This window comes from Ramlibacter sp. WS9, assembly GCF_003797765.1.
GTDB lineage: Bacteria > Pseudomonadota > Gammaproteobacteria > Burkholderiales > Burkholderiaceae_C > Ramlibacter.
In genome coordinates, this window is record NZ_RKMB01000031.1 from 1 (window position 1) to 55,462 (window position 55,462).

Sequence of the window (55,462 nt, forward strand, 5' to 3'; positions counted from 1 at the left end):
TGCAACGCCGTGCATGGCCGGGCCGCGGCGCGAATAAAGCCCAGGCGCCCGCGGTGGACGGTCTTGCGGCCCAGCGTCGCTTGCGACGCGACCGTCTCATGCTCGCGGCACCTGTTTGAGTCGCAGCGAAGCGGCGGCGAGTTGTGCCGCGCGGGCCGCAAGACCGTCCAGCGCGGGGACTCCGGCAGGAGCTTGCGACAGCAAGCGATGCCGGACGCCGTAGCCATCGCGCCGCGGCCCGGCCATGCACGGCGTTGCCGCGAGGTCTCAGAGCGCATATCTGCCTTTCGGAATTCAGCGAAGAACCTCCTCTTTTCCTCCTCAATCACCAGCCACAGTGACCCCCATCCCAACGCAAACGGAGAATTCGGATGAACGAGCTTTCACTTCGCCGCGCCAGCGCGGCCGCGTCGCGCCGCCGCGCGCTGAGCGCCATCGCCGGCGCAGGCGCGCTCGGTGCGCTTGGCGCTACCGGCCTGCTGGGCCTGTCAGGCTGCGGCGGTGGCGGCGACGAGGCGGAAACGTCGTCGACCACGACCACCAGCACGGGCAGTACCGGCACGACAACCGCCAACACCGGCACCGTCAGCACCAATCCCGCCAGTTGCAGCGTGGTGCCCGAAGAGACCGCGGGCCCGTACCCGGCCGACGGCTCGATGGCCAGCAACACCACCTACAACGTGCTGGCCCTGGCCGGCATCGTGCGATCCGACATCCGCAGCAACATCGGCAGCAGCACCCAGGTCGGCGGCGTGCCGCTGACCCTCACGCTGACCCTGACCAACGCCTCGGCCAGCTGCGCTTCGCTGGCCGGCTACGCCATCTACCTGTGGCACTGCTCGCGCGAGGGCAACTACTCCGTCTACACCACGTCCAACGTCAGCGACAACGCGTTGCGCGGCGTGCAGGAGACCAATGCCAGCGGGCAGGTGACCTTCACCACGATCGTGCCGGGCTGCTACGCCGGCCGCATGCCGCACATGCACCTGGAGGTCTACCCCAGCCTGGCCAAGGCCACGACCGCGTCCAACAAGGTCAAGACCACGCAGCTGGCGTTCCCGACCGAGACGCTGCGCACCGTCTACAGCACGGCCAGCGGCTACACGGCCAGCCTCAACAACCTGGGCAACATCAGCTTCGCGTCCGACAACGTGTTCAGCGACGGCACCAGCCTGGAAATGGTGACGATGGCCGGCAGCGTGAGCGCGGGCTACACGGCGAACATCTCGATCGCGATCGCAGCTTGACCGGCGGCTGGCCGACAATCCGGCTATGCCCCTGCTGACGCTGCAGCGCAAGTTCTTCCTGGCCCTGGCCGCGCTGCTGGCGGCACTGCTGCTGATCTTCACCGGCTCGTCCTGGCTCGGGCTGCAGCGCGGCATCGGCCAGTACGTGGCTGAAATCGAGCTCTCGCGCCTCGACTGGCTGGGCCGCGGCCTGCTGGAGCGCTATGCCAAGCAAGGCAGCTGGCAATTTCTCAAGGACGATCCCGATGCCTGGCATGCGGTGCAAATGTCGGCATTGGGCGATCGAGGGCCACGTGGTGCGCGGGCCTCGCTGCACGATGACCGGCCTGGCGGTCCACCGCCACCGCCGCAGGGCGCCGGAGCGCGCGGGCCGGACACGCGCGGCCCGGAACCCGGGCCCATGATGCGACCGCAGCTCGACGTGCTGCCGGGCCGTTTCGCACCGCCGCCGCCGCCCGACATGCCCGGCGATCCACGTGCTCGGGCAGACAACATCTACAACCGTTTGGCGGTGTTCGACGCCCACGAGACGCGCCTGGCCGGCAACGCGATCGGCTGGCCGGGCGCCGTGAAGATGCCGCTGCAGCACGACGGCCGCACCGTCGGCTACCTGGCGTTGGCGCCGCTGGCCGGGGTGCAGACCGACGCCGACCGGGCCTTCGTCGCGCAGCAGTCGGGCTTCGTGATGATGGCCGGCGCCGCCGGGCTCGTGCTCGCGCTGCTGCTCTCCTGGCTGCTCGCGCGGCGCTGGTTGCGCCCGCTGGCACGTCTCACCGATGGCGCGCAAGCCGTTGCGCAAGGCCGATTCGAAACGCGCCTGCCGGTGCAGGGGAACGATGAACTGGCGAGCCTCACGCAGTCGTTCAATCTCATGGCCGAGCAACTTGCCGCGGTGGAAAATTCGCGCCAACGCTGGCTGTCAGACGTGGCGCATGAATTGCGCACGCCCATCACGGCGCTGCGCGCCGAGATCGAGGCGCTTCAGGACGGCGTGCGCCGCTTCGACGACGGCACGGCGCAGCGGCTGCACCGGCAGGTGATGCGGCTGGGCACGCTGGTGAACGACCTGCGGTTGACGCTGGACGACGGCTATTCGGTTTCGGCGCAGGCCCGCACGCCCGTCCGGCCGGTCGCGCTGCTGGCGGAGGCGGCCGACGACATGCGGGAGCGCTTCACGCAGGCCGGGCTCGCACTCGACATGGAATCTGTTTTGGCGCTCGTGGCCGGCGAGAACCCCACGATGCCGGGTGATGCGGTGCGGCTGCACCAGGTGTTCGTCAACCTCCTGGAAAACTCGCTGCGCTACACGCTTGCCGGCGGCACGCTGCGGTTGCGGGCGGACGTCGAAGTCACGGGGAATTCGCGCTTGCTGCTGATCTGCTTCGACGACAGCGCGCCCTGCCCGGCGCCGCAGGATATCCCTCGCCTGTTCGAGCGCTTCTTCCGCGCCGAGGCGTCGCGCAGCCGCGAATCGGGTGGTTCGGGCCTGGGCCTCGCGATCTGCAAGTCCATCGTCGAGGCGCACGGCGGGCAGATCGCTGCCGCGGGTTCCGCGCTGGGCGGATTGCAGGTGTGCCTGCGCTTTCCCCTGGGGGACACGAAGTGAGCAAAGGCTGCGTGCTGGTGGTGGAAGACGACGCCGACATCGCATCGGTGTTGGTCGACTATCTGCAGCGGGACGGTTTCCGCACGCAACAGACTGGCGATGGCGCACAGGCGCTGGCGATGATCCAACGGTCACCGCCACAGCTGGTGCTGCTGGACGTGATGCTGCCGGGCCTGGACGGCATGGAGGTGCTCAAGGCGCTGCGTCGCGACAGCAGCGTGCCTGTGATCATGATCACCGCGCGGGTGGAAGAGGTGGACCGGCTGCTGGGCCTGGAGCTGGGCGCGGACGACTACGTTTGCAAGCCGTTCTCGCCGCGCGAAGTCCTGGCGCGAGTCAAGACCGTGCTGCGCCGCGTGCTGCCGGCAAGTGAGCGAGCCGAGCCGCCGCTGGTGCTGGATGCGCAGCGCTGGCAGGCGTCACTGCGCGGCCGGGCGCTGGAGCTGACGCGAACGGAATTCCAGTTGCTGCAGGTGCTGGCACGCCAGCCGGGCAGGATCTACTCGCGCGCGCAGCTTCTGGCGCTGGCGTATCCGGATGCACTGGACACCAGCGAGCGCGCCATCGACAGCCACGTCAAGAACCTGCGGCGCAAGTTCGCGGCGCTCGATCCGGGACACGAGTGGCTGCGGGCGGTCTACGGCGTCGGCTTCGCGCTGGAGCCGCCGGCGGATTCAGCGTGACTTCAACGCGGCCTTGACAACCTTGAGGTCCATGCCGTACATGTCGGCGAATTCCTCGGGCGTCTTGCCGCTCGCTTCGTATGCGCGGCGCACGGCTTCACGCTTGGCCGTCTGTTCGGCCAGCTCGGCGAAGGCCTCATCGAGCACGGCAATCGACAACTCGTCCTTGGCGTTGACGCGCTCGGTGAACTCGTCGCGCGAAAGGCCGGAGGCTTCGATCGCCACGACCAGGCGGGAACGCACCCACGGCCGCAGATCTTCCTTGGAGCGGGCCTGGCGGCGGCGGAACACTTCCATGATGGCGTGGTGCACGTGCTCGGGCGCGACATCCTCGACCGGCTCGCCGCTCAGGTCATGCCGCTTGTGGCCGGCGGCCACGGCCTCCAGGTAACGCGTCGATCGGGCGTGCAGGCCCAGCGCGACCTTGAGGTCTTCCTTCTTGAAGTCCTCCGGGTGCGCCGCCAACAGTTCCTGGTACACGCCCAGCTTGAGCGGCAGGAAACGCGCGCCGAACATCTTGGGGTAGAGCTGGAACAGGCGCTCCAGCACGGCGAAAGCAGCGTCGCGCGGGGGCCGGGCTGCCTTGGCCTTGCCGGCCTTGGCGCCCTTGGTCTCGGCCGTTTGCGGCTGATCCGCCTCTGGCTGGGCCGTTTCGAGCGGGGCGTCGGGGGCCGGCGCGTCCTGCGGCGGGCTGTCGGAAATCGGGGAATCGGTCATCGGGGAATCGTGGTCGAAGAATCGGGTCGGACAGGGGCAATCACTGGAGCCCAGACTGTACGCACTTTCGGGGGCAGAATCCCAAGCCATGAAAATCGAAAAAGACACCGTCGTCACCCTCCACTTCAAGGTGGCCGAACCCAATGGCAAGCTCATCGAGCAGAGCAAGGACCCGATGGTCTACCTGCACGGGGGCTACGAGAACACCCTGCCCAAGATCGAGGAGGCGCTGGACGGCCAGGAAGCGGGCTTCCAGGTCACACTGCAGCTGAAGCCCGAAGACGCCTTCGGCGAGCGCGACGAAGCCTTGGTACGCACCATCCCCAAGAGCGAATTCCCGCCCGGCGTGAAGGTGGGCGGCCAGCTGGAAGGGCGCACCGACGACGGCACACCGCATGTTTTCCACGTGATGAAGATCAAGGGCGACACGGTTCACCTGGACGGCAACCACCCGCTGGCGGGCAAGGAGCTGAAGTTCCAGCTCAAGGTGACGGGCGTGCGCGCCGCCACGGCCGAAGAGATCGAGCACAAGCACGTCCACGGCGAGCACGGACATCACCACTGAGGCCGATGGGAGTACGTTGCGCTTCCGAGCGCAGAACCCAAGTCTGTGTTCGGCACACGCCAAGGCGACGCATCCAGTTGTGTCGAGGCTTTTAGTGTGTTGCAATCAAAAAGTGCACTGGCGGACTCTTTAGCTGACGCAGCTCGGCATGTTCAGCTCGAAAGACAAGAATGAGAATTCACTCGATCAAGATCAGAAACTGGAAGAATTTCACCGACGCTGATGTTTCCTTGAGCAGCCGCACTTTTATTGTTGGCGCTAACGCATCGGGAAAGTCGAACTTTCTGGACATCTTTAGGTTCTTGCGCGATGTTGCGAACAGCAGTGGTGGCGGGCTCCAAAAGGCACTAAAGGATCGTGGAGGCATGAGTAAGGTCCGATCTCTAGCGGCTCGCAGAGATCCAAACATCTTGCTCGATTTGAAGTTCACGGAGGACGGTGATTCAATTTGCTGGCGATATGTTCTTGAAATTAGCCAGGAGACGGCCGGCAAACGTCGGCCGGTTGTCAAGAGAGAAGTCGTTTACGGCGACAACCCGGATACTCCGCTACTGGATCGGCCAACACCCGAGGATCGGCAAGATCCGGAACGACTGACTCAAACAAATCTGGAGCAGGTGAACAGCAATCACGAGTTTCGACCCATTGCTGATTTTTTTGGCAAGACCGTCTACTTGCACCTGGTTCCCCAGTTGCTCAAGTATGCGGAAGGCCTAAGCGGTCACTACCTGGAGAATGACCCGTTTGGACAAGGCTTCTTAGATCGCATTGCGTCGGCCACTGAGCGCAGAAGAAAAAAGCGGTTAACCAAGATTCAGGAGGTTCTAAAAAAGGCCGTGCCTCAGCTTGAGGAGCTTCAATTTGAGCGAGATCCTTCAAACGGGAAGCCACACCTAAAGGCCAAATACGCCCACTGGCGAGTTAACGGAGCGTGGCAGCGTGAAGAGCAATTCTCCGATGGAACGCTTCGATTGATCGGCCTCTTTTGGGTACTTCAAGAAGATCCTGGGTTGCTACTCCTGGAAGAGCCTGAGCTCTCGCTTAACGCCAAGATTGTTAGTTTTCTTGCACCGTTCATCTACAAACTACAAGGCAAGGGACAAGTTCTCGTAACTACGCATAGTCATGACTTGCTGGCCGACGAAGGCATTTCGCTTGACGAAGTTGTCTTGCTAGAGCCTTCAACGGATGCGACCAAGATCCGGCCCGCGAAAGACTTGACCGATGTGGTTGCGCTTGTCGAGGGGGGGTTGAGTTTGGGACCGGCGATCTTGCCTCACGCCGCGCCCCCTGAGATCGATTCCCTCGCCAGTGTTTAAGCAATGAGTCCCATCGCTCTTGTCGCCGAAGACAAGCTTACTCAGGCCGTTCTACAAAAATGTATCCGTGAAATTCTCCCGAATCACTGGATTGTTCGTAGTGAAGTGAAGGGCGGAAGGGGGAATGTGCAGCGCGAGTTGGCGGCATATGCCAATCTTTCGAAAAAAATGCCCGTCTTGGTGGGGGTGGACCTAGATGGGGACGAATGCGCACCCGGCCTTCTCGCCAAATGGGATCAAGCTGAAAACTTGCTGGTGCGAGTCGCCGTCAAGGAGATCGAGTCGTGGGTTCTTGCCGACCGTAGACGCTTGGCAACCTTCCTCGATGCCCCACCAAATAGCCTACCCACAAATCCAGAGCAACTGCAGGATCCAAAATTGGAGTTATTGAAACTGGCAAGGGCGCACGCCGGGACCGAATTGAGAGGAGACTTGGTACCCAGAAATTTCGGGCAATACCCCCGTATCGGTCCAGCCTATAACCTGCGGATGTGTAGTTTTGTGGAGGCGAGGTGGCGCCCCCGCGTGGCCATGGGACACTCGAACAGCCTCTCTCGCGCCATTGCCGCGATGGAAAGAATTGGCGCTGCGTAGCTCATAGCGATTCGAGCTGCGGGCCTTTACCGCAGGGTGATTGTCCTGCCCATAGGCCGCAGCGTCCCAGGGCCCCGGCCTTTTGGCTCGGGCGCCCGCCCTCATCTGCAGCGGATGCCTTTTCCTCAATCCACCGGAGTGCCGCCCATGACCAGCCCCATCCTCAGCATCAAGCCGCTCGGTTTCCCGTGGGAAACCGTGGACCCGTTCCTGTTCTGCGCCTATCACGACGACGCGTACCCGGCGGGCGACGAGGCGTTGGCGCCTGCGGTGTCGCTGGACGGCCGCGACATCGGGCAGGACTTCAGCCGCAAGGACGGCTGGAGCATGTACCACGGCGACACCGTGCCCGGCTTTCCGGGCCACCCGCACCGCGGCTTCGAGACCGTGACGGTCGTGCGCAAGGGCCTCATCGACCACTCCGATTCGCTGGGCGCCACCGCGCGCTTCGGCCAGGGCGATGCGCAATGGCTCACCGCCGGCGGCGGCGTTGTTCATTCGGAAATGTTCCCGTTGCTCAATCGCGAGGAGCCCAATCCGCTGGAGCTGTTCCAGATCTGGCTGAACCTGCCGGCGAAAAACAAGATGGTGCCGGCGCATTTCACGATGTTCTGGTCGGGCGACATCCCGCAACTGACGGCGAAGGACGAGGCCGGGCGCACGACCGTCGTGTCCACTGTCGCAGGTGAGCTCGAAGGCGCGGGCAAGCCGCTGGCGCCGCCACCCGACTCCTGGGCGGCGCAGCCCGGCGCCGACGTCGCGATCTGGACCCTGCGCATGGAGCCCGGTGCCCAATGGACGCTGCCGGCCGCCAAGGGCCAAGGCACACGCCGCACGCTGTATTTCTTCAAGGGCGCCACCGCCACCGTGGGTGGGCAGGCGGTGCACGGCCCGGTGGCCATCGAAGTGCGCGGCGACGTGCCGGTCGAACTGGTCAACGGCGAAGTGCAAGGCGAGTTCCTGCTGCTGCAGGGCAAGCCGATCAGCGAGCCTGTCGTGCAGTACGGCCCGTTCGTGATGAACACGCAGGCCGAGATCATGCAGGCGATGCAGGACTACCGCCGCACGCAGTTCGGCGGCTGGCCCTGGCCCGACCAGGCGCCGGTGCACGGGCGCGAGGCGAAGCGGTTTGCCCGGCACCCGGGCGGGCGTGAGGAAGCGCCGCGCAGTTAGGGTGCGGTCGGCGGGGCGAGCTGGTCCCGCCGCGCCAACGTCGGAAAGAAGTGCCTCCAGCACAGCGCTACCAGCACGGTGCCGATGCCGCCCGCCACCACCGAGCCCACCGGCCCCAGCAGCGCCGCCGTTGCGCCCGATTCGAATTCGCCCAGCTGGTTGCTGGCGCCGATGAACACGCTGTTGACGGCGGAGACCCGCCCGCGCATTGCATCCGGCGTCTCCAGCTGCACCAGCGTCTGGCGAATGACGATGCTCACCATGTCGGCACTGCCGGAGACGGCCAGCGCAACCATCGACAGCACGAAACTGGTCGACAGGCCGAACACCACCATGCACACGCCGAACACCGCCACCGAGATCAGCAGGGTGCGCCCGATGCGGCGGCGCAGTGGCCAGCGGCTGAGCACAACGGAAATGATGACCGCGCCCAGCGCCGGCGCGCTGCGCAGCAGCCCGAGGCCCTGCGGCCCCACGTGCAGGATGTCCTTGGCGAACATCGGCAGCAGCGCCACGGCGCCGCCCAACAACACCGCGAACAGGTCCAGCGAGACGGCGCCCAGCATCACCTTGTGGCGCCAGATGAATCCGACGCCGGCCAGCAAGGTGGCCAGGCTGACGGGCTCGCGCGGCTGCACGACGTGGATGTAGCGCAGCCGCACGATCATCAGACTGCTGGTGGCCAATAGCAGGGAGCCCAATGCGTAGACCTTGTCGACACCGGCCAGGAAGACGAGCCCGCCCAGTGCGGGACCGCCGATGATCGCGACCTGGATGCCCGCGGAACTGAATGCCGTCGCGCGCTGCAACAGCGCCAGTGGCACGACCTGCGGCGTCAACGCGAGCTGCGCCGACATCTGGAATGCTCGCACCGAGCCGAAGACCAGCGACACGCCGAGCAGCAGTTCGCGCGACGCCCATTGGCCGCGGCTCGCCGCGGTGAGCACCAGTGACGCGATGCAGGACACGGCGAGGCAACACGCGACGATGCGGCCCCGATGGTGACGATCGACCACATGACCGGCCCACAGCGTGAGCGCCAGCGCGGGCACGAACTGGTACAGGCCGATCAACCCCAGGTCCCACGCGCTGCCGGTCAGGTCGTACATCTGCCAACCCAACGCCACCATGATCATCTGGTTGGCGGTGGTGCCCGCCAGCCGCGCCGTCCACAGCCGCATGAAGGCGCGCTGCGCCATCAGGTCGCGGAAGGTGGGGTCGGAGAAAGTGCCCATGAGATTGGTGTTCGGCCGTCAAAGAAAAAACGCGCCGCAAGGCGCGTTTTTTCGCTGGGTTCCGGTGAGGTCTTTACTTTGCGACGACGCGCACCATCTCCAGGCACTTGTTGGAGTAGCCCCATTCGTTGTCATACCAGGACACGAGTTTCACGAACGTGCCGTCCAGCGCGATGCCGGCGTCGGCGTCGAAGATGGAGGTGCGCGCATCGCCACGGAAATCGGTGGCGACCACCTTGTCCTCGGTGTAGCCCAGCACGCCCTTGAGCGCACCTTCGGATTGCGCCTTGAATTCGGCGCAGATTTCCTTGTAGCTGGCTTCCTTCACCAGTTCCACCGTCAGGTCGACCACCGACACGTCGGAGGTCGGCACGCGGAAGCTCATGCCCGTGAGCTTCTTGTTCAGCTCGGGGATCACGACGCCGACGGCCTTGGCCGCACCGGTCGACGAGGGGATGATGTTTTCCAGAATGCCGCGGCCGCCGCGCCAGTCCTTGTTGCTCGGGCCATCCACGGTCTTCTGCGTTGCGGTGGCGGCGTGCACGGTGGTCATCAGGCCGCGCTTGATGCCCCATTTGTCGTTCAGCACCTTGGCCAGCGGCGCCAGGCAGTTGGTCGTGCACGAGGCGTTGGAGATGATGGCCTCGCCCTTGTACGTCTTGTCGTTCACGCCGAACACGAACATCGGCGTGTCGTCTTTCGACGGGGCCGAGATGATGACCTTCTTGGCGCCGGCGGCCAGGTGCTTGCCCGCGCCTTCCTTGTCGAGGAACAGGCCGGTCGATTCGATCACGATGTCGGCGCCGACTTCGTTCCACTTGAGGGCCGCAGGGTCGCGCTCCTGCGTCAGGCGGATCTTCTTGCCGTTGACGATCAGCGTGTTGCCTTCGACCGAGACCTCACCCTTGAAGCGGCCGTGCACGCTGTCGTACTGCAGCATGTAGGCGAGGTAGTCGGGCTCGAGCAGGTCGTTGATGCCGACGATCTCGATGTCACTGAAATTCTGCACTGCCGAACGCAGGACGTTGCGGCCGATGCGCCCGAAACCGTTGATGCCGATCTTGATGGTCATGATGAATTGCTCCAGGAAAAAATCTACAGGTCAATCTTGCCGCATGGCACAGAGACGGTCATGGTGTCACCCAGAATGGCGTTCTGGCTTTTGGCCGGCAAGTCTAAAACTAGCGTCGACAACCAATCGAGGAATGCACGGCGGGCTGGCACTTCAGAGCCAACCTCGCCAACTTCATTGCGGTAGATGGGCTGCCAATAGCGCAATCGCACATCGAACGGACAACCCATTCCATCCAAACTGAAAAAAACCGGCATCGCCGTCGCATTTCTCGCGGCGCGAACAAAGGTCAGCAGCGAGATGTCTTTCAGCAGCTTTTTCTCACCGTCATCCATTCGAAAATTGAACTGCTGGAAAGCGAGCAGGGGCTTGCCGTCCCAGCACGTTAGTCGGTAATCTTCTGCAAAGCGCCTTACGGCTTCCGCCAACTCGGGATACGGGCTCGGATCCGGAAATGTCACTTGGGGCTTTTCGTTCACCGCCGTGAACAAGACATTCGCCAATACACTTCCCTGCCGACCTTCTCGGCCTGCTTTGCTCGGGTAGATGGGCTTGCTCCCCGGTTCCAAATGCTGCACGCAGTGCGCAATTTTCGGGGTTCCCGACGGTGATCGGGCGATAGTCCAAGCGACCTTTCGACCATCGTTGGGCACAAACACAAACTCTTGCTCAAGACGAACCGCCGGTTCGTGGGACTTTGCGCACGGAAGTCGGAGACGTAGTGCATATTCGTGAACGGCACTCACCAATTCAACCGAAGCTTCGCCGGAATGCACTTTGATCTTCGGTGCCAAATCTTGCGTCGCGAACTCCATCTCGATATTGACTGTCCCGCCTTCTTTGCGCTTGTATGCCTCTTCGGGATACATTGGCTTCGCCTGGGGTCCGTCAAGCGATCGGAGGCAATCACCGGCGAAAGACGGCACTGCTGTGAGCTCGCTTGCGGCACAAACAACTGAGGCGAGCGCCCACCAGAGCGTGACAACCGTGGACGCGCCCCGCAAGTTCATTTGGCCAAAACCGCCCGCACCGTGTCGGCGACATTCTCCGGCGTGAAGCCGAAATGCTTGAACAGCACGCTCGCCGGGGCCGACTCGCCATAGGTGTCGATGCCGACGACGGCGGCGCAGCCGTACTTCCACCAGTAGTCGGTCACGCCCATCTCGACGGCGATGCGCGGCACACCGGCCGGCAACACGCTGGTCTTGTACGCAACGCTCTGGCGGTCGAAGGCACTGGTGCTGGGCATGGACACCACGCGCACCGCGATCTGCTGCGCGGCGAGCAGCTCTTGCGCCTTCAGCGCGAGCTGCACTTCGGAACCGGTCGCGATGATCACGGCTTGCGGCTTCTTATTGCCCAGGCCCACTTCGCTCGGCTCGGCCAGCACATAGGCGCCCTTGCTGATGTCGTCGAGGGCCGCTTTCGGCGCGTAAGGCAGGTTCTGGCGCGACAGCAGCAACGCCGTCGGGCGGTTCACGTTTTGCAGCGCGACGGCCCAGGCCACCACTGTTTCGGCGGTGTCGCCCGGACGCCAGACGTCCAGGTTGGGGATGAGGCGCAGGCTGGCGGCGTGCTCAATCGACTGGTGGGTCGGGCCGTCTTCGCCGAGGCCGATGGAGTCGTGCGTGAAGACATGGATCACGCGCTTCCTCATCAGCGCGGCCATGCGGATCGCGTTGCGGCTGTAGTCGCTGAAGGTGAGGAAGGTGCCGCCGTAAGGGATGTAGCCGCCGTGCAGCGCAACGCCGTTCATCACCGCGGCCATGCCGAATTCGCGCACGCCGTAGTTGATGTGGCGGCCGATCTTGCCGTCTTCGCCGCGCTTGACATCGCCGGCCAGGTCGAAGCGCAGCGGCGCCGTGCTCTTCGTGTTGGTGAGGTTGGAGCCAGTCAAGTCGGCCGAGCCGCCCAGCATTTCCGGCAGGGCGGCGGTGTAGGCTTCCAGCGCGATCTGCGAGGCCTTGCGCGAGGCGACAGTCTCGGCCTTGGAGTGCGCGGCGATGGCGGCGTCGACGGCGACTTGCGCGAAGTTCTTGGGCAGCTCGCCCTTCATGCGGCGCGTGAATTCGGCGGCGAGTTCCGGGTGAGCGCCGGCGTAGGCGGTGAAACGCTTGTCCCATTCGGCTTGTGCGGCCACGCCGCGCGCCTTGGCGTCCCACTCGCGGTACACCTCTTGCGGCACGACGAAGGGCTCGTGCGGCCAGCCCATGGCTTCGCGCGTGAGCTTGACTTCTTCCGGGCCCAGCGCTTCGCCGTGCGCCTTGGCGGTGTTGGCGCGGTTCGGGCTGCCCTTGCCGATATGGGTCTTGGCGTCGATCAGCGTGGGCTTGTCGGCGCTGCGGCGGGCCTCGGCGATGGCGCGGTCCACTGCGGCGACGTCATGGCCGTCGATCGGGCCGATCACATTCCAGCCGTACGCCTTGAAGCGGGCGGGCACATCGTCGATGAACCAGGGTGCGACCTGGCCGTCGATGGAGATGCCGTTGTCGTCATACACGGCGATCAGCTTGTTCAGCTTCCAGGCGCCGGCCAGCGCGCAGGCTTCGTGGCTGATGCCTTCCATCAGGCAGCCGTCGCCCAGGAAAACGTAGGTGTTGTGGTCGACGACAGTGTGGCCGTCGCGGTTGAATTCCGCGGCCAGCAGCTTTTCAGCGAGCGCCATGCCCACGGCATTGGTGATGCCCTGGCCCAGCGGGCCGGTGGTGGTTTCGACGCCGGGGGTGATGCCCACCTCGGGGTGGCCCGCCGTCTTGCTGTGCAGCTGCCTGAAGTTCTTCAGCTCGTCGATGGGCAGGTCGTAGCCCGTGAGGTGCAACAGCGCGTAAATCAGCATCGAGCCGTGGCCGTTCGACAGCACGAAACGGTCGCGGTCGAACCAACTCGGGTCCGTCGGGTTGTGCTTGAGGTGATTGCCCCACAGCGCCACAGCGATGTCGGCCATGCCCATGGGGGCGCCTGGGTGACCCGAATTGGCCGCCTGGACCGCGTCCATGGCCAGGGCCCGAATGGCATTCGCCATGTTGCTGCGAATGGCTTCTGCCACGGGGAAATCGTTGACCATGGGGACGGCTCCGGGGGGTGTATCAGGGGAAACCCGAGATTTTACTTGCTGGCCGGAGCCCCGTCGGTTTGTACCGGATCCGTGCCCGCTCTTCGTCTACAGTGATGCCAATGCAAGGTCTCCACCTCACCGCCGATCTCTACCAGTGCCGCTGCGACGCCGCCTGGCTGACGGACGCGTCCAAGCTGGGCGAGTGGTGCTTGCAGGCGGTGCAGACGTCCGGCCTGCAGGCGGTGAATCAGTTGTTCCACACCTTTCCCGGCACAGACCGCGGCCCCGGAGGGGTCACGGCCACGGTTCTGCTGGCCGAATCGCACCTGTGCCTGCACACGTGGCCCGAGCAGAAATCCGTGACGGTCGACGTCTATGTCTGCAATTTCGGCGGCGACCATTCGGCGAAGGCGCGCGGCCTGATGTCGGCGCTGGTGGACCGGTTCCTGCCCGAGTGGACGGAGCAGCGGTCGCTGGATCGGGGTAGCGACGACGCATGATGGGAGCGATGCAATGACCGGCGCGAGAGCCATGATCATGGCCGCCGGCCGCGGGGAGCGCATGCGCCCCCTCACGGACGACTGCCCCAAGCCGCTGCTGAAGGTGCGCGGCAAGCCGCTGATCCAGTACCACATGGAGGCGCTCAAGACTGGCGACGTGGGCCGCGTGGTCATCAACACCGCGTGGCTGGGCGAACAGATCGAGCACTTCGCGACGACCACCGAGGGCTTGCCCGAGGTCGCGTGGTCACGCGAGGGCCAGGATTTTGGCGGCGCGCTCGAAACCGCGGGGGGAATTGCCCGGGCCTTGCCGTTGCTGGACGACGTGTTCTGGGTCACCGCCAGCGACAACTTCGTGCCCGGCTTTCGTTTCGACCCTTCGGCCTTCCAGGCGTTTGCCGACAGCGACAAGCTGGCTCACCTCTGGCTCGTGCCCAACCCCCCGCACCACCCGCGCGGCGATTTCGGGCTGGCGAATGGCCTGGCCATCAACGACGCCCCGACGCGCTACACCTACAGCAGCATCGCGCTGTACCGGCGGGCGTTCTTCGCCTCTCTGCCGTTCGGCAACCCGGAGGGGCTGAAAGTCCAGCTCGTCACGCTCCTTCGCGAAGCGATGGACAATGGACGGGTCAGCGCCGAAATCCACTCCGGCCCTTGGACCGACGTCGGTACCCCCGAAAGACTTGCCCAACTGAACGCACCATGACCAACGCCACACCTGTTTCCCTGTACGCCCAGCGCCGCGCGCGCGTCGCCGCCCAACTCGGCAAGGACGGCCTCGCCGTCATCCCCACCGCGCCCGAACGCCAACGCAACCGCGACAGCGATTTCATCTATCGCCACGACAGCTACTTCTACTACCTCACCGGCTTCACCGAGCCCAATGCGACGCTGGTGATCACCGGCGACGGCAAGAGCACGCTGTTCTGCGCGTCCAAGGATTTGGAACGCGAGATCTGGGACGGCTTCCGGCTTGGCCCCGAAGCCGCACCGGCGGGCTTGGGTGTCGACACCGCGCATTCCATCGACGAGCTAGATGCGCAGATGCCCAAGCTGCTGGAAAACCGCGACGCGGTCTGGTACCCGTTCGCCATTCACGAAGGCCTGGAGTCGCGCGTCGGCGACTGGCTGAACAAGGTTCGCGCGCGCGTTCGCTATGGCGCGCTGTGCCCTGAGCAGCAGCGCGACCTGTGCGCCGTGCTGGACGAGATGCGCCTGGTGAAAGACGCGCAAGAGCAGGACACCATGCGCCGCGCCGCGCAGATCAGCGCCCGTGGCCACGTCCGAGCGATGAAGTTGGCGGCCCGGATGCTGCGCGAAGGCAAGGATGTGCGCGAATACCACCTGGACGCGGAGCTGCTGCACGAATTCCGCATGGGCGGCTCGCAGTACTCGGCCTATGGCGCCATCGTCGCCGCCGGTGCCAACGCCTGCGTTTTGCACTATCGCGCCGATGCGGCGCCGATTCGCGATGGCGAGCTGGTGCTGATCGACGCGGGCTGCGAGCTCGACGGCTACGCGAGCGACATCACCCGCACCTTCCCTGCCAACGGCAAGTTCACCGGGCCGCAGCGCGCGCTGTACGACCTCGTGCTCGCCTCGCAGGAAGCCGCGATCGCCGCGACCAAGGCTGGTGCCCGCTTCATCGATCCGCACGAGGCGACGGTGAAGGTGCTGGCGCAAGGCATGCTGGACGTCGGCCTGCTGGACAAGAACAAGGTCGGCACCGTGGACGACGTGATCGAGAAGCGCGCCTACTTCCAGTTCTACATGCACCGCACCGGCCATTGGATCGGCATGGACGTGCACGACTGCGGCAGCTACGTCGAACCCTCGCAAGTGGGCGAGGTGAGCGAGCGCAAGGACCCGTTGTCGGGCGAGTTGATCAAGAACCGGCCCAGCCGCGTGCTCAAGCCGGGCATGGTGCTCACCATCGAACCGGGCATCTACGTTCGCCCCGCCGAAGACGTGCCCGAGCAGTTCCACAACATCGGCATCCGCATCGAAGACGACGCCATCGTGACCGAGACGGGCTGCGAGCTGATTTCGCGCGGCGTGCCGGTGAAGGCGGACGAGATCGAAGCGTTGATGCGTGCCTGACGCGGGGCGCCGCCGCTAACGCAAGCCCGCCCTGTACTTGTCCAGCATCTTGGCGCGCAACTCTTCGTCGGTCGGCGAGGGTGCCGGAGCCGGTTCGGCCGTGCGCGCCGCCGCGGGGGCGCCTGCCTTGGCACCCGCTGCCGGCGCCTGAACGTCGGTGTGGCTGCTGGCACGTGGCCCGAAGAGCTTGCTTTGCACGTAGACGGCGTACTCGCGCAGCCGCTCGTCCTTGCTCAGCAAGGCCTGCTGAATGACTTCGATCGCGTAAGGCCGGCTCGTCAGGAACTCGTTCACGTCGAGAACCCGGCCGAACTCCCGCTTCAGCGGAATGACCATCCGCACGAGGTAGTTCATGATGTCGGAGTCGGGCTCGGCCATGCTCATGGTCATTGTGCGTTTAGCTCCGCCTTCAAGCGCCTGAAATCATCTCGCCGTGCTGGGCGATGTCCAGGCCGAGCCGCTCTTCTTCCTCGGTGACGCGCAGACCGGCCAAGGGCTTGACGAGGAGCAGGATCAACCAAGTCGCGACACCGGCATAGGCCATCACCGAAAGGGCGCCAAGGAGGTTGGTGGCCACCGACGCCGTCACCGGCGCAATTTCCTTCAGCGCGAAAACCGGCGTCAGCACCGTGCCGACCAGGCCGCCCACGCCGTGCAGGGCGAATACGTCGAGCGTGTCGTCGATGCCGGTAACCTTCTTGAAGCGGGTGACGGCAAAGTAGCAGGCGACGCTCCCGGCGACACCGATCAAGCCGGCGCCCAGTGGGCCCACATAGCCTGACGCGGGCGTGACCGCCACCAGGCCGGCAATGGCGCCGGTCGCCATGCCCAACACGCTGAACTGCCCACGCTGGACGAATTCGCACAGGCCCCACACGAAGGCCGCCACGCAGGCCGCCACCTGCGTGGCGAGCAGCGCGCCGGCTGCCCGGGAACCGGCCTCGAAAGCGGACCCGGCGTTGAATCCGAACCATCCGGCCCACAACAGCCCGGCGCCGATGACGGTCACCAGCACGTTGTGCGGCACCATGGGCTCCCTCCCGAAGCCGCGTCGCGGGCCGACGAATTTGGCCGCCACCAGACCGCTGGCGCCCGCGGCGATGTGCACCACTGTGCCGCCCGCAAAATCCATGTGCCCCATTGCGGCCAGCCAGCCGGTGGGTTGCCATATCCAGTGGGCGACGGGCGCATAGACCAGGATGGTCCAGAACGCCGCGAAGAAAATGGTGGCACTCATGCGCAGCCGCTCCACGGTCGCGCCAATGATGAGGGCGAAGGTAATGATGGCGAAGGCCAACTGGAAGAGGAAGAACACCGATTCGGGCACGGTGGGCGCCGAGGGATGCGCGCCGACATGCGGGCCGATCAAGCCTTCGGCCAGGACCCGGTTGATGCCGCCAACCCACCCGTTGCCATTGGTGAATGCCAGCGAATAGCCAATGATGGTCCAGGCGAGCGTGACCACGGTGGTCGCGCAGAAGGTGTGCGCCACCACGGACAACGCATTCTTCGTGCGGAGCATGCCGCTGTAGAAGAGCATGATGCCCGGGATGGTCATCAACAAGACCAGGACGGTGGATATGAGCATCCAGGCCGTGTCGCCCCCGTTGAACTTGGTTGCCGCAGGGACTTGGGTAGCGGCGGTTTGCGCCGTTGCCAGATCCGTGGAAAGGCAAGCTAGCAAAGCCGCCGTGGCGCCGATGCATCGGAAGGTCGTGCGAACCATTGAAATGTCTCCTCCGGGACAGCCTTTTCGCCATCGCCATTGATCTGCCCTCTGAACGGCGAGTATACGTTCGGCTACACGTGCAAACCAAACTACTGCGACCAGCCGACCGGTCGGTAGCGCCGGTTCCCGCCGGCGTTACGCCTCCGCGAACCCGAGCACTCGTTCCACCCACCGCGGCCGCAGCACCGTGTGCAGCTGCATCTGCCGCGCCATGACCGAAGCCACCAGGCGCGGGCCGCCCTCTTGCGCATCGGCGGCGTCGATCAGGAGCGCGAGGTCGGCCATGAACACGGCCTGGCGGAAGTTGTCCAGGCAGCGCGTGTAGCGCTCCAGCACCTTGTGGGACGGCACGGCGTGGCCGCCTTCACGCACGCGCTGGTTCACGCGCTGCAGCAGCCGGCGGGGCTCGTCGAGCGCGAGTGCGTACAACACGACCTCGAAGCCAAGCGTGCGCGCTTGCGCGATCAAAGCCACGCGCGACGGATGCGAAAACGCAGTTTCCGTTGCGAAGGACCGGCCTTCTTGCAGCAGCTCTTGCCGTTGGGCGTCGGCCCAGGCGCGCGCCGCGCGCATGCGGGTGCCTGGGTCCAGGATGTGCTGCATCTGCCCTGCCTCGTGCGCCTGCGCGTCGACGAACGGAAGCGCCGGGTAGCGCGGGGCGACCAGGTATTGATACAGCATCGACTTGCCCGCGCCGTGGGGGCCGGCGATCAGGTGCAGGACCGGCATCGAATGGCGACGCGCGGATCAGGCGGCTTTGCGCGGCTTGCGCTGGGCGGCCTTGCCCTTGTTGGTGGCTGCGGCCTTCTCCGCGCGCGCCGACAGCGCGCCCGATTTGGCCAGCGCCATCACGTGGCCGTGCAATTCGTCCAGTTCCAGCGACAGCGGCTGCGCGGCCGGCGGGTTGACCTGGTAGACGGCCCGCTCCTGCCGCGCGATCAGCGCATGGCTGTCGCTGGTGGTGAGCCCCGCGTGCTCCAGCGCCTTGCCGAGCGTCGCCCAGTATTCGATCTGGCTGGCGACGGACCGGCGCATGGTTTGCGCGGCTTCGCGCGCCTGGTTCACCAGGCCGGCGGGCAATTTGACGGAAACGAAGGGCGGTGCGTCGGGCATAGGAAGCTCCTGGATGGCGCATTTTGCGCCATAACGCCTCCTTTTGGCAATCGACTTTCTAGCTGGCCCGCTTTCCCGCGACGCGGAGCGCGCCGAGCACCGCGTGCCCGGCGCGATAGCCGTGGGTAAATGCTTCCTCGAAAACCGAATAGCCCGAGAGGTCGCTGTGGGCGAAGTGCGTGCTGCGCCACAGGCCCGTTTGTGGGCGCCGCAAGGCGGCCAGGGCCTCGTTGGCGCGCGTGCCTGGTGTGGGCGTGGCCATCGCATGCCCGTAGCGGGCGACGTCCACGCGCAAAGTCCGGGCGCGCAAGTCGGGGTGCGGCACCGACAAAGCGTCCAGCACTTCGTCTCGCCAACTCTCCCACGGCCGTGCGAGCAGCCGCGCGCGGCCGCCGGGCTCGTCACCGAGGGCGCAGTACCAGGTGAGGACGGTGGCCTCGGGCAGCGGGTTGAGGTTCTGGTGGCCGGCGTTGACGTAGCCCAGGCCGCGGCCGCCGTACACCACGTTGTCCCAGGCCGGCGGCGCGCCGTCGCGATCTTGCAGCGGGCTCTCGATGTGCACGTTGGCCACGGCCCACGGCGAGTAGCGCAGTTGCGGCACCGCTTCCGACAAGGCGCGCGGTGGCGTGGACATGACCCGCTCGGCCACGAAAAGTGGCAGGGCCACGATGCATTGCGCGGCCTGCCAGCGCTCCATTCGGTTGCCCGCGACGTCCCAGGCGTCCACTTCGACACCCTGCCGCAGGGGCGTGATGCGTAGCACCACCCGGCCGGTGTGCAGGCGCTCGCCGAGTGGCTGCAGCAGCCGATTGGCGAGCCAGCCATTGCCTTCCGGCCAGGTCAGCACGGCGTCGCGTTCGCCCTCTTCGCCGGGCGCCTGGAAGCCATGCCGGCTCGCAAAGTAGTGAACGCCCGCCCAAGCCGACACCACGGCGATTCCGGCGCCGTAGTCGTCGCGGCAGCAGTAGTCCAGGTACCAGCGCAGGTGCGGGTCGGTGAGGCCTTCGCGGTCCAGCCAGGCGGCAAACGTGACAGCGTCCAACGCGCGGTGGCTCGGTGCAAAGCCCCCGCGCAGCGGCAACGGGAAGCGCGCGCTTTTCGTCTCCTGCGCCACGCGCCGCGAAAACAAGGTGTACTGCGCCAGCGTCGACGCGCCGACCTGCATGGGCAGCAGGCCCTCCTGCCACTGGCCATTGATGAACAAGCGGTCTTGCGGGCTGTGGCACAGGTGGCGCTCGTCGTACGTCCAGCGTCCGGCGGCCCGCCTGGCGATGCCGAGCTCTTCGAGAAGGTCCCGGACTTCTTCCGCGCCCTCGCCGGGCACCGGCAGGTAGTGCGCGCCCAGCGGGCAGGGCAGGCCGCCGGTGCGGCCGGCGCGGCTGTTGCCGCCGGCCGCATCTTCGAGCTCGAGCAATGCGAAATCCTCGACCCCGGCGCGGCGCAGCACGCGCGCGGCCGAGAGGCCCGCGATACCGCCTCCGGCGATCAGTACGTCACACCGGCGCACCTCGGGGTCTTGGGTGGCGGCCGGCTTCTGGCGCAGCAGGTGGCCGCGATCGGGCGAGGCACCATTGAAGCCGCCGGTGATCTTTCGCTCCGGCGCGCAGCCCAGCAAGGGCAGCGCCGATGTGCCCAGCAACGCGCGCCGCGTGATCATTGGTGCACTTTGCCCCACTCGCGCTCGTAGGTCGTCACCAATAGTTGGTTCGAGAGGCGATTGACTTCGGCAGGGACCCGCGCCATGTCGCGCGGAAAGTCGAACAGCGGCGGCAGGCTTTCCAACGTCAGGAATTTCAATCCTGGCGGCAACTCGGCCGGCTGGCGCCACGGCCGGCGCCCGGCCACGACGAAACCCCATTCGCCGAAGCTGGGCACATGTGCGTGATACGGCGCGGCCCTCAGGCCGACCGATTCGATCGTCGCAACCACCGTCCAGAAACTCTGGCGCGCGACCAGCGGCGACGTGGTCTGCACCACGGCGTAGCCGCTCGCTGAGAGCCGCTGTTCCAGCAGTGCGTAGAAGGACTGGGTGTAGAGCTTGCCGATGGAGAAGTTGGTGGGATCGGGGAAGTCCACCACGATCACGTCGAACACGTCATCCGTCTGCTGCAGCCATTGGAAGGCGTCCGTGTTGACGATCTTGACCTTGGGCGAGGCCAGCGCGCCGCCGTTCAGGCGCGCGAGCGTCTCGTGCGTCCCGAACAGGCGCGTCATGTTCGGGTCCAGCTCCACCAGCGTCACGCTTTCGACACCCGGATAGCGGAGCACTTCGCGCACCGCCATGCCGTCGCCGCCGCCCAGCACCGCCACCTTGCGCGCCGCGCCGTGAGCCGCCATCGCGGGATGCACCAGCGCCTCGTGATACCGGTATTCGTCGCGCTCGGCAAACTGCAGGTTGCCATTGAGGAAGAGCCGATGACCGGCGCGCCCCTTGGTGACCACGATGCGCTGGTACGGCGACGACTCGGTGAAAACGATCGGGTCCTGGTACAGCTTTTCCTCGGCCAGCGTGGTGATCTGCTGGGCGCCGACGAATGCTGCCATGAGCAGCGCCAGCGTCGCAGCGCACGCCAACACGTGTGCCTTCAAGAGGCGCAGCTCATGGCGGAACAGCCACAACGCCCAGACCGCCACTGCGGCGTTCAGAAGCCCGAACAAGAGCCCGGTGCGAATCAGCCCGAGCTGCGGCACCAGCAGCAGCGGAAAGGCAACCGACACCGCGAGCGCGCCGAGGTAGTCGAACGTGAGGACTTGTGACACCAGATCCTTCAGCGCCACGTTGCGCTTGAGGATCCGCATCACCAGCGGAATCTCCAGCCCGACCAGGATGCCCACCGCCAGCACCATGCCGTACAACAGGCCGCGGAACGCGGCGGGCGCGTAGCCGTTGGCCAGGAACAGCAGGGCCGGCATGCAGCCGCCCACCAGGGCCACCAGCAGTTCGATGCGCAGGAAGTGCGCGGGCAGCTGCCGGTCGAAGAATCGCGAGAGCCAGGAGCCCACCCCCATCGCGAAAAGGTAGGTGCCGATGATGGTGGAGAACTGAAGCACCGAGTCGCCGAGCACGTACGACGCCAGCGCGCCCGCTGCCAGCTCGTAGACCAGCCCACAGGCCGCGACCACGAACACCGAAGCGAGCAGCGCCACCTCGACCGGCCGCGGTGAGCGCGCAGCCAGAGGCTGCGCCTCATCCAGCACGGTCACTGCGCTACCCGTGGACGGCGGCGGCGACGATGATCGAAATCCCGAGCGACATGGCGCCAACGACGATGCCCAGCGCGATGTTGTGCTTCTCGACGATCTCCTGCCACAGGTCGTACGGTGTGAGCTTGTCGATGATGACGAAGCACAGCCAGAAGATGATGACGCCGATCATCGCGTAGAGGATGGAGCCGAAGAAGGCCCCTGCTTTCAGCCATTCAATGCTCATGCCGCTCTCCTGAAATGGGTTGGTTGACTGTCATGTTGCTACTTGTGCCCGCCGCCGCTGGAATAGCCGCCGAAGGAGCCGCCGCTGCTGCGGCCCGACGACCCGCTGCGTCCATCATCCATGCAGGACTTGAGCAGGCCCAGCAGCAACAGGATCACGATGAAGATGATGATGATCGTCGCGCAGCCGATGCCGGTCTTGCTCGTCGGCCCGGCGTCGCTGCGCTTGAGCAGGTCTTTCTTGCCTTCGAGCTTGAACGCCTTGGCGACCGCGTCGCTCGTGATCTTGCTGCCGGAAGACCAGGTCACTTCCTTCGGGCCACGCTCCATCGACAGCAGGCTGTCGCCCTTCGCGAAATCGCTGTTGGTCGTCTTCTGGCCGCGCACGACAGGCCAGTAGAACTCTCCGGCAACGTAGTCCGTCTCGGCTTCGTAGCTGTACTGCTGCTTGTAGCTGGTATTCAGGTAGACGGCGGTCTGGCCGTCCGGCGACAGCGAAGGCGCGCCCGTGGTGGGCTTGACGATGCTCCAGCCTTCCGTCGAGTCGACCAGGAAAGTGAAGCCGCGCTTGCGGTTGTACAGCAGGTATTCGCTCCAGCCGAAACGCTCGTCCGGGTCGTCGGGCTCCTGCCCCATCCGGTGCTGGAAACCCACCACCTGCCAATGCACGCCCTGCAGTTGGCCGACCGAGCCCAGAGGGATCAGGGGCTGCACCGGTTCGTCCTGCATGGCGTGGGCCATTTGGCCGCCGGTGCCGGAAGTCAGGTCGATCAGGCTGTTGCAGGCGCGGCAGGTGATGCTCTTGCTCATCGCCAGCGTCACTTCGACCGGCGCGCCGCAATTGGGGCAGGAGAACTGGCGTCCCGCTTCCTCTTTCGCGCTCTCTTCGCGCAGGCCCGACATCTGCAGGTCTTCGAGCTGCACGGCGTTGCCGCGGGTGAGCGCCGGCGGTTGGATGCCGTAGTCGATCGACAGCACCTCGCCGTCGGCGCTGCGCAACTCCACCATGGCGAACTTCTGGCCGAGCGGCGGGAGCTTGGGCAGTTCGCCCTGCGCGGATATCAGCGCCACCTCTTCGTTGGATGTGACGTTGAAGGACTTGCCGGCAATGGCGGTGGTGGCGCCCAGGCGGAACTGCGAGGCCTGCGGCGGGTCCCGCTGCATCGAGGCGGGCACCGAGAACACGTAGGTGCCGTTGTCTTCGCCTAGCACTGCGGTCGTGCCGTCGTCGAAGAGGGCGCTCCACTCAGTCCACGCACCCGCGCTGCCACGGTATTGCAGGCGGCCGATCAGCGTGAAGGCGCGGTCTTTGAAGCGGCCGCCGGCCATCAGCTGCAGCGGGCTGTGGTCCTCGAACAGCTCGGCCACCTTGCCGACCCGCTCGAGCTTGTCGCCGTCGCGCACCACGGTGCTGCTGCAATAGCTGCACACCACAAACGCGGATTGCGCACTGCGGAATTCAACCGGCGCGCCGCAGCCCGGGCACGGGGCCCGGTAGGCGCGTTGGGAAGCTGGCTCAGCCATTCGGGTCAAGGGTTGTCATTTCCACGTTGGCGCGCCAACGCGGAACCCGGACCGAGTCCGGGACGACAACCTGCCTCTCAGACGAGCTTCTTCAGCAATTCGACCTTTTTGGCGTCGAATTCTTCCTGGGTGAGGATGCCCTTGGCCTTGAGCTCACCCAGCTTTTCCAGCGTCGCCATCACGTCGTCCGGCTTGATCGTGGCCGCTGCGGCCGCCGCCGCCTGGGCCGCGCCGCTGTTGGCCGCGCCACCCTGCAGGCCCTGCTGCAGGTTCTGCGCGAGCACCTGGCCCATCGCGATGCCGGCGCCCAGACCCATCGCATCGCCGGCCACACTGCCGCCGCCGGACGCCGCGCCCTTGGCCATCTCGGGGATGGCCTGAGCCGTCTGGTACTGCATGAACTTGCCCATGTCGTTGCCGACCATGCCCATGCCGATGCGCTGATCGAGCAGCTTCTGCAGTTCCTCGGGCAAGGACACGCTTTGCACCGTGACCATGTCCAGGCGCAGGCCCAGCCCCTCGAAGGCAGGTGCGAGTTCGGTCGACAGTGCCTTGGCGAATTCGATCTGGTTGGCCGCCAGGTCCAGGAAGGGGATGCCGCTCTGCGCGATCGCATCCGAGATGTGCTGCATGAAGATGCCGCGCAGCTGGCCGTCGAGCTCACTGACCGTGTAGCGCTCGCGCGTGCCGGATATCTTGGTGTGGAACACCTTCGGGTCGACCACGCTGTAGGCGTAGTTGCCGAAAGCGCGCAGCCGCACCGCGCCGAAGTCCTTGTCGCGGATGGTGATGGGCTGCGGCGTGCCCCAGCGCTGGTCGGTCTGCTGGCGGGTGCTGAAGAAGTAGACATCGCTCTTAAAGGGCGACTCGAACAGCTTGTCCCAGTTCTTGAGGTACGTGAGGACGGGAATCGTCTGCGTCGTCAGCTTGTACATGCCGGGGCCGAACACGTCGGCCACCTTGCCTTCGTTCACGAAGACAGCCATCTGCGATTCGCGCACGGTGAGCGAGCCCCCGTACTGGATTTCCATGTCCCGCATCGGGAAACGCCAGGCAAGCGTGCCCTGGTCGTCCTCCGTCCACTGGATGATGTCTATGAACTGTTTCTTGATGAAGTCCATCAGCGCCATGGTCCGCTCCTCGGGTAGGTGTGTCGGCGGATGATACTGCCGCGCGCGGCGGCTAGGGAACCCTGGCCTGCGCCAGTTTCATCTGCCGTGCCAAATTTCGCTTTCCGGCGGCGTCCTGGGCGCGCCAGGCCGCCCGAGCCAGCAGGGCGAACCGCTCCTCCGCAGGGTCGGGCCCGGCGGCCGGTTCATGCGGCTGGTCGAGCCAGCCGGCCGGCTTGCCGCCCCGATGCTCCAGCTGGCGCGCGAGCTTGTCGCCGATGGGGCGAGCCGACTTGATCTGGCTCCACATGCTGGGCGAAATCTGCATGGCGGCGGCGAAGTTCTGCTCCAGGCCCTTGGGCGGCGCCCCTTCGGTGACTGCGGCGGACAAGAATTCCTGGAACAGGGCGAGCGCGTTGCGCCGGCGGGTGACGGTGTGATCTGGCAAGGTGTGGAAGCGAAGCAACAGGTGGGCACCCGCATTGTCGCGGGCGTTGACACCCCAGTAAAGACTCTTTACAGTCCGCTCCTCGCCATCGGAAAAGCCGGTGGCAGGCGTTTCAACATTCAATCAACTTTCGAAAGTGCAAGGACCCAACGTGAAAACCCGCATCGCAACCCCGAACCACCGCCCCGTCACGGGCCGGTATGCGTTCGTGTGCGCCATGCAGGCAGGTCTTGCAGGGCTGGAGAGCGATGGCAAGTTGCAACCGGGCGGAGGAAGCGCGTAGACGCGTTCTTCCCACTCTTTTCCCAAAGAGGCCCGGATTCCGAAAGGATCCGGGCCTTTTTGTTTTTTGGTTTCAGTTTTCTCATGTGGCCATCGCGCCGCAACGCCGTGACGAACGGCGGATCGATCTTTAACAATTTGCCGCGGGGCGGCGCCGGTTCTGGCCGGCCGCAAGCCCCGCAAAAAAATGAAGCGGCGGAAGTTGCGCAGCGATGCGCGCGTCCGCCCCACTTCGGGTGTGCCCAACCAGTACCGCCGGCACCGGCCCGGTCACGGCCCGGCGGAAATGTGCACGGGTTCGCGCCCCCTTGTGCAGCGAGCAGACCCGGCAGGCCCAGCCTGCCGCTCGCGGATGGACACAGCCGAAGTGGATTTTTTGCCCCGTTAGCTCAGTGGATGCAGAGCACCGGCCTACGAAACCGGGGGTCGGAGGTTCGAATCCTTCACGAGGCGCCAATTTTTCAGCGGTTCAAACAAACATAGAAAGGAACCACCATGCGCCAACACTTCATGCGCTCCATGCCAGCCCGTCCGCGGCGCGCGGTGGTTCAAGCCATCGCGCGCCGTCTCGCCCGCGCGGCGCAAACGCTGCGCCGCCATCCCGCGCCCGACATGCGCGACCTCGACCAACGCGTGCGCGAGTCGGGGGAGTGGTAGGGCCCGGGAACGAAAAGTCCATCAAACAGGAGAACCCAAATGACAACCGAACGCGAAATCGAACACTGGTTTCAGGCCGATGAGCAAGAGGCGCCGCGGCTACCCGTCTGAAGCGCAAGTCAAGCGCGGCACGCGCATCGTCCATGGAGACAAGGAACTGCTCGAGAAACTCGGGCGCAACGATCCCTGCCCGTGCCACTCCGGCCGCAGGTTTCAAGGCGTGCTGCATGCAGACCGGCAACTTCGACGGCTCTGACCGCGCCGACTACTTCCGCGACTAGCGTCCATTTCATGTTGCCCGCAGCGCAGCGGTCAGCGCATCGGGCTGACCCCGAGGGTCGCCGGTTCAAACCCGGCCGGACAACCCATTCACTCACTGAAGACCAACCCACTCTGCCCGCGAAAGGAGGGCGCCATGAACCATCAACACCACAGCCACGTGCTGCAACTCGACATCCAGGGCACGCCGCAGGCGTGGATCACGCTCGAGCAAGCCGCGTTGCATGTGGCGACCGGTTCGGTGGCGTGGGTCCAGGGCGACGGGCCGCTGCGCACCCTGCGCGGCGGCTGGAACCGCGCATCGGCGCGGCAGTCACGCATTGACGTCTACCCGATCGTCGCGCTCGGCGGCACCGCACGGATCAACCTGTTCGAAGTCGTGCCCGCGCCCGCGAAGCACAAGCTGTTTCGCCGTGACCGGCATACCTGCGCCTACTGCGGGCAGCGCTTTGCCGAGCGCGAACTGCAGTGCGAGCACATCGTGCCCGCGTCGCGCGGCGGCGGCTGGACCTGGATGAACCTGGTCTCGGCCTGCGCCGGCTGCAACGGCCGCAAGGCCGACCGCACGCCGGAGGAAGCGGGCATGCCGCTGGTGTACCTGCCGTACGTGCCGAGCCGCTTCGAGAGCTTCCTGCTCGAAGGCCGGCACATCCGCGCGGACGTGCACGACTGGCTGGCTTCGCGCCTGCCCAAGCAATCGCGGCTGAACTGATCGGCGATCGGTACAGCCCCAGAGTCTTCCGTTTGAAGGCGAACGCTCACAGGCCGTGGTTCGGGCTTCCCGCCCGCCACGCCGGTGCGGCTGCCCGGGCCCGTGTCCGTTGGCGTGCCGCATGCCGCGCCGCCGGATGCCGGTCGATAGGAACGATGTGGGGATACCTCCTCGATGAGCCGGGTTCGACTCCCGGATCGTTCACCACGTTGGATAGCTCAGCGGGTAGAGCAACGCTTTAACAAGGCGTCTGTCGCGGGTTCGAATCCCGCACCAACACCAGACTGTGAATCTGGTTGCCAACGAAACGGTCGAAAGACCAGCGCCACGCAGGCACTGGGCAACCCCTGACGGAAAGCGCCGCTCGCGGCGCCGAAGAAAGGGCGAACCCGGCGGCCTGCCGGCGGCGGCAGCTTGCGCATGAGACATGCGGAGCTCGCGCCCGCGGCCAGCCGAAGCGAACCCTCCGGGTTAGCCGACGCGCACTGCGGCGCCCGATCCCAGGCACTTCATGCCCGCTGCCGTCGCTGCCCGGCGCCCTATTCCCCAACACGCAACAAGAACCGACAAGGAGAACATCATGGAATTCAAGCGTGTGATTGTCAAAAAGAACGAGCGCGGCATCCTGCTGCGCAATGGCGACTTCGAGCGCGTGCTGCGCCCCGGCCGCTACCGCCTGTTCGCGCTCACCGACAGGCTGCGCGTGGAAACGTTCGCGCTGGAGCAGCCCGCCTTCGTGCACGGCCTGGCCGACTACCTGATGGCGATGGAGCCCGAGGTCGTCGCGACGGAATTCGTGCGGGTCGAACTCGGTGAGACCGAGGCCGGCCTGCGCAGCGAGAACGGCGTGCTGGTCGAGGTGATGGCGCCCGGAACGCGGCGCCTGTACTGGAAGGGCCTGGTCGACGTACAAGTCGAGGTGATCGACCTCGCGCTGTCGGCCGAAGTCCCCGCGGCGGTGGCAGCGCGACTGACGCAGACCCAACTGCGCCAGCGCGCGGTCGCGGGCCTGGCGGGCGTGCTGCAAGTGCAGGTGCCCGAGCACTCGGCCGGCATGCTGTCGGTCGACGGCAAGGTCGAACGCATGCTGGGCCCCGGTTCCTACGCGTTCTGGAAGTTCAACCGCAACGTGGCGGTCGAGCTGGTGGACTTGCGCCTGCAGGCGCTCGAAGTCTCGGGCCAGGACATCCTGACCCGCGACAAGGTGGGCCTGCGCGTGAACCTGGCCGCGACCTGGCGCTACACCGACGCGCTGAAGGCGTACACCCTGCTGCAAAAGCCCGCGGAACACCTGTACCGCGAGCTGCAGCTGGGGCTGCGCGCCGCGGTGGGCACTCGCTCGCTGGACGAGCTGCTGGAGAACAAGACCGTGATCGATGAAGTCGTGACGGCCCATGTTCGCGGCAAGCTCGAGGGTTACGGCCTTGCGCTCGACGGTGTCGGTGTGAAGGACATCGTGCTGCCCGGCGAGATGAAGGCCATCCTGGCGCAAGTAGTGGAAGCCGGCAAGGCGGCGGAGGCCAACGTGATCCGCCGCCGCGAAGAAACCGCTGCAACGCGTTCGCTACTCAACACGGCCAAGGTGATGGAGGACAACCCCGTCGCCCTGCGCCTGAAGGAGCTGGAGACGCTGGAGCGCGTGGCTGAGCGCATCGACAAGATCTCCGTGTTCGGAGGTCTGGACCAGGTGCTGAATGGCCTCGTGAAGCTTCGCTGAAGGTGAAGCTCAACGGGACCGCTTGGCACACAATGAAAGCACCGTGTGGTGCGAGTCGAGGAGGGGCGCATCGGCGCCCCTCCTTGCGAAAGGAATCAACATGGAAACCAATTACATCGAGGAAGAAGTCCCCGGCGGCGTGCCCATCAAGATGTGGACGCGCGGCGTGCCGGTGGAAGACGAGGCGAAGCGCCAGCTGACGAACGCGGCGCGGCTGCCCATCGTGTTCAAGCACGTGGCGGCGATGCCGGACGTGCACTTCGGCATCGGCGCGACCGTGGGTTCGGTGATCCCCACCTTCAAGGCCATCATCCCGGCCGCGGTGGGCGTGGACATTGGCTGCGGCATGATCGCCTGCAAGACCACGCTCACGGCCGAAGACCTGCCGGACAACCTGGGCCCGCTGCGCTCGGCGATCGAGCGTGCCGTGCCGCACGGCCGCTCGCCGGGCGCGCGCGATCCGGGCGCATGGAGCAAGGTGCCGGGCTCGGTCGACACCGCGTGGGCGCAACTGGAGCCCGAGTTCACCGAGCTGACGCGCGACTACCCGAAGCTGGCCAAGACGAACAACCGTGTCCACCTGGGCACGCTGGGCACCGGCAACCACTTCATCGAAGTCTGCCTGGATGAAGAGGGCTTCGTGTGGTTCATGCTGCACTCCGGCTCGCGCGGCGTGGGCAACGCGATCGGCACGATGTTCATCGAGCTCGCCAAGCAGGACGCGATGCGCAACAACGTCAACCTGCCCGATCGCGACCTGGCCTACTTCGAGGAAGGCTCGCGCTACTTCGGCGACTACGTGCGTGCCGTCGGCTGGGCCCAGAAGTTCGCGCGCCTGAACCGCGAGGTGATGATGCGCCGCGTGATCGAAGCCGCGAAGACGGTGCTGCACAAGAACTTCCAGGCGCACATCGAGGCGGTGAATTGCCACCACAACTACGTGAGCCGCGAGACGCACTTCGGGCAAGAGGTGTACGTCACCCGCAAGGGCGCGGTGAGCGCGAAGGCCGGCGAGCTGGGCATCATCCCCGGCAGCATGGGCGCGCGCAGCTACATCGTGCGCGGCAAGGGAAACGTCGACAGCTTTTCGTCGTGCTCGCACGGCGCCGGCCGCACGATGAGCCGCGGCGAGGCGAAGCGCCGCTTCACCCTGGCCGACCATCGCGCCGCGACCGAAGGCGTCGAGTGCCGCAAGGACAAGGAGGTGATCGATGAAACGCCCGCGGCGTACAAGGACATCGATGCCGTGATGGCGGCGCAGACCGACCTGGTGGATGTGGTGCACACGCTTAAACAGGTGGTGTGCGTCAAAGGCTGAAGGAACTGCCGCTTGGAGAGCCGGCCCGAAAGGGCCGGCTTTTTTTTGGCCTGGCTGGGCGGCCAGCCCGCATGAGCTTGACGGCGGTCAAGATCCCCTCATACGCACAATCACGCACTAGGGTTTTCCCGCGCCGGGGCCTACAATCGCAGGCCCCAAGAACCGACGCGGCCTTGCCAAGGCTTAAGCTGCGCTCCAGGAGACCTCAACAACATGCCCCCCATCAACTCGGCCAACGCCGACGAAAAGCGCACAGAACTTCGCCAGGCTGCCCTCGAATACCACGAGTTCCCCACGCCCGGCAAGGTCGCGATCCACGCCACCAAGCAGCTGATCAACCAGCACGACCTGGCTTTGGCCTATTCGCCCGGCGTTGCGGCGCCTTGCGAAGAGATCGTCAAGGACCCGAACAACGCCTTCAAATACACGAGCCGTGGCAACCTGGTGGCGGTGATCACCAACGGCACCGCCGTGCTGGGCCTGGGCGACATCGGCCCGCTGGCGGCCAAGCCGGTGATGGAAGGCAAGGGCGTCCTGTTCAAGAAGTTCGCCGGCATCGACGTCTTCGACATCGAGATCAACGAGAAGCACGATCTCGACAAGCTGGTCGACATCATTGCCGCGCTGGAGCCGACGTTTGGCGGCATCAATCTCGAAGACATCAAGGCGCCGGACTGTTTCTATGTGGAGCGCAAGCTGCGCGACCGCATGAAGATCCCGGTTTTCCATGACGACCAGCACGGCACGGCCATCTGCGTCGGCGCGGCCATCATCAACGGGCTGAAAGTCACCGGCAAGGACATCAAGAACGTCAAGCTCGTGACCTCGGGCGCCGGCGCGGCGGCGCTGGCCTGCCTGAATCTGCTGGTCAAGTTGGGCATGCCGCGCGAAAACATCTTCGCCACCGACCTGGCTGGCGTGGTCTACGAAGGCCGCAAGGAACTGATGGACGAGGACAAGATCCCGTTCGCGCAAAAGACGTCGGCTCGCACGCTGACCGAGATCATCGAAGGCGCCGACATCTTCCTGGGCCTGTCGGCCGCCGGCGTCCTGAAGCAGGACATGGTCAAGAAGATGGCGGCCAAGCCGCTGATCCTGGCACTGGCCAACCCGAATCCCGAGATCAGCCCCGAGGACGTCAAAGCCGTCCGCGACGACGCCATCATGGCCACCGGCCGCACCGACTACCCGAACCAGGTCAACAACGTCCTGTGCTTCCCGTACATCTTCCGCGGCGCGCTGGATTCTGGCGCGACGACGATCACGGTGGAGATGGAAATCGCGGCGGTGTATGCCATTGCCGAACTGGCGCAGGCCGAGCAGAGCGAAGTGGTCGCCGCGGCCTATGCCGGCCAGCAACTGGCCTTCGGCCCCGAGTACCTCATCCCCAAGCCGTTCGACCCGCGCCTGATGATGAAGATCGCGCCGGCCGTAGCCAAGGCCGCTGCCGACAGCGGTGTGGCGCTGCGCCCGATCCAGGACATGGACGCTTACCGCGAGAAGCTGCAAAGCTTCGTCTACGCTTCGGGCACGACGATGAAGCCGATCTTCACCGCTGCCAAGGCGGCGCTGAAGAAACGCGTGGTGTTCTGCGAAGGCGAAGAAGAGCGCGTGCTGCGCGCCTGCCAGATCGTGGTGGACGAAGGCATCTGCCGTCCCACGTTGATCGGCCGGCCGGCCATCATCGCGCAGCGCGTCGAGAAATTCGGCTTGCGCCTGCGCGAAGAGCTCGACTACGACATCGTCAACGTCGAACAAGACCACCGTTACCGCGACTTCTGGCAGACCTACCACCAGATGACCGAGCGCAAGGGCACCACGGCGCAGACGGCCAAGATCGAGATGCGCCGGCGCCTGACGCTGATCGGCTCGATGCTCCTGCAAAAGGACCAGGTCGACGGCATGATCTGCGGCACCTGGGGCACCACGGCGATCCACCTGAACTACATCGACCAGGTGATCGGCAAGCGCGCCGGCGTCTGCACCTATGCCTGCATGAACGGCCTGATGCTGCCCGGGCGCCAGCTGTTCCTGGTCGACACCCATGTGAACTACGACCCGACAGCGCTCCAGCTGGCCGAGATCACGGTGATGGCGGCCGAGGAGATGATGCGCTTCGGCTTGAAGCCCAAGGCGGCGCTGCTGTCGCACTCCAACTTCGGTTCGAGCAACCAGCCGAGCGCGGTGAAGATGCGCGAGACGCTCGAGCTGCTGCGCGAGCGCGCGCCCTGGCTGGAAGTGGACGGCGAAATGCACGGCGACGTCGCGCTGGACGGCCACGCCCGCGAGCTGATCATGCCGCACAGCACCCTCGTCGGCGACGCCAATCTGCTGGTGCTGCCAAACATCGATGCAGCCAATATTTCTTACAACCTGCTCAAAACCGCGGCCGGCGGCAACATCGCCATCGGCCCGGTGCTGTTGGGCGCGGCCAAACCGGTGCACATCCTCACCGCCAGCACGACGGTGAGGCGGATTGTCAATATGGCAGCGCTCACGGTGGCGGATGCAAACGCGGCGAGATAAGCCCGTTTTAGAGAGCCAGCACTAACTTGCCTGTCAAGCTTTAAGCTTGCAATGGCCCTGGCGGCTGCTCAAAAATTGGGCAGCCGCTTGCGTTTTGGGGCGTGATCGGTCACACTACCGCCTGGAATTTTTCCGGGTTTACCCGGAGAAAAATGACGCTCCGGGTGACCGGAGTCGAAGCAAGGTCACCCCGTAGAAGGTCTGTTCATGGCGCGCATTGCCGCGGTCAAGTTTGCGCTAACTAGCTTTTTGTTGGCGGCAACGATCGTCGGCTCCCTGGCACAAGCCAGGCTGCGGACGGAGCGCCCCGCCGAAAGCACGCCAGCCGTCATTCATGTCGCTGAGCTGCCGCGGCAGGGCCGGGAGACTTATGAACTGATCCGCCGGGGCGGACCGTTCCCGTATGACAAGGATGGTGGGGTGTTCGGTAATCGCGAAAGGCTGCTGCCGGCGCAAAAGCGCGGCTACTGGCGCGAATATACCGTCACCACACCTGGGTCTCGCGACCGGGGTGGCCGGCGCATCGTGTGCGGTGGCCCCACGAGGGTGCCACATGCCTGTTATTACACCGCTGACCATTACGCCAGTTTTCGAATGATCGTGGAGTGAACCCCAAATGAAGCGGGATGAGTTTTTGACTATTGAAAGAGACGCGGAGATGGATACGCCACTTCGTAAAGAAACCACCGAGAACGCCCTGAAGGGCGTGCGGACCAACATCGTGCAGTCGATCCGCGCCTTCCGCGTGTCCGACCTGCAGGATGCCGCGCGCTCCCTGGGCCAGCATTTTCTGTATGCCAACCTGGCGAATGCCCAGAGCAAGCAGGACGTCCTCGACCTCATCGCGGGCCAGTTCATCCTGCCCGCGCACTTCGGCAAGAATTTCGACGCGCTGTACGACTGCATGACGGACCCGGTGCATAAATCGGGCCCGCAGCCCGGTTTCATCGTGGTGCTCGAGCAGATCCCGGCGAACGCGAAGTTCGACAAGGAAGCACGCGAGCAGCTGCTGGACATCTTCCGCGACACCGCGGACTACTGGGCGGATCGAAAAATACCGTTCCGGTGCTTCTATTCTTTTCTGTAGCCCGTTCTGCACACACCAGCCAAGCAGAACGGGCGAACGAGGCTCAAGGCACCGAAACCGCGGCACCCGCCGCGCCGGTCGCCACCGACAACGGCGAGAAGATGCCCACCGACAAGTTGGTGGATGTCTCTCCCCTGGCGCTGCGAATGAGCAGCCCATTCAACGCAGGTTACTGGCTCGCGGCTGCATAACTCAAAAAACACTGCGTGTTTTGTTGAGTTGCTAGCTACGTAAAAAGGCCGGGAAACCCGGCCTTTTTGTTTGGGCCCACTGCGCGTTGCTCCGTGGGTCCGGGGTCAGGAAAGGGAACGGGCAACCGCCAGGTACTCTGCCACCGGCACTTCTTCGGCACGCCGCTGCGTGTCGAAGGTGCCGGTGAATTTTTTTTCGGCCAGCCATTTGCCCAGCGTGTGCCGCAGGATCTTGCGGCGCTGGCTGAAGGCCACCTGCACCATCTCGCTCAGCAGCTTCTCGTCCACCGGTGCGGGGTGCGCGCGCGGCACCATGCGGACCACGGCGCTGTCCACGCGCGGTGGCGGGTCGAACGACTCGGGCGGCACGAACAGGACGTTCTCCATCTCGTAGCGCCATTGCAGCATCACCGACAGGCGGCCGTAGTCGCTCGTGGCCGGCTGCGCCACCATGCGGTCGATCACTTCCTTTTGCAGCATGAAGTGCTGGTCTTCGACTTCGCCGACAAAGCCCAGAAGGTGAAACAGGATCGGGGTCGAGATGTTGTAGGGCAGGTTGCCGACCACACGAAGCTTCGACGCGCCCATGGCCCGCGCAAGCTGCGCGAAATCGACTTTGAGCACATCGCTTTCGACGACTTCCAGCTGCCCATGCTGGCGCAGGCGCGCCGCCAGGTCGCGGTCCAGCTCGATCACGGTGAGCTTGCCCAGCCGCTCGACCAACGGCTGCGTGAGCGCGGCGAGGCCGGGGCCGATTTCCACCATGGCCTGACCAGCACGCGGGTCGATGGCACGCACGATGCCATCGATGATGGCCTGGTCGGACAGGAAATGCTGTCCGAAGCGCTTGCGGGGGATGTGCTTCAAGGCGGCGACATCATGAGCGCCGACGGGCCGCCCCTAGGCGCGAAGGCCCCCTTGGGGGGCAGCGCAGTACACGGAGTGACAAGCGTGGGGGCCACATTCACTGCGGCGGCTCGCGGAACTCCACGTACGCCCGGCCGCGTACTTCCTGCGCCCAGGCTGCATACGCATCGTCCAGCTTCTTCTCGCGCACCATGTTGCGGGCCAGTTCGCGCTGTTCGCGCGGCGAAAGCGCGGCACGGCGGCGCTCCAGCAGCTGGATCAGGTGCACGCCGAAGCGCGACACCAGCGGCTCCGCGATCTTGCCGGGGGCCAGGCTGTTCATCGCTTCTTCGAATTCCGGAACGTACAGCCCGGGCCCGGCCCAACCCAGATCGCCGCCGTTGGGCGCGCTCGCGTCCTGCGAATGCTCGCGCGCGAGCTGGGCGAAGTCGGCCTGGCCGGCCTCGACGCGCTTCTTGAAATCGGCCAGCCGCGCGACCGCGGCAGCCTGAGTCAGCTGCGGCGTGGTGCGCAGCAGGATGTGGCGCGCATGGCTTTGCACCACCGTGCCGCCCGGCCCACCTTTTTGCTTTTCGACGACCTTGATGACGTGGAAGCCCGCGCCGGACCGCACGATGTCGCTCACCCCGCCCACCGGCAGCGCCTCCACGGCCTGGTAGAACAGCGGCGGATACCGGTCGGCCGTGCGCAGGCCGACCACCCCGCCGTTCGTCGCGGCGCCGGGTGCGTCGGACGCTTCGCGCGCGAGCTTGGCGAACTCCTCGCCGGCGCGGGCGCGTTCCATCACCCGCTGGGCCTTCGCCCGCAGCGTTGCAGCCTGGGCGTCGGTCGCGTTCTCGGGCACGGCCACAAGGATGTGCGCCAGGTTGATTTCCACCGTGGACGGGTCGTTGCTGTTTTTCTGCTCGCGCAGGAACTGGTCGACTTCAAGGTCGCTCACCCGCACGCGCGAGTCGAGTTCGCGCTCGCGCAGCCGCGTGAGGAAGATCTGGTCGCGCAGCTCCTGGCGGAATTGCGCCAGCGGGATCCCATCCGCCGTCAAACGACGGCGCAGCTCGGCCACCTCGATCTGGTTTTGCCGCGCCACGTTTTGCTCGGCCAGGTCGACCGAGCCTTCTTCGATCTTGATGCCGCTTTCGCGCGCCAGCTGCAGCTGCGCCTTTTCGCTGATCACCCGCTCCAGTACCTGCCGCGCGAACTCGGCGCGTGGCGGAACACGCTGGCCCTGCTGGGCCAGCTGCTGCTCGAAGCGGGCCATGCGGCTGCGCACTTCATTGTTGGTGATGGGTTCGGAATTGACGACCGCGACGATGTAGTCGGCCGGGCGCGGGCCGCTCTCGGCGACACGGGCCGGCGGCCGCGCGGTGGCGCCCGGCTGGCTCGGCCGCAGGCCCTGGGCGGCGGCGGGAGCGGCCAAGGCCAGGGCTTGCGCCGCAAAGGCCAGCCACAAGGCAAAAGGGCGGTGGTTCATGGTGCTTGACTACTCGTAGTTGCTGAAGCGGCTGGGCGTGCTGGTCTGCTCGCGCAGGAACTGGTAACGGGGGATATTCTGCTTGAGCGTCTGCAAGGCATTGGACCCGAGCCGGGTGAAGCCGACGAATTCGAGTTGGAACAGCACCCTCTTGTTCGCGGAGCTGGTGCCCGCCTGGAGACGCTCGAACACGATACGGCCGAGCCAGCAGCCCGCGTCGTATTCCAGGCCGACGACCGCGTCGACCAGCTTGCGGTCCTGCAGGCTGAAGTTCAAGCGGCCGACGCTGTACCAGCGCCCTTCGCCTTCGCCCTGGCCCGGCGCCATGACCCGGCCTGTGTCGCCCCACAGGTCGTTGAGCGGCCACTGCCAGCCCACGTCGATCTGCTCGCTGGAGCCGCGCTGCAGGCGGTAGGCGGCGCTCACCACCCGGTAATTGCCGGGGTTGTAGCGCCCGCCGATGGTTTCGCGAATGGAGCGGCCGGTCTTGGGGTTGTACTGGACCGTCGCGTCCAGGCTCCATTGCGCCGTCCAGTTGATGGTGGCGCCAAACAACAGATCGGACAGGCGCTCGCTCACCGGCGCTTCGCCCGGCAGCGTGACCAGTTGGTCCTTGAAGCGCAACCGCTGGGCGATGCCGAAGCGCGCGGCCTCGGCGCCGGTGTCCGGGTCAAGCAGGCGCGTGGTCGCACCCAGCGTGAGCAGGTTGTTGTCGGAGATGCGGTCGTTGCCGCCGAACGCGTTCTCCGTATAGATGGTCGCGAAGTTGAAGTCGTTGGCGGCGGAGTCGTAGTTGGGCAGCAGGCTCTGGTTGCGGAACGGCGTGTAGACATAGAACGCGCGGGGCTCCAGCGTCTGGCGGAAATTGCGGCCGAAATAGTTGGCGTCGCGCTCGAACACCAGCCCGCTGTCCAGGCTGAACGTGGGCACGGTACGGGTCGCCGAAGTGGCGCCGTTGGCCAATGGGGCGTCGAACTGGTACTGCGTGGTGTGCAGCTGCATCTTGGGGACGACGAACCAGCCCGGCGCCTGCCAGGGCCGGCTGATGCGCGCCACGCTGAAGGTGCGCTGGGCGTTCGGCTGGCCGGTGAGCGTGCGGTCTGCCTCGAAGCGCGTGTAGTCGGCTTCGGCATAGGCTTCCAGGCCGCCAGGCAGGTTGGGGCGCGAGTAGCGCCCGACGATCTGCGGCATGCGGTCGTAGGGCGGAATGATGGGCGCACTCACGTCCTGCAGCGTTTGCCACTTGAGGGCCCTGGCCGTCACCGAAAAGTCGCCCTGCCCCCACGACAGCACACCGTCGTTGGCCAGCAGCCGCTGGGTGAGCGACGAGGTGGTCCGCGAGAAATCGCGCCAGTAATTGTCGTCGCTGACGCGGTTGAGGTTGAGGGACAGGCCCATGGCGCCGAACGGCAGGCCCGCGCCGACGACCCCGGAATGCTTGATCGCGTAGCCCCAGCGGTCGCGCTCGCGCAGCCGGTCGTTGGGCATGAAATTGGCGCGCACCTCGCCCGCATAGTCGCGTTCAAGGTAGCGGAACTCCCCGCCCAGGTCGACGCCGCGCTTGGTCATCAAGGCCGGGTACAGCGTGGCATCGCGGTTGGGCGCGATGTTCCAGTAATAGGGAATGGACAGCTCGAGGCCGTTCAAGCTGTCCAGCCCGATGGTAGGCGGCAATAGGCCCGACTTGCGCTTCTCGGTCAACGGAAAGCTCAGCTCGGGCACCGGCAGGATGGGCACGCCCATGAAACTCAGCACCGCGCCGCTGGCCTGGCCGGTCTCTTCCTCGTTGTCGATGCGGATACTGGCCGCGCGGATGATCCAGTCGGGCATCCAGCTCGGGCCGGGCCGGCGCTGGCAGGTGGTGTAGGTTGCGTTGCGGATGATCGCGCGCTTGTCGTCGATGAAGTCGACGCGCTCGGCCTCGCCGTACGCATCGTTCTTCAGGAACCGGTAGCGCGGCTCGTTGAAGAAACCCTCGAAGGCGTCGACCTTCAGCTCGAGCAGCGGGCCCTCGAAGGTGTTGCCGGCGCGGTTGATGCGCACGTTGCCGCGCGCCTTGGCCAGGTCGTCGGGCTGGTAGTACTCGAGCCGGTCCGCACGGATCACCGTGTCGCCGCGGCGCAGCTGCGCGTCGCCTTCGATCACCGTCTCCACGTCGGTTCGGCCCGACGCACGGTCGCCCGACAGGTACGTGGGCAGCTGGTCGCGCGTTGTGGACGGCACGGTCTCGCGCAGGGCGGGCGTGGGCTGAAGCGGCAGCGGTGCCGCGGGCTGCTGGGCACGCACGGCGCCGCCATGCAGCAGGGCGCAGGCGACCAGGGCTGTCGGTGTCAGGGCGAAGCGGGCGCGGGACGCCTTGGATTTCATCGAGGGCATGTGGACCGCCGGCAGCGCGAGGCGCCCAAGGCGGTGGGACTGGATTTGTAGAATGGATTATCCATGAGCGAACCCCTTCCCCCGTCCCCCGCGCCCACGTCCGTCGTGACCTGGGCCGATCCGCAACGCGAAGCGGCCTTTGGCCGCTGGCTGGCGGGCATCGCCGCCGCCCACGGCCTGCGGCCTGAGACCGTGCGCATTGCGTCTGCAGACGCCAGTTTCCGCCGCTATTTACGCGTGGATACCAATGCTGGCAGCCTGATCGTCATGGACGCGCCGCCCGACAAGGAGAACTGCGAACCTTTCGTGAAGGTGGCCCAGTTGATGGCGGACGCGGGGCTGAACGTGCCGCGGGTGCGCGCCTGGGACGAGGCGCAGGGTTTCATGCTGCTGGACGACCTGGGCACCCGCACCATGATCGAGGTGGTTAACCGCGACGATCCCTACGCCAACCAGGCCCTGTACCTGCGTGCCGTCGATGCGCTGGTCGCCTGGCAATCGGCGTCGCGTCCCGGCGTACTGCCAGCTTATGACCAGGCCCTGCTCGCCCGCGAGCTGGCGCTTTTTCCAGACTGGTATCTGGAGGGGCACCGCAACGTCAAGGTGGAAGGCGCCGTTCGCGAAACGCTGGACACCGTGTTCGCCAAGATCATCGAACGCAATCTTGCCTCGCCCAATGTCTACGTGCATCGCGACTTCATGCCCCGCAACCTCATGATGCCGCACGAAGAATCCGAAACGCGGCTCGGCGTTCTCGACTTCCAGGATGCCGTCTACGGCCCCATCACCTACGACATCGCCTGCCTGATGCGCGACGCCTTCCTCTCGTGGGACGAGGAGTTCGTGCTGGACATCACCGTGCGCTACTGGCAGAAGGCGCAGAAGGCCGGCCTGCCGGTCGACCCGGACTTCGGCGAGTTCTACCGCGGCGTCGAGTGGATGGGCCTGCAGCGGCACCTGAAGGTCGCCGGCATCTTCGCGCGCCTGACATTGCGCGACGGCAAACCGCGCTACCTTGCCGATACGCCGCGCTTCATCGGCTACATCCGCAGCACGGCCGCGCGCTACCGCGAATTGACGCCGCTGCTGCGATTGATCGACCAGGTCGAAGGCACCGAGGCTGCGACCGGCTTCGCGTTCGGCCGCGTCTGACGGCGTTCATGCCTCGATTCCATTGCCCTGTCCCGCTGGCGTCCGGCGAGGCCCTTGACCTGCCGCCCGGCGCGGCGCGCCACGTCCAGGTGCTGCGCATGCAGCCCGGCCACCGGATCACCCTGTTCAACGGCGAGGGCGGCGAGTTCGACGCGGTCGTCGAGCGCATGGGGCGCAGCGACGTGGGCGTGCGCATCGAGGCACATCACGCCGTCGAGCGCGAAGCCGCGCGCGAAGTGCATCTCGCGGCGGTGATGCCTGCCAACGAGCGGATGGACTGGCTGGTCGAGAAAGCCACCGAGCTCGGTGCCGCGAGCATCCAGCCCCTGGTGGCCGAACGCAGCGTGCTGCGGCTGGCCGGGGAACGGGCGGCGAAGAAGCAGGCGCATTGGCAAGCCGTCGCCGTCGCCGCCTGCGAGCAATGCGGGCGCAACCGGGTGCCGGCGGTGCGCGAAGTGGCGGACCTGCGTGCGTGGCTCGCGAACGGCAACGCGTCACAGGCGCACCGGCTGTTGCTGTCCCTGCGTGCAGGAACCCGGCCGCTTCGCATCGCCGCCGGCGATGGCGCCGCGCTCTTTTTGAGCGGCCCCGAAGGCGGCTTCACCGAAGCCGAAGAGGAGGCGGCCCTGGCCGCCGGATTCCAGCCCGTCACGCTGGGGCCGCGCGTGCTCCGCGCGGAAACGGCGGCCCTGGCGGCATTGGCGGCATTGGCCGCATTGGCGTGAAGGCTTCGCGCCTCACGGTCACAATGGGCATCCATGGACCCCCACGCTCGTCACTTCGTTCTGTCGCTGCCCCCCGAGGGGGCTTCAGCCGCCTTGAGGCGGCTCTGCGGAGGCTGAGATGAACCGCAACCTGTGGCTGCTGGCCCTGTGCCAGGGCCTCTTCCTTACCAACAACGTCGTCTTCATCGCGATCAACGGGCTGGTCGGCCTGGCGCTCGCGCCCTTGGGATGGATGGCCACGCTGCCGGTGATGGCGTACGTGGTCGGCAGCGCGCTGTCCACCGGCATGGTCGCCAGGACGCAGCGGCGCTTCGGTCGCAAGGCTTCGTTCCAGGCCGGGCTGGCGGTCGCCGTGCTGTCGGCCCTGGTGTGCGCCTATGCAGCGATGAGCCGCGATTTCTGGCTGCTGTGCCTGGCCACCGTGGTGGCCGGCTACTACAACGCGAACGCCGGCCTGTACCGCTTCGCGGCTGCCGAACTGGCGGGCTCCGGTGCGCGAGAGAAGGCCGTGTCGCTGGTGATGGCCGGCGGCCTCCTGGGCGCGGTGGCCGGCCCCAACCTGGCGGCGCGCACTCGCGATCTTTCGGCCGTGCCTTTCGCCGGTGCTTACTTCGCCCTGGCCGGCGTCGCGTTGCTGGCGATGGCGCTCCTCGCGTTCATCAAGTTCGCGCCGCCACCGGCGCCCGCCGCGGCGGCGGCGGCCCGCTCGCTGCGCCAGGTCATGCGCCAGCCGATCTTCATCGTGGCCGCCGCTTCGGGCTCCTTGGGCTATGGGGTGATGAACCTGCTGATGGCCGCCACACCGATTGCCATGCAGCAATGCGGGCTGCCGTTCTCCGATGCGGCCTTGGTGCTGCAATGGCACGTGATCGGGATGTTCGCGCCGGGCTTTTTCACCGGCGGCCTGATCAAGCGCTTCGGCGCGATCGCCATCATGGGCATCGGCGTGGCGCTGATGCTGGCGTGCATCGTGGTGGCGCTGTCGGGCGTGCAATTGCACCAGTTCGTGGTGGCGCTGTTCCTGCTGGGTATGGGCTGGAATTTCCTTTTCACCGGCAGCACGACGCTGTCGCTCTCGGCCTACGGCCCGCAGGAGCGCGACATGGCGCAGGGCGCGCTCAACTTCTTCGTGTTCGCGACGCTGGCTGTGACCTCGTTCGCTTCGGGCGTGCTGGTCACGACCCGCGGCTGGGAGCTGCTCAATTACGGCTCGCTGGTCCCGGTGGTGCTGACCGGTGCCGCCCTGGTGTGGCTCAAGCTCAGAAGCGCTCGTCCAGCCATTGCTTGAGGGTGTCGAAGACGGGCTCGGATTCGAGCTCGTTGAAGATCTCGTGGAACAGGTCTTCGAAGCAGTGGGACGTCACCACATCACGCGGCGCGGCGGCGGCGAAGGCGCGGCTGCCGCGCGGGTCGACCAGCTTGTCCTGCCCCGCATACATCAGCAACGTGGGCACCGTCCATTGCGGCGCGCGATCGATCGCGACCTGGCCGCTGCCGGCGATGAAGCGGGCCAGCCGCCCCGAAATGCGGTCGTGCACTTTCGGATCGGCCTTGTACGCGGCCACGACCTGGGGGTCGTGCGAAACGAAATCCGGATCGACGCCATTGCCCACCGTCAGGTTGGGAGCGATGCGCGGCAGCGTGGCCAGCAGCAGCTTCTGAAACGCCGAGAGGCCCGGGTCCAGCGCGGGTGACGACAGGACGAGCCCTTGAACTGAAACGTCGCGCAGCGCCACGAGGCAGGCCGCGACGAGGCCGCCCATGCTGTGCCCGATCACGATGAGGGGCGCACCGGGTTCCATGCGCATGCGGGTACTGTCAATGATGTCGGCCAGGTCGTCGAGCAACCGTGGGGTCACCGGCAACGCGCCGCGCACTCCATCGGATTCGCCATGGCCGTATTGGTCATAGCCGCGAACCGCAAAGCCCCAGGTGTTGAGGCGGCGCGCCACGTGGTCATAGCGGCCTGCGTGTTCGCCCAGGCCGTGCACGATGAGCACGACGCCGCGCGAGGCCAACCCCTCGGGCAGCGGCCAGTCCTGCAAGGCCAGGTTGTCGCCGTCGCTGGCCGTGTAGGTCGAGAGAGTCGAGTCGACGAGCTCCAGGTTCATGGGGCCGAATCATCGCCCGCCGAGCCGGGCAATGCAACGCGCTTCAGATCAGTGGCGCGATTTTTTTGAGCCGGAGCGCACTGCCGGCGAAAGCTGTGAACTGCGTCGCAACTTTCGCGTGCGGCCCGTCACACCGCGCGCTTCAGGGCAGTTGCGCGATCACTTCGGCAACGGCCGCCGTGAGCTTCTTGGCATAGGGAACGTGCAGGAATTCGTTCGGGCCGTGCGCATTGCTCTTGGGGCCGAGCACCCCGCACACCATCATCTGCGCCTTGGGGAAACCCGTGCTCAGCATGCTCATGAGGGGGATGGTTCCGCCCTGGCCGATGTAGCCGCACGGTGCGCCGAAGTGGGCCTGCGACGCGGCATCGAGCGCGCGCTCGAACCACGGCGCGGTAGACGGCGCGTTCCAGCCGGTGGCACCGCCATTTGACTCGAACGTCACCTTGGCCTGGTAGGGCGCGTTGTCTTCCAGCAGCGCCTTGAGTTCCTGCACCGCTTGGGCCGCGTCGACCAGCGGCGGCAGGCGCAGCGACAGTTTGAAGGCGGTGTATGGGCGCAGCACATTGCCCGCGTCCTGCAGCGATGGAAACCCTTCGGCGCCGGTCACCGACAGCGTCGGCTTCCAGGTGCGATTGAGCAGCGCGTCGAGCGGATCGGTGGTGGTGGGCAGCGCGAAGGTGGTGGAACCACCGCAGTCGTAGTGCGCCCAGGGGAAGCGCTTGTAGACCTCGTCGCCCAGGATCGCAGCGGTGGCCTTGCCCTGCGCGATGCGGTCGGCCGGCACTTCGCAATGGAAGCTTGCCGGCAGTAGCCGGCCGGTCTTGCTGTCTTCCAGCCGGTCGAGCACCTGCCGCATGATGCGGAAGCTCGAAGGCACCAGGCCCGACGCGTCGCCGGAGTGGATGCCCTCGGTGAGGATCTCTACCTTCAGCGTGCCGCTGGCCATGCCGCGCAGCGAGGTGGTGAGCCACAGCTGGTCGTAGTTGCCCGCGCCCGAGTCCAGGCAGATCACCAGCGACACGTCGCCCAACCGGCCGCGTAGCGCGTCGACGTAGGGCAGGAGGTCATACGAGCCGGACTCCTCGCACGTCTCGACCAGGCCGACGATGCGCGGATGCGGCACGTTCTGCGCCTTGAGCGCCTGCACGGCGGCGATGCTGGCGTAGACCGCATAGCCGTCGTCGGCGCTGCCGCGGCCATAGAGCTTGCCGTCTTCGTACTTCGGCGTCCACGGGCCGAGATCATTGCGCCAGCCGGTGAATTCCGGCTGCTTGTCCAGGTGGCCGTACATCAGCACCGTCTGCGAAGACGCCGGCTTGGTGGCCGCGATCTCGAAGAACAGCACCGGCGTGCGGCCGGGCAGGCGCACCACTTCCAGCGTCAGGCCTTCGACCTTCTGCGCCTCGACCCAGGCCGCGGCATTGCGCATCACCGTTTCGATGTAGCCGTGTTCGGCCCAGTCCTTGTCGAAGCCCGGCGACTTGGCCGGGATGGCAACGTAGTCGGTGAGCTGCTTCACGATGTCGCCGTCCCACTTGGCGGTGGTGTGGGCCAGGGCGGCAACGGCGTCGAGTCCGCCGGGGATTTCGCGGTGCAAGGGTGCGTTCATGGGTTTCTTCCAAACTGCTTCGAGGTGAACCCGCCACTTTACGCCCACGCGAACGCTTGTGCCAGCACCGTGCTGACAAGCCCGGGACGGCACCTGGGCAAAATGCGCGGATGGTCAAAATGCGGGGATGGCAATGCCACTCGCATCCCGCATCCGACTTCACAGGGGACCCCCATGGAACACGACAACAACTCGCGCATTCGCATCGGCGTGGGCGGCTGGACCTTCGAGCCCTGGCGCGACAACTTCTTTCCCAAGGGCCTGCCGCACAGCCGCGAACTGCATTACGCCAGCCGGCAGCTGACGGCGATCGAAGTCAACGGCACCTACTACAGCACCTTCAAGCCGCCCACGTTCGCGAAGTGGCGGGGCGAAACGCCCGAAGGCTTCGTGTTCTCGCTCAAGGCCAATCGCTTCGCCACCAACCGCAAGCTGCTCGCCACGGCGGGCGAGTCGATCCAACGTTTCGTCACCAGCGGCATTGCCGAGCTGGACGACAAACTCGGCCCGCTGGTGTGGCAGTTCATGCCCACCAAGCAGTTCGACGCGACGGACTTCGAGGCGTTTCTCGCGCTGCTGCCCAAGCATGTCGATGGCGTCGCGCTGCGCCACGTGCTGGACGTCCGACACGAAAGCTTCCTGTCGCCCGAATTCCTGCCCCTGGCGCGCCGCTACGGCTGCACGGCCGTGCACACCGATTCGGACAAGTTCCCCGCCATCGCCGATGAGCAGAGCAACCTGGCCTACATCCGCCTGATGCGCAGCGAAGCCGAGAGGCCCACCGGCTACCCGCCGGTAGCACTGAGCCAATGGGCGGAGGGCGCCAAGGCATGGGTGGGAAAGGGAGCCGCGCGAGAGGTCTACATCTACCTGATCAACGGCGCCAAGGAGCGGGCACCAGCCGCCGCGCAAGAACTGATCCGCCAACTCGGCTGACGCTCGGCTCGCCTTCGTCCGTAGCTCAGCGTCGGCTTGGGATGACATCTTGTTGCGCTTGTGACGGTCAGGCGCACGTATCCGGCACGCGTCAAATCTCTCCTGACAAGCACTCAAAACAAGGGAGACAGTTTCATGGCCTATGTATTCGAAACCGTTCCGGCCAACCGCGGCTTGATCGACATGGACGACCCACGCGAGATCCATTGGTGGAGCAAGCGTTTCGGCTGCAACGAAGAGCAGCTGCGCCACGCCGTGCTGGAGGTCGGCAATTCCGCTGCCAAGGTCGAGCAGCTGCTCGACGGCAAGGAGATCTTCGTGGTGTGAGTGGAGCTGGCTGCTTCACGCCAGCCAGCGCAGCAACCCCTGGCCAGCGTCGCCCAGGCGCGCCACCAGAGCCGCTGCGACAGGCTCGTTCACGCCGAACTCGAACTCCACCTCGTCCCCATGTTTCACTTCACGCAGGTCCGCGCCGACCTGCAACAGCTCGCGCCGCAGCATGCCTTCCATCGCATAAGGCACGGCGCAACGCAGCACCACCGTCCTTTGCAGTTGAACCTTCTGCACGCCCAGTAGCGCTTGCGCCACCGCGTCGGTGTACGCGCGGACGAGGCCGCCCGCGCCCAGCTTGACGCCGCCGAAGTAGCGCACCACCGTTGCCAGCACGCCTTCCAGATCCTGCCGCCGCAGCACCTCCAGCATCGGCCGGCCGGCAGTGCCGCCCGGTTCGCCGTCGTCGTTGGCAGCGGACTGGCCACCGGCCAGCAAGGCCCAGCACACATGCGTGGCAGCCGGGTGCTCACGGCGAAGCCCCGCGACGATCGTCAACGCCGCGGCCCGGTCCGGCACGGCCTGCACACAGGCAATGAAGCGGCTTTTCTTGATCAGGATGTCACTGTGGACGGGCTGGGCGAGCGTGAAGGGCACCCGCCGATTGTCTCAGCGCCAGCGCTGGAACCAGCCAAGCCCCTGCGACGTTCCGCCGGGCTGCGCGCCCCGCTTCGGCCGGTATTCGCAGCCGATCCAGCCGGTCCAACCGCATTCGGCGGAGACCTGGTCGATCACATCGAACAGGTAGGGGTAGTTCATCTCGCCCACGTCGGGTTCGTGGCGCTCGGGCACACCGGCGATCTGGAAGTGGCCGACGCGCCCGGTGGGCAGGTACTGGCGGATCTTCATCGCCACGTCGCCCTCGACGATCTGGCAGTGGTACAAGTCCATCTGCACCTTCGCCTTGGGTGCGGCGATTTCGGCGGCGAGCTGGTGGGCATCGTCCTGGCGGTTCAGGAAGAATCCGGGAATGTCGCGCGTGTTGATCGGCTCCATGAGCACGTCGATGCCTTGCTTCGCCGCCTCGGCCGCGGCCCAGCGCAGGTTGCTCACGTAGGTGGAGCGCAGGCTCTCGCGCTGCGTGTCCGCGGGCACCAGCCCGGCCATCACGTGCACATGCGGGCAGTTCAGGACTTCCGCATAGACCAGCGCCTTCGCAACGCCTTCGCGGAATTCGGCTTCGCGCCCGGGCAGACAAGCCATGCCGCGCTCGCCTTGCTCCCAGTTGCCGGGCGGCATGTTGAACAGCACTTGTTGCAGGCCATGCGCCTTCAGCCGGGCCGCCAGTTCGCGCGGCTCGTACGCGTACGGGAAAAGGAACTCCACGGCTTTGAAGCCATCGCGGGCAGCGGCCTCGAAGCGATCGAGGAAGTCCAGCTCCGGGTACATCATCGACAGGTTGGCGGCGAATCGGGGCATGGCGGTGTTCCTCTTGCTCTTTTACCAGCGCGCGTTGAAGCTGCGCCGCAGTTCATCGATCTGCGGCTCGGTGAGCGCGGAGCAGGGCCCTTGCGCCAGCAGCATCAGCCGCGCGGTTTCTTCCAGTTCCTCCAGCACCGCCATGGCGGCGGCCGGCGTGTCGTGCCAGACGTTCGGGCCCAGCCGCTGCAGCATCACCGCGCGGATCGGCCGGCCCGCCTCGCCGTAGCGGGTGATCGTGCCGGCCACCTCTTCGGCCGTGGCGGGCGCGCCCGGGCGCTGGTAGCGCAGCACGGGCACGTGCCCGACCTTCATCACGAAGTAGGGCGTGATGGGCGGCAACAGCTCCGGCTCTTCGCAGCGCAGGCTCAGCGCGACGCTGTGTGCGCTATGGGTGTGGACGATGCAGCGCGTGCCGCCGTCGAAGGGCAGCGCAGCGCGGTAGATCGCACTGTGCAGCGCCAGCGTCTTGCTCGCCATCGCGCCCGAGACCTGACGCCCCGCGAGATCGACTTTTGCAAGTTGCGCCGGATCGAGAAAGCCCAAGGGCGCGTCGGTGGGTGTGATGAGGAAACCGTCGTCCAGCCGCGCGCTGATGTTGCCCGCGGCCGCATGGACGTAGCCACGATCGAACAGGCTCTTGCCGATGCGGCAGATTTCCTCGCGCGCCTGCGACTCGTTCATCCGAGCATCCTAAGGGCTTTGACGAAAAAATCGTCGCCGCCGAAGTTCCCGGATTTGAGCGCGAGATGGATGGGCTCACCGCTGGCCGTGCGAGCGTGGCACCACGGAACGCCCGGGTCGATCTGCGGCCCGATCTGCATTTGCGTCACCCCCAGCGCCTGCACACACGCGCCCGAAGTTTCGCCGCCTGCCACCACCAGTTGGCGCACGCCGATCTCGACCAGGCCGGCGGCGATGGCGGCCAGCGCCTTCTCGACCAGTGCACCCGCGCGCTCCACGCCAAGCTGGTCTTGCACAGCTTTGACGGCTTGCGTGTCCGCGGTGGCATAGACCAGCACCGGACCCTCTGCCAGCAACGGCCGTGCCCAGAACAGCGCCTGCGACGCGACGTTGTCGCCGGCCGCGATGCGCAGAGGATCGATCGCGAGGGCATTGCCCCCGCCTTCGATGAAGGCTGCCACCTGGCGCTGTGTCGCCGTGGAACAGCTGCCCGACACGATGGCCTGCAGGCCTTGCGGAGGCGGCAATTCCGCTGCGCCCGCGGATGGCTGAATGCCGAAATTCGCGGCGAGGCCGATGGCCACGCCCGAACCCGCAGTGATCAATGGCAGGTTCTTGAGCGCAGGCCCCAGCCGCAGCAGGTCTTGGTTGTCCAGTGCGTCGACGATGGCGATGGCCACGCCCTCGGCACGCAGCTGCGCGATACGCTGCGTGATGGCACCCGCCCCGGCCGCAACCGTTTTGTAATCGATGAGGCCGACCTTGCCCTGGCACTGGGCCTGCAGCACGCGGACCAGGTTGGCGTCCGTCATCGGTGTGAGCGGATGGGAGCGCATGCCCGACTCGCTCAGCAGCACGTCGCCCACGAACAGGTGGCCCTTGAACACCGTGCGCTGGTTGTCGGGGAACGCGGGCGTCGCGATCGTGAAGTCGGCCTCGAGCGCTTCCATCAGCGCTTCGGTGACCGGGCCGATATTGCCCTGGGGCGTGCTGTCGAAGGTCGAGCAGTACTTGAAGTAGATCTGCTGCGCGCCCTGCGATTGCAGCCAGTCGAGCGCAGCCATCGACTGCATGACGGCCTCGTAGTTCGGTATGGTGCGCGACTTCAGCGCCACCACGACGGCATCGGCGTCGGCGCCCAGCGGCCCTTCAGGCACGCCGATGGTCTGCACCACGCGCATCCCCGCGCGCACCAGGTTGTTGGCGAGGTCGGTCGCGCCGGTGAAGTCGTCGGCGATGCAGCCGAGCAGGAGCTTGTTCATTCTCGAATGTTCGCGCAGCCCCGTTTGCTATTGGGCGGCCGGTGGAAGGGTGATGCCTGGGAAGATCTTGATCACCGCGCTGTCGTCCTCTTTCGCGAAGCCCGCGCTGGAGGCCTGCATGAACATCTGGTGCGCGGTCGACGACAAGGGCAGCGGGAATTTGCTGGACCGCGCCAGGTCGAGCACGATGCCCAGATCCTTCACGAAGATGTCCACAGCGGAGAGCGGCGTGTAGTCGCCCGCCAGCACGTGGGCCATGCGGTTCTCGAACATCCAGCTGTTGCCCGCGCTGTGCGTGATGACCTCGTACAGCGCCGCCGCATCGACGCCTTCGCGCAAGCCCAGGGCCATGGCTTCGGCCGCTGCCGCGATGTGCACGCCCGCCAGCAGCTGGTTGATCACCTTCACTTTGCTGCCCGCGCCGGCGCGGTCACCGAGGCGATAAACCTTGGCGGCCATGGCGTCGAGCACGGTGCCGCACTTTTCGTAAGCTTCCGGCCGGCCCGACGTCATCATCGTGATCTGGCCGGCCGCGGCTTTCGCGGCGCCGCCGGAAATGGGCGCATCGAGGTAGAGCAAGCCCCGCTCCGCGAGGCGGCCTTCCAGCGCGGCCGACCAGGCGGGATCGACGGTGGAGCACATCACGAAGACGGCGCCGGGTTTCATGGCCTCGGCCACGCCACCGGCGCCGAACAGCAGATCCTCGGTCTGCGCCGCATTGACCACGACCGAGATCACCACGTCGCACTGCTGCGCCAGCTCGGCCGCGGTGCCGCAGGCCGTTCCGCCTTCAGCCGCGAATTTCTGCGCGGCTTCGCTCCGAACGTCGAAGACGCGGACCGGCAGGCCGGCACGTCGCAGAGACCCCGCCATGCCCGCGCCCATGGCGCCCAAACCGATCACGCCTGTCTGTCTGTCCATGCTCGTCCGCCTTGATTGGTATGGTTATCATACAACTTTGGCGGATGGACAGGCTGCGCAAGCCTGCGGAGCGCAGTGTCAGAAGTCGGACAGCCCCATCGTCAACGTGGCGGGGAATTCGTTTGCCGCGCTGTAATCGCCTTGCATTCCAGGGTTCCAAAGGCGGTCGAACGACCCAGGGCAAGTGTCGGCCCATGCCGTCAAACCGAGATCCAGCTCCGCCGGGCGCACGTTCTGCCGCTGCAGATGCGACAGCATGCTGGCCGTGCCCTCGCCGCTGCGACCGTGGTCGGGGCGTGGAATCTGCAGGCGATTGGAGTCGAACATGGCGGGCCTCGAGGGTGGTTCAGATGAGGCACCATTGTTCCCGCGCGTGCGGCCCAGGCCTTAAGGCAATGGCTTAACGCGGCGTCGCGCGTTTCCCTATCTACGCTTTCCCCACCAGCGGCTGAGCCAGGCGCGCGCCTTCCTGGTTCCAGAACGCCGGGTCGGCCATCTCGATGCGGCGGATCGCGTTGTTCATGTGGCGCGCCGCGGCTTGGCGGGCCTTGGCCACGTCGCCGGCCTCGATCGCCTGCACCACGGCGTGGTGCTCGTCGCGCACCTGGGCCGCGAAGTCGGCGCGCCGCGCCTCGTTCGCGCGCGTCACGCCGATGGCGCCGCGCATGAACTGCGCCAGGTAGTCGAGCGTGCCGATGAGGAAGGGGTTGTGCGCGGCGGCGGCGATGGCCTGGTGAAACTTCAGGTCTTCCTCGACGCCGTCGTCGCCCGCCTTCACGGCCTTGTCCAGAGCCACCACCGATTGCTTCAGGCGCTTGACGTCGGCCGCCGTGCGGCGCTGCGCGGCCAGCGCCGCGACCTCGGCTTCCAGCGCCCGCCGCACTTCGGCCATCTGCACCACCGCGGCTTTCGATGCCGTGTGGCGGGCGTCGAAGTTCAGCGGCGCATACGGCGCGTGCGCGTTGACATACACGCCGCTGCCCTGCCGCGAATCCACCAGGCCCAGCGATTTCAGGCGAGACACCGCTTCGCGCACCACGGTGCGGCTCACTTCGAACTGTTCAACCAGGCGCGCTTCGGCCGGCAGCTTTTCCCCGGGCCCGATGCGTCCGGCCTGGATTTCGGCGGCAAGCCGCTGCGCCACCTGGTCCGACAGGCGGGCGCCGCTGCTCACGGGAGAAAACTGGTTTGTCATACAAGAAACCGAAAGGTGTATGACAAGAATACCGCCGCGCTGCTCCGCGCGGGCGAAGATTTCAGGCCCAGCCGGCGAGCCGCAATACCAGGCCCGCCATGGCGCAAGCCGCGATCACCGGGATCACGCCGATCTTGAACCGCAGCAACGCGATGGCTGCCGCGGCCGCGATGGCCAGCGCGATCCAGTCCACCTGCGGCGCGGCGGCACCGGGCAGCGTGCGCCAGGCGATGTGCGCCAGGAAGAACAGGGCCAGAGTTGCGATCACGCCCACCACGGCGGCGGTGATCGCGGTGAGCGGCGCGGTGAACTTCATGTTGCCGTGCGTCGCCTCCACCAGCGGGCCGCCCGCCAGGATGAACAGGAAAGACGGCAGGAAGGTGAACCAGGTCACCACGCTCGCCGCCAATGCCGCGCCCAGGAACAGCATGTCCGGCCCAAGCACCTGCCGCGCCCAGCCGCCGACGAAGCCCACGAACGCCACCACCATGATGAGCGGCCCCGGCGTGGTTTCGCCCAGCGCCAGGCCGTCGATCATCTGCGGGCCGGTGAGCCAGTGGAAATGCTCGACCGCGCCCTGGTACACATAGGGCAGCACGGCGTAGGCGCCGCCGAAAGTCAGCAGCGCCGCCTTGGTGAAGAACCATCCCATCTGCGCGAGCGTGCCGTCCCAGCCATGCGTCATCACCAGTGCGCCCATTGGCAGCAGCCACAGCAGGGCGCCCACGACAACCACCGCTGCCAGCCGCGCCTTGGAGAACCGCGCGTGGTCCGGCGTGGGCGTTGCGTCGTCGATGACGTAGCCCCCCGCGGCATGGCCCAGGTCCTTCGCTCCGCCGTGCCCGCCGCCCGCGGCGAATTGCGCCGGCAGGTACTTGCCGCCCAGAGCACCGGCTAGCGCGGCCGCGGCGACCACCCACGGGAACGGCACGTGCAGCCAGGCGATCGCCACGAAGCTGGCGAGCGTGATGGCCCACAGCAGCGGCACCTTGCGCGGGCTCTTGAGCGTGCGGCTGCCGATGCGCCAGACCGCCTGCAGCACGATGGCCGCCACCGCGGGCTTGATGCCGTAGAACATGCCGGCCACCCAGCTCACGTTGCCGAAGGCCACGTAGACCCAGCTCAGTGCGATGAGGATGAAGAGCGAGGGCAGCACGAACAGCGCTCCGGCCACGATACCGCCCCAGGTGCGGTGCATCAGCCAACCGATGTAGGTGGCGAGCTGCTGCGCCTCCGGGCCGGGCAAGAGCATGCAGTAGTTGAGCGCGTGCAGGAAGCGACGTTCCGAAATCCAGCGCCTCTGCTCGACCAGCTCGCGGTGCATGATCGCGATCTGGCCAGCCGGCCCGCCGAAGCTGATGAAGCCGAGCTTGAGCCAGAATTTCAGCGCTTCGCCGAACGTCACCTCGTGCGCTGCCCCGCGATGTGCGAGTGTTTCAGCTGCTGCCGTCATTGCTTCTCCATCAGGTGCGCATCCCAACGATGGGTTTCACCTTGCGCCGAGCGGCACCAGGCATAGAGCGCGTCGTACATCGGCATCGCCGCTTCGAGCATCGCGTGGTCATCTTCGGCATGCAGCGCCGACAGCCCGAGGGAAAGCGCCAGCAGGCCGCCCGACTGCGGCGCGAGCGAGAGGCGGTCGGTATCGGCGCCGCGCACGATCAACGCCAATTTCCCCAGTGCGGGGTCGTCGAGCTCGAAGGCCTTCAGCAGCGTGTCGAAGCTGCACAGCTCCCATTCGTGGCTGATCGGCGCGCCGGGGATGTCATAGGGCACCGCGCCCAGGCGCTTCGCCTCGTCGAACACCTGCGCCGTGGGCACGTAGAAGAACTCGGCCTGCGGATCGATGAAGCGGCGGATGAGCCAGGGGCAGGCCGCACGATCGATCTTCGGGCGCTCGCGGGTGATCCAGCGCGAAGGCTTCTCGCCGGTCACGCCCAGGTCGGGGCGCTTGCGCAGGCACGGCAAGGGCTGGGCACGCCAGCCGGCCACAGCCTGGGGCGCGTCGACACCCTCTTGCCCGCCCTCGATGCCGCCGGCGAGAAAGCGCGCGTTCCAGCCGGCTTCGCGCAGCGCGCGCGCGGCCTCCTGCCCGACTTCGTGGCCATAGACGCAATACACGATCACATCGCCGGGCGGGTGTTCGGCCGCGAAGCGCGCGACGTCTTCCGGCGCGCAATGACGGGCCGCGGGCAAGAGGCGGTCGCTTTCGTTGAAGCGCGCGGCGCGGCGCACGTCGAGCACAAGCGGCGCGTTGGCATGGCCGAGCGCGGCGGCGAACTGTTCAGGGGAAATCGAAAAGGGGGAAAGGGATGATGCAACGGTGTCCACGTGAAAACTCCATGAGTGAAGCTGCCAGCGCTTGGACGGGACACCGTCTATCCGTGAAGAACCGGGAGGCTGAATTTCCCGATGGCTGAATGCTACATCAACTCGCCCAAGCCTTAACCGCGCTCGAACTTGAAGACCGCTGTGCCGGCCCGGGCATTGGGCAGAAAGCGCACTTCGCGTCCTTCCTGCAGCCCGTACGCTTCGAGGATCGCCAGCCGGTTCTTGGTGGCGAGCACCTCGAAGTCCTTGTACGTGCCGACGCGGATGTTCGGCGTGTCGTACCACTGGTAGGGCAGCCGCTTGGTGACGGGCATGCGCCCGCGCGCGATGGCGAGCCGGTTGGGCCAGTGCGCGAAGTTGGGGAACGCCACGATGCCGGCGCGCCCGACCCGCGCGGTCTCCACCAGCATGGTTTCGGCGTTGCGCAGGTGCTGCAGCGTGTCGATCTGAAGCACCACGTCGAAGGAGGCGTCGTCGAACATCGACAGGCCTTCTTCGAGGTTGAGCTGGATCACGTTGACGCGTCGCTTGGCGCAGGCCAACACGTTTTGGTCGTCGAACTCGACGCCGTAGCCGCTGCAGCCGCGCTCGCGCTGCAGGTAGTCGAGCATCGCGCCGTCGCCACAGCCCAGGTCGAGCACGCGCGAGCCCGGCGGCACCAGGCGCGCGATGGATTGCATGGTGAGTTTGTCGCTCATGCTTGCCCTTGTTCGGCGGCGATGCGGTCGAAATACGAGCGCACCAAACCCAAGTACCGCGCGTCCTCCAGCAGGAAGGCGTCATGGCCGTGCGGAGCGTCGATCTCGGCGTAGCTCACGTCGCGGCGGTTGTCGAGCAGCGCCTTGACGATCTCGCGGCTGCGGCGCGGCGCAAAGCGCCAGTCGGTGGTGAAGCTCACCAGCAGGAATTTCGCCGTGGCCGAAGCGAGCGCCTTGGTGAGGTTGCCGTTGTGGCGCAATGCCGGGTCGAAGTAGTCGAGCGCGCGGGTGATCAGCAAGTAGGTGTTGGCGTCGAAGTACTCGCTGAACTTGTCGCCCTGGTAGCGCAGGTAGCTCTCGATCTGGAACTCGATGTCCTGGGTGCTGTACTTCAGCTCCAGGCCTTCGCGCAGCTGGCGCCCGAACTTCTCGTTCATCACGTCGTCACTCAGGTAGGTGATGTGGCCGATCATTCGCGCGATGCGCAGACCGCGCTTGGGCACCACGCCCTGCTCGTAGAAATGCCCGCCGTGGAAATCGGGGTCGGTAACGATGGCGCGGCGCGCGACTTCGTTGAAGGCGATGTTCTCGGCCGTGAGGTTGGGCGCGCTGGCCACCACCACGGCGTGGCGCACGCGCTCGGGGTATTGCAGCGTCCACGACAGCGCCTGCATGCCGCCGAGGCTGCCGCCCATCACCGCCGCGAGGGTCTTGATGCCCAGGCCGTCCAGCAGCCGGGCCTGAGCGTTGACCCAGTCTTCCACGGTGACGACAGGGAAGTCGGCGCCGTAGACCTTGCCGGTGTCTGGGTTCACGTGCATGGGGCCGGTGGAGCCGAAGCAGGAGCCCAGGTTGTTGACGCCGATGACGAAGAACCGGTCAGTGTCGAGGGCCTTGCCGGGGCCGATCATCGTGTCCCACCAGCCTTCGGACTTGTCCTGGCCTTCGTACACGCCGGCCACGTGGTGCGAGGCGTTGAGCGCGTGGCACACCAGCACGGCGTTGCTCTTGTCGGCGTTGAGCGTGCCGTAGGTTTCGTAGGCCAGCGAGTACGCGCGAATCGACGCGCCGCTTTGCAGTGCGAGCGGCGCTTCGAAACTCATCGATTGGGGCGTGACGATGATCATGGCAACAAAAAACCCGGCGTCGCTAAAGAGGCGAGGCCGGGTCTTCGGGCAATCGGATCTTTAGCAGAATTTATTGAGCGCCCGCAAGCTGAAGCAAATCGGCGCTATGGCGGCAGTATAGCAAGGTGGGTGGCGCGCTTGGTGTGGTGGTGGCGGAGCGCGGATGGCGGGTAGCCGACTCCGCTCGTGTCCCCCGCCGCCGGGAGGGCGGCTCCTCCTTAACCTCGCGGCATCGGCTACCCGCCATCCGCGCTC

54 protein-coding genes and 3 tRNA genes are annotated in these 55,462 nt (G+C 66.1%); 26 read left to right on the forward strand and 31 right to left on the reverse strand.

What is annotated here, in order from left to right; all coding sequences use genetic code 11:
* Positions 1–371: 371 nt before the first annotated feature.
* The 3 genes from EEB15_RS28380 to EEB15_RS28390 are packed head-to-tail and all read left to right on the forward strand — an operon-like array spanning position 372 to position 3,536.
* On the forward strand, positions 372–1,247 hold the full coding sequence (locus tag EEB15_RS28380) for an intradiol ring-cleavage dioxygenase (RefSeq protein WP_141513338.1): 876 nt from the start codon (positions 372–374) through the stop codon (positions 1,245–1,247).
* A gap of 25 nt (positions 1,248–1,272) precedes the next feature.
* Positions 1,273–2,853 (forward strand): ATP-binding protein, encoded by a 1,581-nt coding sequence (locus tag EEB15_RS28385; protein WP_141513339.1) that lies wholly within the window; start codon positions 1,273–1,275, stop codon positions 2,851–2,853.
* Positions 2,850–3,536 carry a response regulator gene (locus EEB15_RS28390; protein WP_141513340.1) on the forward strand — a complete coding sequence of 229 codons (687 nt, stop codon included), beginning with the start codon at positions 2,850–2,852 and terminating at the stop codon, positions 3,534–3,536. The genes EEB15_RS28385 and EEB15_RS28390 overlap by 4 nt, the downstream gene beginning before the upstream one ends.
* On the opposite strand, the gene EEB15_RS28395 is transcribed toward EEB15_RS28390, so the two are convergent.
* Positions 3,528–4,253 (reverse strand): ProQ/FINO family protein, encoded by a 726-nt coding sequence (locus EEB15_RS28395; RefSeq protein ID WP_141513341.1) that lies wholly within the window; start codon positions 4,251–4,253, stop codon positions 3,528–3,530. The genes EEB15_RS28390 and EEB15_RS28395 overlap by 9 nt on opposite strands.
* 88 nt (positions 4,254–4,341) lie before the next feature.
* Between EEB15_RS28395 and EEB15_RS28400 the strand changes: the two genes are divergently transcribed.
* The 4 genes from EEB15_RS28400 to EEB15_RS28415 all read left to right on the forward strand — a co-directional run bounded on the left by EEB15_RS28400 (position 4,342) and on the right by EEB15_RS28415 (position 7,904).
* Positions 4,342–4,818 carry a peptidylprolyl isomerase gene (locus EEB15_RS28400; protein ID WP_141513342.1) on the forward strand — a complete coding sequence of 159 codons (477 nt, stop codon included), beginning with the start codon at positions 4,342–4,344 and terminating at the stop codon, positions 4,816–4,818.
* Between the two features lie 170 nt (positions 4,819–4,988).
* Positions 4,989–6,137: an AAA family ATPase gene (locus tag EEB15_RS28405; protein ID WP_141513343.1), complete on the forward strand. Its 1,149-nt coding sequence runs from the start codon at positions 4,989–4,991 to the stop codon at positions 6,135–6,137.
* A gap of 3 nt (positions 6,138–6,140) precedes the next feature.
* A complete protein-coding gene (locus tag EEB15_RS28410; protein ID WP_141513344.1) occupies positions 6,141–6,731 on the forward strand; it encodes a hypothetical protein in 591 nt (196 codons plus the stop codon).
* Positions 6,732–6,878: 147 nt separating this feature from the next.
* The gene (locus EEB15_RS28415; RefSeq protein ID WP_141513345.1) at positions 6,879–7,904 is read left to right on the forward strand and encodes a pirin family protein; all 1,026 of its coding nucleotides are present in this window, start codon (positions 6,879–6,881) and stop codon (positions 7,902–7,904) included.
* Here the strand turns inward: EEB15_RS28415 and EEB15_RS28420 are convergent.
* The 4 genes from EEB15_RS28420 to tkt all read right to left on the reverse strand — a co-directional run bounded on the left by EEB15_RS28420 (position 7,901) and on the right by tkt (position 13,275).
* A complete protein-coding gene (locus tag EEB15_RS28420) occupies positions 7,901–9,139 on the reverse strand; it encodes an MFS transporter (RefSeq protein WP_233259651.1) in 1,239 nt (412 codons plus the stop codon). The genes EEB15_RS28415 and EEB15_RS28420 overlap by 4 nt on opposite strands.
* A 73-nt stretch (positions 9,140–9,212) precedes the next feature.
* Positions 9,213–10,211, reverse strand: coding sequence for a type I glyceraldehyde-3-phosphate dehydrogenase (gap, locus tag EEB15_RS28425; protein WP_141513346.1), 999 nt, complete (start codon positions 10,209–10,211; stop codon positions 9,213–9,215).
* A 23-nt stretch (positions 10,212–10,234) separates the two neighbouring features.
* The gene (locus tag EEB15_RS28430) at positions 10,235–11,080 is read right to left on the reverse strand and encodes a hypothetical protein (RefSeq protein WP_141513347.1); all 846 of its coding nucleotides are present in this window, start codon (positions 11,078–11,080) and stop codon (positions 10,235–10,237) included.
* A gap of 137 nt (positions 11,081–11,217) precedes the next feature.
* Positions 11,218–13,275, reverse strand: a complete 2,058-nt coding sequence (tkt, locus tag EEB15_RS28435; RefSeq protein ID WP_233259652.1) for a transketolase — start codon at positions 13,273–13,275, stop codon at positions 11,218–11,220.
* Between the two features lie 110 nt (positions 13,276–13,385).
* On the opposite strand from tkt, the gene speD reads away from it, so the two are divergent.
* The 3 genes from speD to EEB15_RS28450 are packed head-to-tail and all read left to right on the forward strand — an operon-like array spanning position 13,386 to position 15,869.
* On the forward strand, positions 13,386–13,766 hold the full coding sequence (gene speD / locus EEB15_RS28440; protein WP_141513348.1) for an adenosylmethionine decarboxylase: 381 nt from the start codon (positions 13,386–13,388) through the stop codon (positions 13,764–13,766).
* A 13-nt stretch (positions 13,767–13,779) separates the two neighbouring features.
* A complete protein-coding gene (locus tag EEB15_RS28445; protein ID WP_141513349.1) occupies positions 13,780–14,475 on the forward strand; it encodes a nucleotidyltransferase family protein in 696 nt (231 codons plus the stop codon).
* Positions 14,472–15,869 (forward strand): aminopeptidase P N-terminal domain-containing protein, encoded by a 1,398-nt coding sequence (locus EEB15_RS28450; protein WP_141513350.1) that lies wholly within the window; start codon positions 14,472–14,474, stop codon positions 15,867–15,869. Before EEB15_RS28445 ends, EEB15_RS28450 begins: the two co-directional genes overlap by 4 nt.
* Before the next feature lie 15 nt (positions 15,870–15,884).
* Here the strand turns inward: EEB15_RS28450 and EEB15_RS28455 are convergent, their stop codons facing one another.
* The 10 genes from EEB15_RS28455 to EEB15_RS28500 form a co-directional block, all read right to left on the reverse strand.
* The gene (locus EEB15_RS28455; protein ID WP_158290265.1) at positions 15,885–16,247 is read right to left on the reverse strand and encodes a hypothetical protein; all 363 of its coding nucleotides are present in this window, start codon (positions 16,245–16,247) and stop codon (positions 15,885–15,887) included.
* Between the two features lie 31 nt (positions 16,248–16,278).
* Complete coding sequence (locus EEB15_RS28460; RefSeq protein WP_141513352.1) at positions 16,279–17,595, reverse strand: ammonium transporter; 1,317 nt, start codon at positions 17,593–17,595, stop codon at positions 16,279–16,281.
* 138 nt (positions 17,596–17,733) lie between these two features.
* Positions 17,734–18,327 (reverse strand): zeta toxin family protein, encoded by a 594-nt coding sequence (locus EEB15_RS28465; protein ID WP_141513353.1) that lies wholly within the window; start codon positions 18,325–18,327, stop codon positions 17,734–17,736.
* Between the two features lie 18 nt (positions 18,328–18,345).
* Positions 18,346–18,711: a hypothetical protein gene (locus tag EEB15_RS28470; RefSeq protein ID WP_141513354.1), complete on the reverse strand. Its 366-nt coding sequence runs from the start codon at positions 18,709–18,711 to the stop codon at positions 18,346–18,348.
* 58 nt (positions 18,712–18,769) lie between these two features.
* Positions 18,770–20,368 carry an FAD-dependent oxidoreductase gene (locus EEB15_RS28475; protein WP_141513355.1) on the reverse strand — a complete coding sequence of 533 codons (1,599 nt, stop codon included), beginning with the start codon at positions 20,366–20,368 and terminating at the stop codon, positions 18,770–18,772.
* Positions 20,365–21,915 carry a polyamine aminopropyltransferase gene (locus EEB15_RS28480; protein WP_370283980.1) on the reverse strand — a complete coding sequence of 517 codons (1,551 nt, stop codon included), beginning with the start codon at positions 21,913–21,915 and terminating at the stop codon, positions 20,365–20,367. The genes EEB15_RS28475 and EEB15_RS28480 overlap by 4 nt, the downstream gene beginning before the upstream one ends.
* 4 nt (positions 21,916–21,919) lie before the next feature.
* Complete coding sequence (locus EEB15_RS28485; protein WP_141513356.1) at positions 21,920–22,141, reverse strand: DUF350 domain-containing protein; 222 nt, start codon at positions 22,139–22,141, stop codon at positions 21,920–21,922.
* 38 nt (positions 22,142–22,179) lie between these two features.
* Positions 22,180–23,664: a DUF4178 domain-containing protein gene (locus tag EEB15_RS28490; protein ID WP_141513399.1), complete on the reverse strand. Its 1,485-nt coding sequence runs from the start codon at positions 23,662–23,664 to the stop codon at positions 22,180–22,182.
* Between the two features lie 77 nt (positions 23,665–23,741).
* Positions 23,742–24,794, reverse strand: coding sequence for an SPFH domain-containing protein (locus EEB15_RS28495; RefSeq protein WP_141513357.1), 1,053 nt, complete (start codon positions 24,792–24,794; stop codon positions 23,742–23,744).
* A 52-nt stretch (positions 24,795–24,846) separates the two neighbouring features.
* Complete coding sequence (locus EEB15_RS28500; RefSeq protein WP_233259653.1) at positions 24,847–25,344, reverse strand: hypothetical protein; 498 nt, start codon at positions 25,342–25,344, stop codon at positions 24,847–24,849.
* A gap of 537 nt (positions 25,345–25,881) precedes the next feature.
* On the opposite strand from EEB15_RS28500, the gene EEB15_RS28505 reads away from it, so the two are divergent.
* From EEB15_RS28505 to EEB15_RS28550, 11 genes are all read left to right on the forward strand, one after another.
* A tRNA-Arg gene (locus EEB15_RS28505) sits at positions 25,882–25,959 on the forward strand.
* A gap of 39 nt (positions 25,960–25,998) precedes the next feature.
* Positions 25,999–26,160, forward strand: a complete 162-nt coding sequence (locus tag EEB15_RS34030; protein ID WP_199236655.1) for a hypothetical protein — start codon at positions 25,999–26,001, stop codon at positions 26,158–26,160.
* A gap of 79 nt (positions 26,161–26,239) precedes the next feature.
* A complete protein-coding gene (locus tag EEB15_RS28510) occupies positions 26,240–26,416 on the forward strand; it encodes an SEC-C metal-binding domain-containing protein (protein ID WP_141513358.1) in 177 nt (58 codons plus the stop codon).
* A 38-nt stretch (positions 26,417–26,454) separates the two neighbouring features.
* Positions 26,455–26,528 (forward strand) — tRNA-Ser (locus EEB15_RS28515).
* A gap of 47 nt (positions 26,529–26,575) precedes the next feature.
* Positions 26,576–27,151: an HNH endonuclease gene (locus tag EEB15_RS28520; RefSeq protein ID WP_141513359.1), complete on the forward strand. Its 576-nt coding sequence runs from the start codon at positions 26,576–26,578 to the stop codon at positions 27,149–27,151.
* Positions 27,152–27,359: 208 nt separating this feature from the next.
* A tRNA-Val gene (locus EEB15_RS28525) sits at positions 27,360–27,433 on the forward strand.
* A gap of 298 nt (positions 27,434–27,731) precedes the next feature.
* Positions 27,732–28,868 carry a slipin family protein gene (locus tag EEB15_RS28530; RefSeq protein ID WP_370283983.1) on the forward strand — a complete coding sequence of 379 codons (1,137 nt, stop codon included), beginning with the start codon at positions 27,732–27,734 and terminating at the stop codon, positions 28,866–28,868.
* A gap of 100 nt (positions 28,869–28,968) precedes the next feature.
* Complete coding sequence (locus EEB15_RS28535; RefSeq protein WP_141513360.1) at positions 28,969–30,186, forward strand: RtcB family protein; 1,218 nt, start codon at positions 28,969–28,971, stop codon at positions 30,184–30,186.
* Positions 30,187–30,399: 213 nt separating this feature from the next.
* The gene (locus tag EEB15_RS28540) at positions 30,400–32,712 is read left to right on the forward strand and encodes an NADP-dependent malic enzyme (protein WP_141513361.1); all 2,313 of its coding nucleotides are present in this window, start codon (positions 30,400–30,402) and stop codon (positions 32,710–32,712) included.
* A 207-nt stretch (positions 32,713–32,919) separates the two neighbouring features.
* On the forward strand, positions 32,920–33,321 hold the full coding sequence (locus EEB15_RS28545) for a ribonuclease domain-containing protein (protein WP_141513362.1): 402 nt from the start codon (positions 32,920–32,922) through the stop codon (positions 33,319–33,321).
* A gap of 49 nt (positions 33,322–33,370) precedes the next feature.
* Positions 33,371–33,799 carry a barstar family protein gene (locus tag EEB15_RS28550; protein ID WP_141513363.1) on the forward strand — a complete coding sequence of 143 codons (429 nt, stop codon included), beginning with the start codon at positions 33,371–33,373 and terminating at the stop codon, positions 33,797–33,799.
* Positions 33,800–34,095: 296 nt separating this feature from the next.
* Here the strand turns inward: EEB15_RS28550 and rsmA are convergent, their stop codons facing one another.
* From rsmA to EEB15_RS28570, 3 genes are all read right to left on the reverse strand, one after another.
* The gene (gene rsmA / locus EEB15_RS28560) at positions 34,096–34,857 is read right to left on the reverse strand and encodes a 16S rRNA (adenine(1518)-N(6)/adenine(1519)-N(6))-dimethyltransferase RsmA (protein ID WP_141513365.1); all 762 of its coding nucleotides are present in this window, start codon (positions 34,855–34,857) and stop codon (positions 34,096–34,098) included.
* Positions 34,858–34,954: 97 nt separating this feature from the next.
* Positions 34,955–36,328 carry a peptidylprolyl isomerase gene (locus EEB15_RS28565; protein ID WP_141513366.1) on the reverse strand — a complete coding sequence of 458 codons (1,374 nt, stop codon included), beginning with the start codon at positions 36,326–36,328 and terminating at the stop codon, positions 34,955–34,957.
* 9 nt (positions 36,329–36,337) lie between these two features.
* The gene (locus EEB15_RS28570) at positions 36,338–38,695 is read right to left on the reverse strand and encodes an LPS-assembly protein LptD (protein ID WP_370283987.1); all 2,358 of its coding nucleotides are present in this window, start codon (positions 38,693–38,695) and stop codon (positions 36,338–36,340) included.
* Positions 38,696–38,767: 72 nt separating this feature from the next.
* Here EEB15_RS28570 and EEB15_RS28575 point away from each other — a divergent pair, with 72 nt between their 5' ends.
* From EEB15_RS28575 to EEB15_RS28585, 3 genes are all read left to right on the forward strand, one after another.
* Complete coding sequence (locus EEB15_RS28575) at positions 38,768–39,856, forward strand: aminoglycoside phosphotransferase family protein (protein ID WP_141513368.1); 1,089 nt, start codon at positions 38,768–38,770, stop codon at positions 39,854–39,856.
* A gap of 8 nt (positions 39,857–39,864) precedes the next feature.
* Positions 39,865–40,581, forward strand: a complete 717-nt coding sequence (locus tag EEB15_RS28580) for a 16S rRNA (uracil(1498)-N(3))-methyltransferase (RefSeq protein WP_141513369.1) — start codon at positions 39,865–39,867, stop codon at positions 40,579–40,581.
* 118 nt (positions 40,582–40,699) lie between these two features.
* Positions 40,700–41,869 (forward strand): MFS transporter, encoded by a 1,170-nt coding sequence (locus EEB15_RS28585; protein ID WP_141513370.1) that lies wholly within the window; start codon positions 40,700–40,702, stop codon positions 41,867–41,869.
* Here EEB15_RS28585 and EEB15_RS28590 read toward each other — a convergent pair.
* Both EEB15_RS28590 and EEB15_RS28595 read right to left on the reverse strand, forming a co-directional pair.
* Entirely contained in the window at positions 41,841–42,692 is an 852-nt protein-coding gene (locus tag EEB15_RS28590; RefSeq protein WP_141513371.1) for an alpha/beta hydrolase, read from the reverse strand. The two genes, EEB15_RS28585 and EEB15_RS28590, sit on opposite strands and share 29 nt — an antisense overlap.
* Before the next feature lie 142 nt (positions 42,693–42,834).
* Positions 42,835–44,304 carry a M20 family metallopeptidase gene (locus EEB15_RS28595; RefSeq protein ID WP_141513372.1) on the reverse strand — a complete coding sequence of 490 codons (1,470 nt, stop codon included), beginning with the start codon at positions 44,302–44,304 and terminating at the stop codon, positions 42,835–42,837.
* 174 nt (positions 44,305–44,478) lie between these two features.
* Between EEB15_RS28595 and EEB15_RS28600 the strand changes: the two genes are divergently transcribed.
* Both EEB15_RS28600 and EEB15_RS28605 read left to right on the forward strand, forming a co-directional pair.
* Positions 44,479–45,240 (forward strand): DUF72 domain-containing protein, encoded by a 762-nt coding sequence (locus tag EEB15_RS28600; RefSeq protein ID WP_141513373.1) that lies wholly within the window; start codon positions 44,479–44,481, stop codon positions 45,238–45,240.
* A gap of 135 nt (positions 45,241–45,375) precedes the next feature.
* Positions 45,376–45,567 carry a DUF3606 domain-containing protein gene (locus EEB15_RS28605; protein ID WP_141513374.1) on the forward strand — a complete coding sequence of 64 codons (192 nt, stop codon included), beginning with the start codon at positions 45,376–45,378 and terminating at the stop codon, positions 45,565–45,567.
* A 15-nt stretch (positions 45,568–45,582) separates the two neighbouring features.
* Here the strand turns inward: EEB15_RS28605 and EEB15_RS28610 are convergent, their stop codons facing one another.
* The 11 genes from EEB15_RS28610 to EEB15_RS28660 all read right to left on the reverse strand — a co-directional run bounded on the left by EEB15_RS28610 (position 45,583) and on the right by EEB15_RS28660 (position 55,207).
* Complete coding sequence (locus EEB15_RS28610) at positions 45,583–46,167, reverse strand: YigZ family protein (RefSeq protein ID WP_141513375.1); 585 nt, start codon at positions 46,165–46,167, stop codon at positions 45,583–45,585.
* 12 nt (positions 46,168–46,179) lie between these two features.
* Complete coding sequence (otnI, locus tag EEB15_RS28615; RefSeq protein WP_141513376.1) at positions 46,180–46,989, reverse strand: 2-oxo-tetronate isomerase; 810 nt, start codon at positions 46,987–46,989, stop codon at positions 46,180–46,182.
* Between the two features lie 21 nt (positions 46,990–47,010).
* Positions 47,011–47,673: an aldolase gene (locus EEB15_RS28620; RefSeq protein ID WP_141513377.1), complete on the reverse strand. Its 663-nt coding sequence runs from the start codon at positions 47,671–47,673 to the stop codon at positions 47,011–47,013.
* Positions 47,670–48,935: a 3-oxo-tetronate kinase gene (gene otnK / locus EEB15_RS28625; RefSeq protein WP_141513378.1), complete on the reverse strand. Its 1,266-nt coding sequence runs from the start codon at positions 48,933–48,935 to the stop codon at positions 47,670–47,672. The genes EEB15_RS28620 and otnK overlap by 4 nt, the downstream gene beginning before the upstream one ends.
* 27 nt (positions 48,936–48,962) lie before the next feature.
* On the reverse strand, positions 48,963–49,856 hold the full coding sequence (gene ltnD, locus EEB15_RS28630; RefSeq protein ID WP_141513379.1) for an L-threonate dehydrogenase: 894 nt from the start codon (positions 49,854–49,856) through the stop codon (positions 48,963–48,965).
* A gap of 78 nt (positions 49,857–49,934) precedes the next feature.
* Positions 49,935–50,183, reverse strand: coding sequence for a hypothetical protein (locus EEB15_RS28635; RefSeq protein WP_141513380.1), 249 nt, complete (start codon positions 50,181–50,183; stop codon positions 49,935–49,937).
* A 100-nt stretch (positions 50,184–50,283) separates the two neighbouring features.
* On the reverse strand, positions 50,284–51,051 hold the full coding sequence (locus EEB15_RS28640; RefSeq protein ID WP_141513381.1) for a FadR/GntR family transcriptional regulator: 768 nt from the start codon (positions 51,049–51,051) through the stop codon (positions 50,284–50,286).
* Between the two features lie 61 nt (positions 51,052–51,112).
* Complete coding sequence (gene chrA / locus EEB15_RS28645) at positions 51,113–52,504, reverse strand: chromate efflux transporter (RefSeq protein WP_141513382.1); 1,392 nt, start codon at positions 52,502–52,504, stop codon at positions 51,113–51,115.
* A complete protein-coding gene (locus tag EEB15_RS28650) occupies positions 52,501–53,382 on the reverse strand; it encodes a chromate resistance protein ChrB domain-containing protein (RefSeq protein WP_141513383.1) in 882 nt (293 codons plus the stop codon). The genes chrA and EEB15_RS28650 overlap by 4 nt, the downstream gene beginning before the upstream one ends.
* 113 nt (positions 53,383–53,495) lie before the next feature.
* Positions 53,496–54,080: a methionine biosynthesis protein MetW gene (gene metW, locus EEB15_RS28655; protein WP_141513384.1), complete on the reverse strand. Its 585-nt coding sequence runs from the start codon at positions 54,078–54,080 to the stop codon at positions 53,496–53,498.
* The gene (locus tag EEB15_RS28660; protein WP_141513385.1) at positions 54,077–55,207 is read right to left on the reverse strand and encodes a homoserine O-acetyltransferase; all 1,131 of its coding nucleotides are present in this window, start codon (positions 55,205–55,207) and stop codon (positions 54,077–54,079) included. Before EEB15_RS28660 ends, metW begins: the two co-directional genes overlap by 4 nt.
* Positions 55,208–55,462 lie beyond the last annotated feature (255 nt).

Bases quoted from the DNA above. Each gene is read 5' to 3' on its own strand.
- EEB15_RS28605 (WP_141513374.1), top strand. From the start codon at position 45,376: ATGGCCTATGTATTCGAAACCGTTCCGGCCAACCGCGGCTTGATCGAC.
- EEB15_RS28620 (WP_141513377.1), bottom strand. From the start codon at position 47,673: ATGAACGAGTCGCAGGCGCGCGAGGAAATCTGCCGCATCGGCAAGAGC.
- EEB15_RS28450 (WP_141513350.1), top strand. From the start codon at position 14,472: ATGACCAACGCCACACCTGTTTCCCTGTACGCCCAGCGCCGCGCGCGC.
- EEB15_RS28420 (WP_233259651.1), bottom strand. From the start codon at position 9,139: ATGGGCACTTTCTCCGACCCCACCTTCCGCGACCTGATGGCGCAGCGC.
- EEB15_RS28660 (WP_141513385.1), bottom strand. From the start codon at position 55,207: ATGATCATCGTCACGCCCCAATCGATGAGTTTCGAAGCGCCGCTCGCA.
- EEB15_RS28635 (WP_141513380.1), bottom strand. From the start codon at position 50,183: ATGTTCGACTCCAATCGCCTGCAGATTCCACGCCCCGACCACGGTCGC.
- EEB15_RS28545 (WP_141513362.1), top strand. From the start codon at position 32,920: ATGGCGCGCATTGCCGCGGTCAAGTTTGCGCTAACTAGCTTTTTGTTG.
- EEB15_RS28530 (WP_370283983.1), top strand. From the start codon at position 27,732: ATGGAATTCAAGCGTGTGATTGTCAAAAAGAACGAGCGCGGCATCCTG.
- EEB15_RS28590 (WP_141513371.1), bottom strand. From the start codon at position 42,692: ATGAACCTGGAGCTCGTCGACTCGACTCTCTCGACCTACACGGCCAGC.
- EEB15_RS28395 (WP_141513341.1), bottom strand. From the start codon at position 4,253: ATGACCGATTCCCCGATTTCCGACAGCCCGCCGCAGGACGCGCCGGCC.
- EEB15_RS28490 (WP_141513399.1), bottom strand. From the start codon at position 23,664: ATGGCTGAGCCAGCTTCCCAACGCGCCTACCGGGCCCCGTGCCCGGGC.
- EEB15_RS28380 (WP_141513338.1), top strand. From the start codon at position 372: ATGAACGAGCTTTCACTTCGCCGCGCCAGCGCGGCCGCGTCGCGCCGC.
- EEB15_RS28495 (WP_141513357.1), bottom strand. From the start codon at position 24,794: ATGGCGCTGATGGACTTCATCAAGAAACAGTTCATAGACATCATCCAG.
- EEB15_RS28430 (WP_141513347.1), bottom strand. From the start codon at position 11,080: ATGTATCCCGAAGAGGCATACAAGCGCAAAGAAGGCGGGACAGTCAAT.
- speD (WP_141513348.1), top strand. From the start codon at position 13,386: ATGCAAGGTCTCCACCTCACCGCCGATCTCTACCAGTGCCGCTGCGAC.
- ltnD (WP_141513379.1), bottom strand. From the start codon at position 49,856: ATGGACAGACAGACAGGCGTGATCGGTTTGGGCGCCATGGGCGCGGGC.
- EEB15_RS28475 (WP_141513355.1), bottom strand. From the start codon at position 20,368: ATGATCACGCGGCGCGCGTTGCTGGGCACATCGGCGCTGCCCTTGCTG.
- otnI (WP_141513376.1), bottom strand. From the start codon at position 46,989: ATGCCCCGATTCGCCGCCAACCTGTCGATGATGTACCCGGAGCTGGAC.
- EEB15_RS28570 (WP_370283987.1), bottom strand. From the start codon at position 38,695: ATGAAATCCAAGGCGTCCCGCGCCCGCTTCGCCCTGACACCGACAGCC.
- EEB15_RS28415 (WP_141513345.1), top strand. From the start codon at position 6,879: ATGACCAGCCCCATCCTCAGCATCAAGCCGCTCGGTTTCCCGTGGGAA.
- EEB15_RS28410 (WP_141513344.1), top strand. From the start codon at position 6,141: ATGAGTCCCATCGCTCTTGTCGCCGAAGACAAGCTTACTCAGGCCGTT.
- EEB15_RS28565 (WP_141513366.1), bottom strand. From the start codon at position 36,328: ATGAACCACCGCCCTTTTGCCTTGTGGCTGGCCTTTGCGGCGCAAGCC.
- EEB15_RS28400 (WP_141513342.1), top strand. From the start codon at position 4,342: ATGAAAATCGAAAAAGACACCGTCGTCACCCTCCACTTCAAGGTGGCC.
- tkt (WP_233259652.1), bottom strand. From the start codon at position 13,275: ATGGTCAACGATTTCCCCGTGGCAGAAGCCATTCGCAGCAACATGGCG.
- EEB15_RS28510 (WP_141513358.1), top strand. From the start codon at position 26,240: ATGAGCAAGAGGCGCCGCGGCTACCCGTCTGAAGCGCAAGTCAAGCGC.
- EEB15_RS28600 (WP_141513373.1), top strand. From the start codon at position 44,479: ATGGAACACGACAACAACTCGCGCATTCGCATCGGCGTGGGCGGCTGG.
- EEB15_RS28585 (WP_141513370.1), top strand. From the start codon at position 40,700: ATGAACCGCAACCTGTGGCTGCTGGCCCTGTGCCAGGGCCTCTTCCTT.
- EEB15_RS28485 (WP_141513356.1), bottom strand. From the start codon at position 22,141: ATGAGCATTGAATGGCTGAAAGCAGGGGCCTTCTTCGGCTCCATCCTC.
- EEB15_RS28640 (WP_141513381.1), bottom strand. From the start codon at position 51,051: ATGACAAACCAGTTTTCTCCCGTGAGCAGCGGCGCCCGCCTGTCGGAC.
- EEB15_RS34030 (WP_199236655.1), top strand. From the start codon at position 25,999: ATGCGCCAACACTTCATGCGCTCCATGCCAGCCCGTCCGCGGCGCGCG.
- EEB15_RS28575 (WP_141513368.1), top strand. From the start codon at position 38,768: ATGAGCGAACCCCTTCCCCCGTCCCCCGCGCCCACGTCCGTCGTGACC.
- EEB15_RS28385 (WP_141513339.1), top strand. From the start codon at position 1,273: ATGCCCCTGCTGACGCTGCAGCGCAAGTTCTTCCTGGCCCTGGCCGCG.
- EEB15_RS28520 (WP_141513359.1), top strand. From the start codon at position 26,576: ATGAACCATCAACACCACAGCCACGTGCTGCAACTCGACATCCAGGGC.
- EEB15_RS28540 (WP_141513361.1), top strand. From the start codon at position 30,400: ATGCCCCCCATCAACTCGGCCAACGCCGACGAAAAGCGCACAGAACTT.
- otnK (WP_141513378.1), bottom strand. From the start codon at position 48,935: ATGAACAAGCTCCTGCTCGGCTGCATCGCCGACGACTTCACCGGCGCG.
- EEB15_RS28445 (WP_141513349.1), top strand. From the start codon at position 13,780: ATGACCGGCGCGAGAGCCATGATCATGGCCGCCGGCCGCGGGGAGCGC.
- EEB15_RS28460 (WP_141513352.1), bottom strand. From the start codon at position 17,595: ATGGTTCGCACGACCTTCCGATGCATCGGCGCCACGGCGGCTTTGCTA.
- EEB15_RS28535 (WP_141513360.1), top strand. From the start codon at position 28,969: ATGGAAACCAATTACATCGAGGAAGAAGTCCCCGGCGGCGTGCCCATC.
- metW (WP_141513384.1), bottom strand. From the start codon at position 54,080: ATGAGCGACAAACTCACCATGCAATCCATCGCGCGCCTGGTGCCGCCG.
- EEB15_RS28550 (WP_141513363.1), top strand. From the start codon at position 33,371: ATGGATACGCCACTTCGTAAAGAAACCACCGAGAACGCCCTGAAGGGC.
- EEB15_RS28465 (WP_141513353.1), bottom strand. From the start codon at position 18,327: ATGCCGGTCCTGCACCTGATCGCCGGCCCCCACGGCGCGGGCAAGTCG.
- EEB15_RS28470 (WP_141513354.1), bottom strand. From the start codon at position 18,711: ATGCCCGACGCACCGCCCTTCGTTTCCGTCAAATTGCCCGCCGGCCTG.
- gap (WP_141513346.1), bottom strand. From the start codon at position 10,211: ATGACCATCAAGATCGGCATCAACGGTTTCGGGCGCATCGGCCGCAAC.
- EEB15_RS28595 (WP_141513372.1), bottom strand. From the start codon at position 44,304: ATGAACGCACCCTTGCACCGCGAAATCCCCGGCGGACTCGACGCCGTT.
- chrA (WP_141513382.1), bottom strand. From the start codon at position 52,504: ATGACGGCAGCAGCTGAAACACTCGCACATCGCGGGGCAGCGCACGAG.
- EEB15_RS28405 (WP_141513343.1), top strand. From the start codon at position 4,989: ATGAGAATTCACTCGATCAAGATCAGAAACTGGAAGAATTTCACCGAC.
- EEB15_RS28455 (WP_158290265.1), bottom strand. From the start codon at position 16,247: ATGGCCGAGCCCGACTCCGACATCATGAACTACCTCGTGCGGATGGTC.
- EEB15_RS28580 (WP_141513369.1), top strand. From the start codon at position 39,865: ATGCCTCGATTCCATTGCCCTGTCCCGCTGGCGTCCGGCGAGGCCCTT.